Below are 57,671 nucleotides of genomic sequence, written 5' to 3' on the forward strand. Positions count from 1 at the left end.
CAAAAGACGCTTTTCAATGGAAGTAAGGGATTTGGCCATTGCCTTAATTGTACTACAATGCGGGGGAAATCCTGATATATTCTTCAAAACATAAAAATGGTCGGAATTTCTTCCGACCATGACTGGCTTTTTAGGCCCCTTTTAGCAATATCTTGTTTTGAAATCCCTGTCATGCTCCTGATAGCATATTAACCGGATCAGCTCCGGATCAAGTCCGCCTCATGTCCACCTCAACTCCGCCTTGCCTATATCTCTCCTATATCTACCATAGCTGATTTCCGGTTATTACGGGGTAGGTTCGCAGTTCGTTTCCGGCAAAAGGCAAAATACTATCATATCAGGAATCCGATACTCCTTTGTCTTTATTACAACTCTATCGTTTCCGAATCGAAGATCACTACTTTATCCCACAGCATATTGCAGTTTTCGATGAACTCCAGGTGCACCGGATGTTCCTGGTAAACGTCGTGACCGGCTTCGTCGTTAAAAACGGTGAGCAGGCAGTAGCTGTAGCTCCTGTCTATCACCGGGCGGTCTGTAGCCGCGGGTTTGCCCACATTAAACACGATCAGGCTTTCAATTTTCCCGAGTGAGCTTACGCCTTCCTCGAATTTTTTCACATCTGCGGCGGACAGGTCCGGCTTCAGATAGAAATTAACAACGTGCACGAATTTTTTTGTTGTGGGCATAACCGCTAGTTTTTTACGGATGCCAAGTTAGCAGTTCCCTGTTTAAAAATCAAGCCGTCTTTCATCACAAAACTCACTTTGCCCATTGCCTGGATATCTTTCAGCGGATCGCCGTCCACCGCTGTAAAATCCGCTATTTTCCCCGCTTCCACGCTGCCCAGCTGGCTTTCCATGCCCAGTAGCTCCGCCGCCTTGATAGTGGCGGATTTGATGGCATCCATCGCCGGCATACCGGCTTCTACCATATATACAAACTCCAGCCAGTTGCTCCCGTGCATATACACACCCGCATCCGTACCGAACGCGATCTTCACACCTTTTTTCCAGGCTTTGCCAAATGTAACCTGTATCTGCGGCCCGATCGCTTCCGCTTTGGGTTTTACGATATCGGGATAATAACCGGGGATCCTGGCGGAATCGGCCACGGAGCGGCCCGCCGTGATGGTGGGCACATACCAGGTGCCGTGTTTGATGGCGAGGTTCATCGCCTCTTCGTCCATGAGGGTGCCGTGCTCGATGGAGTTCACGCCCGCGCGGATGGCCCGTTTGATGCCTTCTGTGCCGTGTGCGTGCGCGGCCACTTTGAAGTTGTAGTCTTTTGCCGTGCTCACAATAGCGGCCAGCTCTTCATCCGTGAATTGAGGGCTGCTGCCGTCCTTAGCTACACTGAGCACGCCGCCGGTGGCGGTTATTTTGATCAGGTCCGAACCGTTTTTGTAGGCCTGGCGTACGGCTTTCCGGCATTCGTCCGGGCCGTTGGCCACACCGGCTTCAGGGCCGGGATCGCCCATGAGCGCGCGGCTGAAACCGTTGGTGGGATCTGCGTGGCCGCCTGTGGTCGCGATGGATTTACCGGCAGTGAACACACGCGGGCCTACGATCAGCCCTTTGTTGATCGCATTCCGCAGGGCAATGTTCACACCGGTGCCGCCCAGGTCGCGCACCGTGGTGAAACCGGTCATAAGCGTACGCTCCGCGTACCGCACGCTTTGGTAGGCAAGGTCCGCGGGATTTTGTGTGAACTTTTCGGTGTAGGCGTTTTTATTGGTTTCCGCTTCCAGGTGCACGTGCATGTCCATCCATCCGGGCATCACGGTCTGGTTCTTCAGGTCTATCACTTTATCGCCGGCGGCTGGTGTGGCATAACCAGGCTGTACGGCGCTTATCTTTTTACCTTCAATGATGACGGTCATCTGCTGGCGGGGTTTATCGCTCACGCCGTCTATCAGCGTGCCGCAATGCAGGATGGTCCGTTGCGCCATTACGGTTACGACGCTGCACAGGGAAAACAGGAGGATCAGGGTCTTTTTCATATATAGTTCAGGTATGTTCTGCGATGTGTTTTCTCACGGCGAACCAATTCACGGCATACACCAACGCGAGGATCGCCACGGTGGCCACCAGCGACATGATGCCGGGCCATTCCGATACAAACATATTCCGCTTCGCCAGCAGCCCGGAAGCCCACCATTGCAGGCCGGTGATGGCCACAAAAGCAACAACGCCGGTCACCAGATACATGGGGATAAACTGCTTCAGCAGGTAACGCTGCAACTGCCCCGGCGATGCGCCCAGCGTGATCAGCAGCCGTATTTCATTCCTGTACGATTCTATTACCAGCTGGATGAACATACTGAACACCAGCAGAGCAAACATCAGCAGCACCAGCCCAAAGAAACCCACCGCCGATACGATGATCTGCACAATGCCCCTGATCTTGCTGTACTTCGTTTTTTCTTCGTCTGTCACGTATTTATGTTCTTCCAGGTAATTGGTGAGCACGGTGCTGCTTGGGTCTTTAGTCTTGACGATAATGCGGGAAGGCGCTTTGGCTGCGCCCGTACTGTAAATGTTATTGGCCCAGTCCATAAAAGACTGCGGCACCAGCACGGTGGAGATGCGGTCGCTGAACCCCACGATGCGCCCGAGGAAACGGCCGGTACGCATACCCTGGCTGACAACGATCCCGGGGCTGAGCGTTTTGATGGTTTCTTCGGAGAACTGCGGCATGTTGTTGCCCAGCGCAAAACCGAAATTGAACATATTCGTGAAATCGCGCGGCACGATGATGGGCACTATCTGCTGGCCCTCCTGCCATTTCCAGTCGGTACTTTGCACATCTATAAAACTATCCGGTACCGATTCGAAAAATGCGAGGGTGGAAAAGCCCAGCTGGTCCGCTTCCAGGCGCACGTTGTATTGTGCGGCGGTGATGATGCTGAAGTCTTCTACGAACGGCTGCGCGGCAATGTCTTTCAGTTCTTCCGGCTTAAAAACCGTCAGTTCGGGTTTGCCCATCATGTCGTTGGTGATCTTTTTGTTCACCACCAGGTAGTCCGCCCGTTCATTCTGGTTCCTGCTGCCATACAACAGTTCGTTGAAGTTGGTATGCACCTGCAAAGCCACAAGTATCAGCAGCATGGCTATTCCCAGGCCTATGGAGGCCATCCAGAAGCGGCCCCTGCCCACCCCTGTGTGGATGATCTTTTTTAAAATCTCGTTGAACTGCATGTTATAATAAATAGCTTACGGTGTAGTCAAATCGTTGGTCGTGGTCAAGATCGGTAAGGATAAACCCGGCTTTGCGCGCGTGGCATTCCTCCGCGATCAATCTCGCCGCCTTGTCTGCGTTGGCATCGTCCAGGTGGCTGAATGGCTCGTCCATCATCAGCCATTCAAATGGCTGCATCAGCGCCCTGATGATGGCTATACGCTGGCGTTCGCCGTAAGACAATGTGGCACCGCTCTGTTTCAGCACGTGCGTAACGCCCAGGCGCTCCGCAAATTCCAGCGTCTTTTCCTGCGGGTAATAGGGCTGCGGGTCCATCACTCTTTTTAATTCAATATTCTCCAAAGCGCTCAGCTGGTCAAACAGCCGGAGATCCTGGAACACCACGCTTACCTGCCGCTGGCGGATGGCGCTCAGCTGGTCGCGGTTATAATCCTGCCAGGGCTTGCCGTCTACGCTGATACTCCCCGTATAGTCGTACCGGATATGATAGAGGTAATGCACCAGTGTGGTTTTACCGGTGCCCGATGGCGCTTTTATTTTGATGAACTGTCCTGGTTGGAAAGTAACGTCGCGGTTCCAGATGTCGGACTGCCGCTGCAATATCCTTTCGCGCAGCGGAACCGGCACAACCGCAGAAAGCTGGATCTGCATATGTTCCTGTTGTAGAAAGATAAATATAGGCAAAAAAAAGAAGCTGCCCTTGGCCGGGCAGCTTCCTTATCCGTTAGTCCGGAAAAATAATATGTTATTGTGCGGGAACTACAGCTGCGGCAGAATCAACTACTACAGCACTGTCCGGAACTGCACCACCCCATGCGGCTTCGTCTTCTGCTTTTTTCGCTTCGTAATAACCCCACATTTTTTTGGTGAAGTTCACGAGCTGCACCAGCGTATTCTGGCTTTCGTTTTTGAAGTTCAGCTCCAGTACGGATTTCTGGCTTTTACCGCTGAACGGTTCTGAAGAAACGGTAAAGTTTTTCAGCAGGCCTTTGAGGTCGTTGGAGATGCTGTCCGGCAGTTGTTTCATCTCTTTTTCAGGGATGTTGTTCACGATCTTTTCAATATCAAGGTACATGCTGAACACGCTGCCTTTGGTGGCATTCACCGCTGCTTCGTCCAGCTTTGCTTTGGATTTGCCAGCTTCGTATGCTGTCAGCAGCGCCTGGTCTGAAGCAGCCAGGATGCGTTTGTCGTTGATGGAGACAGCCACGGGGCCCATCGGTTGCTGAGGCACGTACTGGTCACCCTGTTTGGAGAACATCGGCGCTACCACCTTGCTGCTCATCACTTTCTCGAAAGCGGCCTTGTCACCTACTTTCATGTTGAACACGAATTTGATATCGGGTTTCTCGGTGGTCATGCTGGAATCCCATTCTGAGGGTTTGCTCACTACGGAGAAATCCGAACCGATAATGGCGATCTCACCTTTGAATGCTTTCAGGATATCGTCCAGGGAGATCTGCGCTTCGGCAAGGCCCATATTTACAAGACCGTCCATACCCACCAGTTTCAGGATGTCTCCCACCATACGCAGGTCGAAGTTCGCCACAGCGTAACCGAGGATATTTTCGGAAGGGTAATTTTCAATCATCTCCATGTTCACTTTCTCCATCGGGTATTTTTTGATGATGTCGGTCATTTCCTTACCTGCGTAAGAAGTACCGTTCACCTTGATCTTCCCGTTTTCGAAATGTGCCGCGGCGGTAGTGAAAGCGCCTTCGGTCAGTTTTTTGATATTGCCGGTCATGAGTGCGGCCATACCGGAAGGAGTGCCGGGGTTAAAGGCGTAGATCTGTTCGCTGCTCATCCAGAAGAATACGTCGCCTTTTTCTTTCTGTACATCTTTGAAAGATTCCACAGTAGCGATGGATTCGTCTTTTTTCAGGTGGAACAGTTTGTTGAGTGTTTCAACGTTATTAACAGCCTTAGGCGCGGCGGGCAATGCAGCGCTGTCGCCATCCATGCCGTCCATATCGTCAAAACCGTAAGGATTGTTATTGTTCAGATCGTTCGGATCGAAAGCAAATATGCCGATGATGGTCTCTTTGTCGAAGCCAACGATGGCGTCATTATCTTCCAGATATTTGAAGTCGGTGCCGGCTTTTACGTCTTTTTTGGATTTCTCTTTGATAAAGGCCTCAAATTTGGCTGCATCTTTCAGTTTGGCATAAGCGGCCAGGTAACCTTTGCTGCCTGCTTCACCGGGCACCATGGCGATAAAAACGTCGCCTTTCAGGTCTACGCCTGAGTTTTCGGCATCTTTCATCGCTTTAGCCATAGAGCTGGAAGTGTCTTTGCTCTGTACGGCATCAAACAATTTATCTACAGTGAGCCCGTCCTTCACCAGTTTATCCTGGATCTGGGCGGAGTTAACACCCACTACCATAGCAGCGTTCCTGGGAATATGCTTACCCTGCTCCGGGGTTTTGGAACAGGCAGATAACAATAACACCGCTGCCCCGGATAATACGAGCAACGTTCTTGAGATCATTCTTTTCATAAAGAGAAAGATGTTAAATGGATTTGAAAATTACCGGTAAAAATACAAGGTTTTTTGCTAATACGTTTAAATTTATTGATATACGGCTCAAAACCGGCTACTTTCAACAATTTGTCTACCTTTGCAGATATCTGAATTTTAACCATTTACTGAAGAACCGTAATCATTATGTACCTCATCCTCCTACAGTACATCCGACCTGTCGCGGCTATAGAACATTATATGGCGGCGCACAACGCCTTCCTGGAAAAACAATACCGGGAAGGGAAATTCATTATTTCCGGCCGCAGAAAGCCCCGTACGGGTGCTATTATGCTTTGCAAGGCGGGCAGCCGCCGCGAAGTGGAAGCGATCCTCGCGGAAGATCCGCTGGACAAATTCCAGCTGGCCGTATACGACATCATCGAATTTGAGCCGAACACGTTCGAAATGGCGGACATCAGCTCCTGATCCTTTCTTTTTCCTTCCCCCGTTTATCCCGCATCAGCCCATAGGGCTTTGCATCGCCAACGATTGCCCAAAAAAAGCCGGTCCTTTTTAAAAAAAGTTTGTAAATTCAGAGAAGAGCATCCAGAGAAAGAAAATCCTGTAATTGTTTTATTGACCTTTTTAAAACCTAACACACGTTATGCACAGTACTATTCACACGTCAACACGTTAATGTTTTCCCAGTTTTTCCAACGCCATATCTGAATCGGGTTTCATTCTTCATTACCAAAATCACTTCCACATGCGAAAGAAGTACGATCAACTTGCGCCGTAAAACGGCTGCCGACTTAACCTAAACGCCAAAGCTAAATCGATTTTGTTGACCGGGAGATCAACCGATTTTCCATCCTGTAAACTAAACATCTATGTCATTCCACGTAAACTGCGGAGCCCGCAGGCTTCTGGCACTATGCCTGTTGCTATTGCCATGCCTGGCCTTATGGGCGCAATCCGGCAAAATCTCGGGCAAGGTATCCGGCAAGCTGGACAAATCACCCCTGCCGGGTGTTACTGTCGTTATCAAAGGCACTAAGACCGGTACCGTCACAGACCCGACGGGTAATTACACCATCACCGCCAAAACAGGCGACGTACTCCAGTTCTCTTTCGTAGGCTTCGGCCAGAAAGAAGTAACCGTAGGCACTACTCCCACCATAGACGTTGAGCTGGATGAAAACGCCGGCCAGCTGAATGAAGTGGTGGTAACCGGCTATGGCAGTCAGTCTAAAAAAGACATCACCGGCGCTGTGGCCACCGTAAACGTAAAGCAGCTCCTTTCCGCACCCGCGGCAAACGTTGGCCAGGCCCTCCAGGGCCGCGTAGCGGGTGTTACCATCGGCAACGAAAACGCGCCCGGCGGCAACGTAATGGTGCGTATCCGCGGCTTCGGCACCATCAACGACAACTCGCCGCTGTATATCATAGACGGCGTGCCGACGAAAGGAAATCTCAATATGCTGAACCTGAACGACATTGAAAGCATGCAGGTGCTGAAAGACGCTTCCGCGTCTTCCATCTACGGCTCCCGCGCGGGCAACGGCGTAGTGATCATCACCACCCGGAAAGGCAAACCCGGCAAACCCAAGCTCACCTACGACATGTATTACGGCACCCAGCGCGCCGTCAAATTCCTGGACCTGCTCAATACCCAGGAATATGCGGACCTACTCTGGGAATCCCGTATCAATGCCGGTAACGTGGATGCAGCCACCGGCTTCCCTAAACACGCCCAGTTCGGCAGCGGCGCCCGGCCTACCATCCCCGATTACATTTTCCCGGACGGCGCTTCCGCGAACGATCCCCGCGTGAACCCCGCGAATTACAGCGCGGACATTGACGCGCCGGAGTTCAGGAAAACCAAATGGCTGATCACCAAAGCCAACAAAGAAGGCACCGACTGGATGGACGAGATATTTAACCCGGCCCCCATTCAGAACCACCAGGTGGGCGTTTCCGGCGGCAGCGACGCCGGCCGTTATGCCATGAGCCTGAACTATTTTAACCAGGAAGGCATCATGATCCATACCTACTTCAAACGGTATTCCCTCCGCGCCAATTCTGAGTTCAACGTGAGCAAACGCATCCGCGCCGGGGAAAACATCCAGGTGGCGTACGGCGAAAGAGTAGGCCAGCCGGCCGGCAACCAGAACGAAGGAAATCCCGTTTCCTTCGCATACCGCCTCCAGCCTATCATTCCGGTGTACGACATCATGGGCAACTTTGCAGGCACCAAAGGCGGTGACCTGGACAACGCCCGTAATCCCGTGGCGCTGCTTTACCGCAATAAAGACAACGTCGGTAAGGACCTCCGCATTTTCGGCAACGCTTACATCGAAGCGGACATCCTGCCGAACCTCACCGCCCGCAGCAGCTTTGGCGTGGATTATACGACCTTCAACATCCGGACCTACAACATCCGCGACGTTGAATCTTCCGAATCCGCCTCAAACAGCAATCTCAGCACAAACAATAACTACGAAGCCACCTGGACCTGGTACAACACGCTTACCTACAAATTCAGGCTGGGCTCGTTTCACCGTTTCAACGTGATCGTCGGTACAGAGTCCATCAGCAGTTATTTTGAACAGTTTGCCGCGGGCCGGGCGAACTTTTTCCTGGATGACAAGGACAACCGCTACCTGGACGCCGGTAACGCCGGAACGTCCACCAACAGCGGCAATGCCTCCAACTGGCGCCTGGCTTCTGAATTCGGTAAGGTCAACTATGCCTTCGGGGAAAAATACCTGGTGGACCTGACCCTTCGCCGCGACCGTTCCAGCCGTTTTGCGGAAGACTTCCGCGTGGCTTACTTCCCGGCTGCAAGTATCGGCTGGCGCGTGACGGAAGAAAACTTCCTGAAAAGCGGCCGCATCCTCAGCGACCTGAAACTGCGCGCAGCGTATGGCCAGACCGGTAACCAGGAGATTGGTAACTACAATCCCTATACGTTCTTTGGCACCAACCCCACCACCTCTTTCTACGACCTGAACGGCGCCCGCACCACCTCGCTGCAGGGGTACGAGATCACCCAGTTCGGGAACACCAATGCCAAGTGGGAAACTACTTCCAGCCTGGATTTCGGATTTGATGCAAGCCTGCTCGAAGGCAGACTGGGCGTGGCTTTTGACTGGTATACCCGCAAGACCACGGACATGCTCTTCCCGGTAGAACTGCAATTCACACAGGGCATTGCCACCAATCCTTTCCGCAACATCGGCACAATGGTGAACAAAGGGATTGAGCTGGGCATCAATTATACCGGCGATGCCGCCGCCGGAGATTTCCGCTACGATATCGGCGTCAATTTTTCGACTTACCGCAATAATGTAGAAGTAACAGACGGCAACCCCAACACCCGCTACTTCGGCTTCACGACCCGCCTTCCATCCATGACTGTTACCCAGGCCGGCTTCCCCATTTCATCCTTCTTCGGTTACCAGATAGACGGTATTTTCCAGACAGACGAAGAGGCCGCCAAACACGCCGCCCAGTTCGGCGGAGGCGCGAACAACAAAGCCGGCCAGTTTATTTTCCACGACCGCGACGGCAACGGGGTGATCAATGCGGAAGACCGCATGATCATCGGCAGCCCGCACCCTGATTTCACGTATGGCGCAAACGTACAGCTCGGTTACAAAAACTGGGGCCTGACGTTGTTTGCCGCTGGCGTACAGGGCAGCAAGATCTTCAACTACGTCCGTTACTGGACGGACTTCCCGACGTTTGGCGGCAACCGCAGCCGCGAAATGAAAGACAATTCCTGGAGGCCCGGAAAAACTGACGCCAAGCTGCCGCAGCTGCGTTCGAACGACGTGATCAGCTCCAACCCTTCCACGTATTACCTGGAGGACGGATCGTATCTCCGGATGAAAAACATCCAGCTCTCCTATCGCCTGCCCGCCACGTTGCTGCGTAAAGTGGGCGTGGAAATGTTCCAGGTGTATGTACAGGCGCAAAACCTGTTCACCGTCACCAAATACACCGGCCTTGATCCCGAGATCAACCTGCGCGCATACGGCGCGAACAACGACCGGCATATGGGCGTGGACGAAGGCGCATACCCGGCTGCTAAAACATTCCTGATCGGCGCAAATCTGAGCTTCTAATTTTTAAACAGATCGTTATGCAACTACGTAAAATAATCATAGCTGCCGCACTCACCGTGATCGCGGTTTCCTGCAGCAACAAATTCCTGGACGTAAAGCCGAAAGCCGTGCTGCTGCCGGACCAGATGAACAATAAAAAAGGCGTGAACGCACTCCTCATCGCCGCTTATTCCCTGCTGGACGGAGTGGGCTCCGGCGGCACGTCCTGGCATGGCTCCGCGGACAACTGGATATACGGCGCCGTGGCCTCGGACGATGCCTACAAAGGTTCCACTTCCGGCGACCAGCCCGAAATATCGTTTATAGAAACGCGTAAAATACTGCCGGACAACGGTCACTTCCGCGGCAAATGGCGTGCGGTGTACGACGGCGTGGCCCGTGCGAACGATGTGCTGATCGCGCTGGCCAAAGCCACGGATATAGACGAGACAGAAAAGACGCAGATCATCGCGCAGTCCCGGTTCCTCCGCGCGCATTATCATTTTGAAGCGAAAAAGATGTGGAAAAACGTACCGTATGTGGATGAAACCATTTACAATCCGGAAGACCCCAACAGCACCAAAGTGCCCAATACGGATGACATCTGGCCCAAAATAGAAGCCGACCTCCAGTTTGCCTGGGCCAACCTGCCACACCGCCAGAGCCAGCCCGGCCGGGCAACAAGATGGGCTGCGGCAGCTTTGCTTGCCAAGGCTTACCTGTTCCAGCAGAAATTCACCGCAGCCAAACCGCTGCTCGATTCCATCTACATCAGGGGCGGGTTTGCGCTCACGCCCCGTTATTCGGAGAACTTCCGCGCGGCGACGAACAACAACCAGGAATCCATTTTTGAAGTGGAGCATTCCGTGAACGACGGCGCGGGCGGCGGTGAAAACGGCAACCAGGGCGCCACGCTCAATTTTCCTTACGGCGGCCCTACCACCTGCTGCGGTTTCTTCCAGCCGTCGCAGAATATGGTGAATGCATTTAAAACAGATGCAAACGGCCTGCCCATGCTCGACAACTTCAATGATGCGGATGTGACCAACGACCAGGGCATCGAATCCACACAACCCTTCACCCCCTACGCCGGTGCGCTGGACCCGCGCCTGGACTGGACAGTGGGCCGTCGTGGCATTCCCTACCTGGATCACGGCGATCACCCCGGTAAAGCCTTTGTGAGGGATCAGTCCTATGCGGGGCCTTATTCTCCCAAAAAACACCTTTTTTCCAAATCAGAGATCGGCAATTCCACCTGGACGGGCAACCCTCGCCAGAACGCCAATAATTACCGGATGATCCGTTTTTCCCATGCCATACTCTGGCTGGCGGAATGTGAGGTGGAGCTGGGCAACCTGGAAAGGGCCAGGACGCTGGTGAACGAAATACGCACGCGCTCACAGAACGCCGCCGGTTTTGTGAAAAAGGCGGACGGCACGAACGCGGCCAATTACGTGATAGGGCTGTATACCGCAGCATGGGCAGATCCTGTGTTTGCCCGTAAAGCTGTACGGTTCGAAGAAAGGCTGGAATTCGGCATGGAAGGCCACCGCTTTTTTGACCTGGTGCGCTGGGGCATTGCGGAGCAGGTGATGAACGCCTATTATGCGAAGGAAAAACTGAAAAGAACGTATTTCAACGACGTGAAATTTGAAAAGGACAAACACGAATATTACCCGATACCGGCGCAGGAGATATTGAACAGCGCCCTGAACGGGGCAGCCACCCTGAAGCAGAACCCCAATTATTAGATATCAGCAAAAAAAGGAAGGGGGCCGGCTCATCACCGGCTCTTTTTTTATTTTTTCCCAGTAAAGTTCTCATGAAAAATTTATGCATTACTGCTGGCCAACTACCCAGCAACGGCCACAAAAGGCATTGTGCCGCAGATACAGTCAGGTTAGGGAGCGTTTATTCTTTTTCCTTAAACTTCTTTTCGGCGTCCTTTGCTTTTTCAAAGTCGAGGATTACCGAATTGATGCAATAGCGCAAACCGGTTGGTGGGGGGCCGTCGTCAAATACATGCCCGAGGTGCGCTTTGCAACGGCCGCATTGTACCTCAGTACGCTGCATACCATGCGCGTTGTCCGGCGTATAGATCACGCTGGTCTTGCTGATGGGCTGGTAAAAACTCGGCCAGCCGCAGCCGCTTTCAAATTTGGTGTCTGACACGAACAGCGGGTTTCCGCACGCTGCGCAATAGTAAGTGCCCTTATCCTTAGCATTCCAGTATTTACCCGTAAACGCCCATTCTGTGCCTTTTTCGCGGGCGATGTCATAAACATCTTTGGGTAATAGGTTTTTCCACTCTGCGTCTGTTAGGTTTACTTTACCAGTATCCGTGCGGGAGTACACCGGATTCTTTTTTTCTTCCATTGTATTGGTTTTATTCCCGTTTTGAGAGTATGTGCAGTGGCTGATCAATAAAGTCAGCCCTAAAATTAGAAGATTCCACAATTTCATACCAGTAATTTGATTCCGCGTTAACTACGCTTTAACGTCAATGTTAATAAAAGGGATATATCGTCTTAGCTCAGCCACCTTAAAGTTACGAAACACAGCCCCGAATGGATTGCGGATAGATTGTATTTAACAATATTTTTTATTCCTACCTTTACGCCAAAAGGCAGGCAAGTGGCGGATATCATCAATTTACTACCGGATAATTTAGCAAACCAGATAGCGGCGGGGGAAGTGATCCAGCGGCCAGCTTCGGCGGTAAAGGAACTGCTGGAGAATGCCGTGGACGCCGGAGCGACTGAAATTCAGCTTTTCATAAAAGATGCCGGTAAAGAACTGGTACAGGTTATTGACAATGGAAGTGGTATGAGCGATACAGATGCGCGTATGTGCTTTGAGCGCCACGCCACATCCAAGATCCGCTCTATTGACGATCTTTTTCACATCCGCACCATGGGCTTCCGCGGAGAAGCTCTCGCTTCCATCGCTGCCGTAAGCCAGGTGGAACTCAAAACCCGCCGCGATGGCGACGAACTCGGCTCTTTTATCGAGATCGACAACAGTGTTATCAAAAAACAGGAACCGTGCCAGACCGCCCTCGGAACGAGCATAGCCATGAAGAACCTGTTCTTCAACGTACCGGCCCGCCGGAACTTCCTGAAGAGTAACGCTGCGGAAATGCGCCATATTGTGGATGAATTTATACGGGTGGCCCTCGCTTTCCCCCATCTCCAGTTCTCACTCAACAGCAACGGCCAGCAGATGTTCCATCTCGAAAAGGGCTCCCTCAAACAAAGAGTGGTGAACATCCTGGGCCAGCATTACAACTCCAAGCTGGTGACCGTAAAGGAAACTACCGATTATATGAATATCCACGGGTTTGTGGGTAAACCCGAAACTTCCAAGAAGACCCGTGGGGACCAGTTCTTTTTTGTGAACAACCGCTTCATCAAAAGCAGCTACCTGAACCATGCCGTGATGAACGCTTTCTCCGAGATGATCCCGACGGACAGTTACCCGCTCTACGTGCTCTTCATCGACCTTGACCCCGCGCATGTGGACATCAACGTGCATCCTACGAAGCAGGAGATCAAGTTTGACGATGAACGCATCCTGTACGCCTTTGTGCAGTCCGCCATCAAACACGCGCTGGCCCAGTTCAGCGTCACGCCCGCGCTGGACTTCGACCTGGACCCGGGCATCCAGCAGCTGGACGCGCTTACCCAGCCGTTCACCGAACAAAAGAAAAATCAATCCGCCAATACTTCCATCTACAAAACCTTCACCCACGCCAACCAGGCGCATGTGATCGATAAAAGCAGCAACAGCAATCTCCTGCACTGGAAGGAACTCTACGGCGAGCCCTCCCGGCCGGACAACGATAACGTGCCGCCGGAAACGCCCCTGAGCACGGCTTCCCTGATAGATGAACGCTGGCAGGAAGCCGCCACGGATCATAAAGTGCCCGTGCAGGTACACCAGCAGTTTATTCTTTCGCAGATCAAGTCGGGTTTTATATTGATAGACCAACGGGCCGCCCATGAGCGCATTCTCTACGAACGTTACCAGAAAGCCCTGGCGGAGAAACCTATGGCCACACAACAGAGTCTTTTCCCGCAAACGCTGGAGCTGCTCCCCGCCGATGCGCTGATCATCTCCGAAATGCTGCCAGACCTCCAGGCGCTGGGTTACGACCTTGAACCTTTCGGCCAGCATACTTTCGTCGTGCGCGGCACCCCGGCGGATATCCAGACGGGCAACGAACAGGCCAGCATCGAGGGCCTGCTGGAGCAGTTCAAACATTACAGTAACGAGCTGAAGCTCAACCGCCGCGAACGCCTCGTGCGCTCCATCGCGCGGAACAACGCCATCCCTCCCGGGAAAGTGCTGGGCACCAGGGAAATGCAGAACATCATCGACGAACTGTTCGCCTGCTCCACCCCGAATGTTTCACCGGGCGGGCGGTTCACGTTCATCTCCTTTAAGCTGAACGACCTGGAAAAAATGTTTGAAAGGGGAATGTAAATCAGCCGCGCAGAACGTCCATCACGTCTTTCAGCTGGTGGTACAATAACGAAAACGCTTTGTAGTTCTTCCGGTAAACGGGCAGATGCGTAGCATCCGGCTCAAATACGCGCGCGGCGGCGGCCGGGCTGAACTGCCAGGCGTCTATCTTTTCCAGCGCGTGCCAGCCGAGCAGGGCGGCGCCCAGCGCGGAAGCATCCTCGTCCTGGTGGAGGAGCATCGGTTTCTGGAATATATCAGCCAGTAATTGTATCCACAAAGGGGAGGCGGTGAAACCGCCGCTCACGGTCACTTCCTTCACATCGCCCACCACGCTTTCCAATGCCTCGCCCACGCTGTACAGCCCGAAACAGATCCCTTCGATCAACGCCCGCTGGAAATGCGGCGACCCATGCTGCTGACGGATGCCCACATAAGCACCCGCCGCGCGGCTGTCCCATACCGGGGCGCGCTCGCCGAGCAGGTAAGGCATACACAGCAGGCCATCCGAGCCGGGAGGGGCGGTGAAAGCCGTTTTCAGGAAATCATTGTAGTCGGACCAGGGGAGGAATGCTTTGGAGAACCATTGCAGGGCCCCTCCGCCGTTGTTCACGGCGCCGCCGCAAACGTAATGCTCCGGGGTGAGCAGGTAAGAGAAAAGCCTGCTTTGGTCATCTTTTGCCGGTTTGCTGGTCATCATACGCATCGCGCCGCTGGTGCCGATGGTAATCGCGGCATGTCCGGGCTGTACGGCGCCGCTGCCCAGCTGGGCAAGACAGCCGTCGCTGCTGCCGGTAAGTATCAGCGTATCCGCAGGAACGCCCAATGCCTGTGCCATCGCGGGATCCATGCCGATGAGCAGGCGCGTGGTCTCCACCGGGATAGGCAGGCGCTCGTCCGTAATGCCGGCCAGCTCCAATGCGGGAGCATACCAGTCCAGCGCGCGGATATCAAACAATCCTGAGCCGGAGGCCAGGGAATAATCAGTTACAAATTCATGAAAGCAACGGTAAAGGAACAGTTCTTTGATACCGGCGAAACAGGCGGCCTGATCGAATATCTCCGGCTGGTGGTCACGTATCCATTGTAGCTTGCAGAGCGGGCTCATGGCGTGAATGGGTGTACCGGTGGCCTGGTAGATCTCCTGCCCCTTCGGCGTGTTTTTCAGCGCTGAGGCATATTGCTCCGCCCGGTTGTCCGCCCAGGTAATGAGCGGCGTAAGCGGCTCTCCGTCCGCATCTACCGCCATCAGGCTGTGCATCGCGCTGCTGAGCGCAATGGCTGCGGGCGGCGCGCCCATCTCTTCAACGGACTGGCGGATGGTGTTAATCACCGCGGCAATGATCTGCTCAGGGTCCTGCTCACTGAAGCCCGGCTGCGGTTGCAGGGTCGGATATGTTTGTCTTTTTGATACCGGAATATGCCCGGAAGGCGTAACAGCAACCGTTTTGGCACTGCCCGTCCCGATATCAACGCCAAGGATATATGGTGTGTTCGTTGTCATAGAATAGAAGCCGAAAGTAAAAAACACCTTCCATTTTCCGCATTTAATTTATAGATTTAAATACTCAGGTCGAATCTTATTAACAAAAATCCACGTTCAAAACCATGGCATTCGAGATTAAAAAACAAGCGAAGGCGTACGATGTATGCATCATCGGCTCCGGAGCAGGAGGAGGCATGGCTGCCAAAGTACTGGCCGAAGCAGGGCTAAAAGTCGCCTTGCTGGAAGCAGGACCCAAATATGACCCCGCCGATCCCGCGCAGCAGACGCAATTGAAATGGCCGTACGAATCACCACGCAGAGGAGCAAGCACCACCCGGCCTTTCGGGGATTTCGACGCAGCCTATGGCGGATGGGAGATTAACGGCGAACCTTACACGAAAAAGAACGGCACACAGTTCGACTGGTTCCGCTCACGCATGGTGGGCGGCCGTACCAACCACTGGGGGCGCATTTCGCTCCGCTTCGGCCCCAATGACTTTAAACATCACAGCCTGGACGGGTATGGCGATGACTGGCCCATCGGTTACGATGACGTAAAACCGTTTTACGACCGTGTGGATAAAATGATCGGCGTATTCGGTTCTAAAGAAGGCATTTACAACGAACCGGACGGATATTTCCTCCCCCCGCCCAAACCGCGCCTGCATGAGCTGATGGTAAAAAGGGCCGGCGACAAGCTGGGTATTCCAGTGATCCCTTCAAGGCTTTCTATCCTGACCCGCACCGTGAACAAGGACCGTGGCGCATGTTTTTATTGCAGCCAGTGCAGCAGGGGCTGTACCGTACATGCGGACTTCTCCTCTTCCACCGTACTCATCAAACCGTTGATGAAAAGCGGGAACGTGGACCTGTACACCAACGCGATGGCCCGCGAAGTGCTTACGGACGCCAGCGGTAAAGCCACCGGCGTAAGTTATGTGGACAAAACCGATCTCCAGGAGTACCAGGTGAGCGCCCGTGTGATCGTACTCGCGGCCAGCGCCTGTGAATCAGCGCGGCTGCTCCTCAATTCAAAATCATCCGCGCATAAGAACGGCCTCGCCAACTCCAGCGGCGTGGTGGGCAAATACCTGCACGACAGCACCGGCGCTTCGCGCGGCGCATACATCCCCGCGCTGATGGACCGCAAGCGGTACAACGAAGACGGTGTAGGCGGTCTGCACATGTACATTCCCTGGTGGCTGGATAATAAAAAGCTGGACTTCGCCCGCGGCTATCACATCGAGATGGGCGGCGGCATGCCCATGCCCGGTTATGGCTTTGGTTTCGGGATAGAAGGCCTGCAAAGCAAAAATCCCAACCCGGGCAATGTAACGCCCGGCGGTTACGGCGCTTCGCTGAAAAACGAATACCGCCGCTATTATGGCTCTACCGTAGGTTTTGCGGGAAGAGGCGAAGCCATTGCCCGGGAAGACAACTATTGCGAAATAGACCCTACCGTGGTGGACAAATGGGGCATCCCCGTACTGCGTTTCAACTATACCTGGAGCGATCACGAGATCAAACAGGCGAAACACATGCAGGATACATTCGAACAGATCATCCACGAAATGGGCGGTATCCCGATTGGCACGAAAGCGGGCGAGGATAAGATGTACGGGCTTGAAAACCCCGGCCGCATCATTCACGAAGTAGGCACTACCCGTATGGGCGACGATCCGAAACGATCCGTGCTGAATAAGTTCAACCAGGCGCACGACGTTAAGAACGTGTTTGTGGTAGACGGTGGCGCGTTTGTATCCCAGGCGGACAAAAACCCCACCTGGACCATCCTGGCACTGGCTCTCCGCGCATCAGAATATATTGTGGACGAATTGAAAAAACAAAACCTGTAATTATCATGGACAGAAGAGAATCGCTCAAAGCCTTGGTAATAGGCTCTTTGTCTACCGGCGTCATACTCAGCGCCTGCGAAACCAAACCCGGCGAGAAAACCAAAACCGGTGCCGGCGTCTTAAAAGACTACGGCCGCACACCCGATGAGGTGCTGCGCGACGAATCGCTTTTAAAAGAAACATTTTTCACCGCGGCGGAAATGAAAACCATTACCGTTCTGGCGGATATCATCATTCCGAAAGACGAAACTTCGGGCAGCGCCACAGAAGCGAAAGTGCCGGACTTCATCGAGTTTATCGTAAAAGACATGCCTCAGTACCAGACGCCCATGCGGGGCGGGCTCCGCTGGCTGGACGTGCATTCGCTAAAGCTGCATAACAAAATTTTCACGGACCTTTCCAAAGAGCAGCAGCTGGCCATTGCGGACCAGATCGCTTACCCGTACAAAGCTGCTCCTGAACTGAGCCAGGGTGTAAATTTTTTCAGCACGATACGCAACCTTACCGCTACCGGCTTCTTCACCAGCGAAATGGGGCTGAAAGACCTGGGGTACAAAGGCAACCAGCCAAACGTCTGGGACGGCGTGCCGGATGATGTGCTCAAAAAATATGATCTCGCTTACGATGAAAGGACCCTCGCCATCTCCATGAAACCGGATGACCGGGGAAAAGTAATGACCTGGGAGGATTAACATCCGAAAGTGTAACCTTATACATAGCGGCACGTTATAGGATTAATCACCCTATAATCTGCCGCTATGAAGTTTTTAGTCGCTTTCCTGTTATTCTTTGGATTTACTATCGCCCGGGCCCAAACTGCCCCCTATCCAGGAATATTACAATATAAGCACCAGCTGAAGTTCTCATTGATGCCACAAATTGACCCTGTAAATCCAGGTTATGAGTTCGGCTATGAATTCCAATATGCCAAAAGATGGGCGTCCCAGGTCAGCTACGCCTGGCTGACGGACGAAATTCCTGCATTGTCGAATAACAGAAGCGACTACTACCGTTTTAAAGGTCGGCGCATCGGTTTTGAGCAAAAATTTTTCTTCCCTGAGACGCGCTCTTTGCATGTACATGAATATTTCGGGCTGGAACTGGGCCACCTGGAAGCCCATACCGTCAGCGACCCGGTATTAAAAGAACTTCTTCAACCCGGCGATGTTCAGCCGCCGATAGGATGGATGAGTACTGACCGTTATACTTTTTTCATCAATTTTAAATTCGGGGGTGAGTTTCCCCTGTTCCGTCACTTTTTGCTGGATATGAGTGCAGGGGCGGGTATTAAGTACCGCGATGTGACCAATACCTTTAGCAATCCGCAGATGAGGGACGCGCTCATAAAATGGGATATTTTTAACCGTTACAACCCGGTAAAGGAATGGACGGGCACCATGACGTTCAATATGAAGATCGGATATATGTTCGGACGGAATTAACGCAGGACGTGTAACCTTATACACAGCGGCACGTTATAGAGTTAAAGTACCCAATAATCTGCCACTATGAAGTTTTTAGCTCCTTTTCTGCTGCTCTTTGCCAGCACCTTTGCCTATGCACAGAGCGAAAGCAACAACACCATTTTCCCCTACCACCATCAACTCAAATTTTCGTTGTTCCCTCTTCATGACCCGATGAATTCCGGTTTTGAGTTCAGCTACGAGCGCCAGTACAATCAGAGATGGGCCACACAGCTCGCCTTCACCATACTTTCCAACGGGCTTCATGAAATGTTTGATACGGAGAAGGAGTACCATGGTTTTAAAGGTCAGCGCATCAGTATCGAACAGAAATACTTCTACCCCACCCGGCGCCAGCGCAGCATCCGTAAATATTTTGCGGCAGACCTCAACTGGCTTGAGGCCCATACCATCCGCACTACGTATAGTGAAACCACTCCGGTGAACCCCGTGGATCGCATGAACATCGACCGCACGACGGTATCACTCAATTTCAAATACGGCTACGAAATAGCCGTCGCGAAGCGCTTCGTGCTGGACCTCAGCGCGGGCCCGGGCCTGAAATACCGTAAAATATCCAACGACAAAAATTATGTCGGCGGCTGGCGTTCCGATTCCGATGTGAACAAGGTGTACGCTCCACGCGAAGAAATGGCGGCGAATTTTGTGATAAGTGTGAAGATCGGTTATATGTTCTAGAGGGATCTCACACCGGTAACTTCTTCACTGAAGCTCCAGTGTTTTTTGGCCAGAGTTCCGCCCAATGCTGGTTCCGAGATGTCCAACTTTGCGGGGTAACCCCTGTACACTAGCCGGTAGCACCCCGTTGAACCAGGGACTAACTAAAACGGGCCTGATCTTTTAAAAAAGAGATCAGGCCCGTTTCGTTTTTTTATTTCTTATTGTACATTTTCCCTGAACACCCTGTTCAGCCAGCGCAGCATCACGAATATGAGGCCCGCGGCAAAACCCAGCAGCACAAAGTTCACGAGGAAATAATTCATTTTGTTGTCGTACGTATCCCACATAGCCGCCAGTACACCGGATAATTTATTACCGATGGAAGTAGCCAGGAACCAGCCGCCCATCATCAGTGAAGTAAAGCGCGGCGGGCTGAGTTTGGATACAAGGGAAAGGCCCATGGGACTGAGCAGCAGCTCCCCGGCGGTGATTACGCCATAACATCCGAACAACCACCACATGGATGCTTTTTCAACGCCGTTGTTACAAAAATAAACAGCGGCCACCATCATAAACGTAGACAGGGAGGATATCAGCAGGCCCCAGGCTATTTTGGTGGGAGTGCTCGGCTCCCTGTTCCGTCTGCGCAGGAATGCAAAGAGTGCGACCACGATCGGCGTGAGGATAATTACAAAGAACGGGTTGACGGATTGGAACAATTCGGTGTTCACCACGCTGATGCTGCTGCCTTCGGCCGGCATATGTTCAGGCGCTACGTTCTTGAGATATACGGGAACGCCCACTTCCTTTACCGGCTGGCCATTGGCATCTTTTATCACGCGGAATTCATGGTCATACGCCACTACGGAATCCGTTTTATTGGTCACCGTTTCCGCGAGGTAGAGTTTTTGGGCGGGCGTTTCTATCGCCGGGGACAGTTCGCGGTCCGTATAAAACTGCGCCCATGTAGTGAGCGCGGTACCATTCTGTTTGAACACCGCCCAGAACATCACAGACACTGAAAAGATGGCCAGCAGCGCCTTTACGGGCTGTTTGTCTCCCGCGCTGGCTTTACGCAACAGGTTCGCGAAAAAATAAATGATCGGGAGGCATGCGAATATAAACGCGTCTGTAGAGTCGGAGCCGAATATGTTATCCGGTATCACCCAGCCGATATAACCCACAACCAGCACGGGTATAAACACCTGCGCGAAAATGCTTCCCAGCGACATATCGCCGGGCTGTGTGGGTTTGCGCACATCGGCGTGTTTGTAATGTTTCAGGCCGGCGATAAAAATGATCACACCGAGGAACATGCCGATGCCGGCCGCAATAAAGGCCGCGCCCCAGTTGATGCTGTTGCGCAGGTAGGCAGCAAAAAAGGTGCAGATGAACGCCCCGATGTTGATGCCCATGTAAAAGATATTATACCCGGTGTCTTTCTGGGCCTTGTATTGCGGGTCGTTGTATACGTTGCCAAGAAGGGTGGAGATATTGGGTTTGAAGAACCCGTTGCCCACGCAGATAAGCGCCAGCGACAGGTAAAACACCGTCAGGTTCTGTACGGACAGGCCGATGTAGCCGATGCCCATGAGGATGCCGCCGATGATGATCGATTTGGAATACCCCAGTTTGCGGTCCGCCAGCAGGCCGCCAACAAAAGGCGTGAGGTATACGAAGGCGATAAAAGTACCGAAGATGTCGACGGCTTTTTTGCGATCCATGGCCCAGCCGCCGCTTTCAGCATCCGTCAAATATAGCTGGAGAATGGCCAGGAGCAGGTAGAACCCGAACCTTTCCCACATTTCGGAAAAAAACAGGAATGGTAACGCAACGGGATGCTTGCGGTTAGAAGACATTGTTGTAACATGTTTGGTGCCGCTAAAAATAAGATTAAAACGGCAATCCGGCCAAATTTAATGAGAACATAACCGGTCGGTTTCTTAACTTGTAATTGGCATCTGTAGTGGGTCTTCCTGGCCCCCTGCATAAAATCGATTTAGCACCATCCGCCACTCATAGAGTAATTTGGAAATTCTAAGAATTTTTCTATTATATTGAACGAAAATTTATCAAATCATGGTTCAGGAAAAAAATAACGAAGGAAACCAGATTTCACGTAGATCATTTCTAACCACTGGCGCTACAGCCGCAGCAGGTTTTATGATCGTTCCACGTCACGTATTAGGAGGAAAGGGCCATATAGCGCCCAGCGACAGGTTACGCGTTGCCGGCATCGGCGTTGGGGGTAAAGGTGAAAGCGATATTGCCGAATTTGCAAAAGGCCCCGCAGATATTGTTGTGTTATGCGATGTGGACGATAACCGTGCAGCCAACTCGGTGAAGAGATTCCCGAAAGCCAAGTACTACAAGGATTTCCGCGAAATGCTGGACAAAGAACACAAAAACATCGATGCCGTGTCCGTATCCACACCGGATCACCAGCACGCAGTAGCTGCCATGGCAGCCATGCAGCTGGGCAAGCACGTATATGTTCAAAAACCGCTTACGCACGACATTTATGAAGCGCGTATGCTCACCGAAGCAGCGAAAAAATATAAAGTAGTTACCCAGATGGGCAACCAGGGGGCGTCCGGCGACGGCGTGCGCCAGCTGATGGAATGGTACAACGCAGGCCTTATCGGCGACGTACATACCGTTTATTGCTGGACCAACCGTCCCGTTTGGCCGCAGGGCCTCCCCTGGCCTACCGCTACCGCCGAGATCCCCAAAGGCCTCGACTGGGACCTTTGGCTGGGCACCGCTCCCAAAAAAGATTTCGTAAATAAACTCGTGCCGTTCAACTGGCGCGGCTGGTGGGATTACGGTACCGGCGCTCTTGGTGACATGGGTTGCCATATCGTGGAGCCTCCTTTCCGCGTACTCGGCCTTGGTTACCCCACTTCCGCGGAAGCCAGCGTTGGCAGCGTGTATGTGGACGAGTTCAAACAGGGCTACTTCCCGGACAGCTGTCCTCCTTCTTCTCACGTGATCATGAACTTCAAAGGCAAAGCCGGCGATATCAAACTCCATTGGATGGACGGCGGTATCCAACCTGCCCGCCCCGAAGAACTAGGCCCGAACGAAAGAATGGGAGACGGCGGAAACGGTGCCATCTTCATTGGTACAAAAGGCAAGATGATGTGCGGTACTTACGGTATGTATCCTTCCCTGCTGCCCAGCAGCCGCAATGCGGAAGCCAAAGTGGCTCAAACCATCGCGCGTGTTCCGGAGGGCCACTACTTACAATGGGTGAACGCATGCATCGCCGGTTATGGTAAAAAAGAGCTGAGTGCTCCTTTTGATATCGCAGGCCCGCTGACGGAGACCATCCTGATGGGTAACCTCGCTATCCGCAGCTACGATGTGCGCAAACCCAAGGCAAGCGGCAGCGGCTTCGACTACCCCGGACGTTACATCAAACTCCTGTGGGACGGCCCGAACATGAAGATCACCAACTTCGATGACGCCAACCAGTTCGTAAAACGCTCTTACCGCGACGGCTGGACACTCGGCAAATAATCGGATCACAGATACTTCCCAGGCGGCATCATCCTCGTATGATGCCGCTTTTTTATTGGGTTGAAGTACCGGCATAAAAAAACCGGGGCATGACCCCGGTTTTGAATGTCTTCAAAAAAACTAGCGGAACAGTTCTTTAAAATCCCTTTTGAATTCCTGCCATTCCTTATCCGCCTTCTTCATGGATTTATCCAGGTTCTCTTTGGTCTTATCCCAGGCTTCGGCGGTGCTGTTGCGCACATCGTCCAGGCGCTTGCCCAGATCGTCGCGTACTTCTTCAAGGTCCTTACGCGCTTTTTCGCTTTTTTTGCTGCCATCCTTTTTCAGCTCTTCGATCCTTGCGTCCAGGCTGTCCATCTTTTCTTTGATGGCCGCGGCGGCTTTATCCTTTTGTTCTTTCAGGTAAGCTCCCGCGGTGTCAGCCTTTTCTTTCAGGTACGCGCCGGCGGTATCGGCCTTCATTTCCACACCTTCTTTCATTTCTGAGGCGCCTTCTTCAATTTTGCTGGCTGCGGAATCGCTGCTGGATGCGGTCTGGCTGTTCTGGCAGGCCATCACTGCGGCTGCGGCCAGCACGAGAATATATTTTTGCATAGTCGTCGGTTTAAAGGATTGATGCAAACGGCATTCCAATTATTCCTGGATGGCCGTGAAAGTGGCCAGGATGGAATCTCCTTTCTGAAGGCGAAGCAGGTCCTTTTCTATCGTGTATCGGCTGGTGCCTTCCAGGGCTTTGGAAAAAGCATTTTCTACATCCAGCGCGGGGCAGGCCATCTGGGTAGATATTACGTTGGTGATCTGGAGGTCGCCGGCAGGGGTGGTGAGGTATTTTGCGCCAAAACCGTTGCAGCCCAGGAAACCCTGTACCTGGGAAGAGGTGTCCACCAATTGCATAAAGATCGCCTTGCCACTGTCCGGGATGGCCTGGGGGCCGCCGGGCAGTTCTTTCAGTTTCCAGCGGGTGCCTTCCAGTTTCCAGGCGGTTTCCGCTCCGGCTGGCTGTACTGCCACGCTGGCCGCAGTGTCCTGCGTCGCTTGTTTGGATGTGCCCTGGCAGGCATAAGTCAGAATAGCGCCGAGTGCCAAAGCGCTCAAAATCATTTGTTTCATAAGTCTGGTTTTATGGTAAAAACTTATACTATCAATCTTCAAGCCATTTTAACACCCATAAGGCTGAATTGTTTCAGAATCCACGACCGGTAAATGCGGATATCGAAAAAATCGCTAGGTTTGGGCCTCTTTTACAAAATCTGAACTCAACTATGAAGAAAAATCTAATCCTGCTGCTGCTTTTACTTTCGGTAAAACTGGTAAGGGCAGACGAAGGCATGTGGCTGCCGTACCTCCTGGGCCAGCAAACCTATGCGGACATGGTGAAAAAAGGTCTGAAGCTCTCCAAAGAGCAGCTTTACAGCATCAATAAGTCTTCCATGAAAGACGCCATCATCATCTTCGGCGGCGGCTGCACCGGCGAGATCGTCAGCAACGAAGGTCTCATCTTCACCAATCACCATTGCGGCTACGCGGCAATCGCCAGCGCCAGCAGCGTGGAAAATAACTATCTCCGCGACGGCTTTTATGCCAAAAACAAACAGGAGGAAATCCCCTCCAAAGCCCTCTCCGTGCAGTTCCTCGTACGTATAGAAGACGTGACCGCCAAAGTGGAAGAAGTGCTGAAAGGCGTTTCCCTCAACGAACGCGCTGCCAAACTCCAGGGCGTTTACGGCGAAATCATTACCGCGGCTACCTCCGGCAACGGTTACGAAGCCCGGGTGATCCCCATGTTCAGAGGCAACCAGTACATCCTTTTTGTGTACGAACGTTATAAAGATATCCGCCTCGTTGGCACACCGCCCGAAAACGTAGGCAAGTTCGGCGGCGATACGGACAACTGGGAATGGCCCCGCCACACCGGCGACTTCTCCGTGTTCCGCGTGTACGCCGGTAAAGACGGCAAACCCGCTGAGTTCGCAAAGGACAACGTGCCCCTTAAGCCCAAACATTTCCTGCCGGTATCCATCAAAGGCGTGAAAGAAAACGACTATGCCATGATTTTCGGGTATCCCGGCGGCACCAACCGTTACGAAACTTCCCTTGGCGTAAAGCTGAAAACCGATGTGGAAAATCCCTCCATCGTGTCCCTGCGCGACATCCGCCTGAAATATATGTTCGAGGAAATGAAAAAAGACCCGGCCGTGAAGCTGCAACTGGCATCTTCTTACGCCGGCATCGCGAACTACTGGAAGTTCTTCGACGGGGAAAGCAAACAACTGCTCAAGTATCATGTGTACGAAGAGAAACAAAAACAGGAAGCCACGTTCCAGCAATGGGCCAAAGGCAAACCCGAGTTTGAAAATGTATTCCCGCAATACGAAAAGGCTTACAAAGCATGGGCACCTTACACCAAAGTGCGCATCTACCTGATGGAAGGCATCCTGGGCTCTCCCTTGGCGGCTTACGCCAGCTCACTGGGCGCTGTAGAAAACGCCATCCTGAAAAAAGGTGACGTAAAAGCCGCTGTAGCTGCTGCTGACGCCGCCCGCACCAATTTCCTGAAAGAGGAAAACAAAGCCAGCGACCAAAAGATCATGGCTATCACGGCGCAGATGTTCTACGACGACATCCCTAAAGATCAGCACCCCATAGGATTCTACGAAAGCCTTAAGTCTTTCGGCGACCTGGGTGATGAAAAAACATACCGCACCTGGGCGGCCAATGTATTTGCAAACACCATGATCCTGAACGACGCGAAATGGAAAGCCTTCACCGGCAACCCGGATGCTACCGTGCTCCAGGACGATCCGGCTTATGCCTACGCATCTGCTTTTGTGAAAAATTATGTGGGCAAATACCTGCCGCTCTTTAACCAGTTCACCACGGAGAACAACGACCTCGGCCGCCTCTATCTGAAAGGTGAAATGCAGCGCCAGCCCACCGCAAACCGTTACCCGGATGCGAACTTCACCATGCGCCTTTCCTACGGCCAGGTGAAACCCTACAAACCCCGCGATGCTGTGGCTTACGATTATGTAACCACCATTGACGGCGTGATGGAGAAATACAAACCGGGTGATTACGAATTTGATCTCCACCAGGACTTTATTGGCCTGGTGAAGAAAAAAGATTTCGGCCAGTACATCGATGCAAAAAGGAATACGCTGGTAGTGAACTTTATTACTACGAACGATATCACCGGCGGCAACTCGGGCTCTCCTGTCATCAACGGAAACGGAGAGCTGATCGGCCTTGCGTTCGATGGTAACTACGAAGCGCTGAGCCATAAAATTCAGTTCGACAAAAACCTGAACCGCACCATCTGCGTGGATGTGCGCTACGTACTGTGGTGCATAGACAAGCTGGGTGGCGCGAAAAATATCATCAACGAGCTGAAGATCGTTAAATAAATAATCCTTCGGTTCAAATAAAAACCGGCTGCTTCCGTGTGGAGGCAGCCGGTTTTTTTATATCTGTCGGGGGATAATCCGCTTCCCCGGCGCTGTTGTAGTTTAGGTTTATCCCGCGTTCGCAACTTTAACGAGGAAATTCTCCACCGCTCTTCTCACCACGGTGGAGGTGGAATTATGGTTGTTCACCAGCACACTGAAGATGAGCGTTTTCCCCGTCTTCGTTACGATGTAACCGCTGAGCGCAACACATCCGCTGAGCGTGCCGGTTTTGGCATACAACCTGCCGGGCAGCGCCTGGTAATAAGCCCGCAGCGTGCCTTTACCGCCTGAGGAGAACAACGGCCAGAGGCGTTCCTTCGGATATTTTTTGATGAGTTTATCCAGCACGGTCACAAAGTCGCGGGGTGTAAAGAGGTTGTACCTGGAAAGTCCTGAACCGTCCACCCAGCTGGGGGGATGTGGCAGGTCGCTCAGGCTGCTGTCCAGCATATATTGAATGATCTTCCGGCTGTCTATCGTATCGAATTTTTGTGCGGCGGCCATCATGAGTATCTGCTCGGCGAAAAAGTTATCGCTGCGGTGCATCATGGGCTGGAACAAGGTGTCCGACGGGATGCTTCTCAGCAGCGTGTTTTCCTTCACCACCACCGACGGTAAGACGCCTACGGGCTTGCGGAGCGTATCCTGTAAACGGCGGGCCAGCTGCTGGCGGTTGCCGGTGATGTAGGGCACTTCAAAGGAACGCGTGGCGGATTCGTCCGCGCGGAGATGGAGGATAAAAAGATTTTCCCGTTCTTCCCTGTCTGCCAGCGCTTCTGTCGGTGCGCGCTCGTAGACGAGTTCCGTGGGGAATTCAGGCGTCATGGTATACCCTGCGCCGGTGAGTTTCACCCAGGCCACGTTTCCATACATCGGCCATTCATTCAGCTCGGGCTGGTAATAATCCGCATAATCGCCCCAGCCCCAGCCCGGCCCGAAACGTTTGTTTTTGATCGCGGCCGGTTGCAGCCAGATGCGTTTGTTCGTATGGGAAAGCAGGTCCATCACCGGCTGGTATTGAAAATCCGGGTGGAGGAAAGATGGATCCGCTGTACCGCTTACAAATATAGCGGTGTCGTTTTCCGCATAACGTATGCCGGGCAGGGAATCGCCCAGCAATTGCAGGCCGGTATAAAGTGTGAATATCTTCGTATTGGACGCGGGCATAAAGAACTTATCGTCCTGGTGCTGGTACCAGTATTTGCCGGTGGATGGGTCGTAGATGCTGATGCCTACGTGCGCGTCGCGCAGCCCTTTGGCCTGGAGCACATCCTGTTGCGCCCACTGGCGGAGGTTCTTAGGCTGGGAATAAGCCGCTGCGGAAATAAAAAGAGCAGCGAAAGCGAGGTAGATCGGTCTCATGTTTATCAAGATAAAACTTTCTTTTTAAGATATCATCCTGTAAACCGGGGCCGTGTGCGAAAACTGGTCGGCTGTGAAAAAGAAAAGGCCGGCCAGAACGGCCAGCCTTTAGCTGTTCATTACTTATTTCAATTAAGAGAAGTATTTGGTAATGCCCGGTTTGGCATACGCATAGTTGCCTTCGGAATCAGGCAGTATCGGCGGAGGCGCGTCAAATGCATATTTCGCGGGTTGCAGGTTGATGCCGGAAGCCAGTGCTTTATCATAAGCAATGGACTGGCCAGAGTAAGTAGACATACGGCCGATGATCGCGGTGAGCGTAGCTTCCACGCCGCGTTTCGCGTCCTGGAATTTGTATTCTCCTTTTGCGATCGCTTCAAACAGCTCGTCGTGTTCTGCCTGGTAGGGGCGGTTCTGCTGCTTGCGGTCGAACTGGTACAGTACTTTGCCTTTGTGGTCGAGGATGGTGCCCCTGTCGCAGATGATGCGGCCTTTGGTACCCACGATCTCTTCATCCACGCGGCTCACTGAATCTTTCCAGTGGCGGCATTGTGCGTTCATCACCACGCCGTTGTCATAACGGTATTCCACGAAGTGGTGGTCATAGATCTCGCCGGAATCCTTGCCGGTACGGATGGCGCGGCCACCCATGCCCACTGCCGTCTGCGGTACTTTGCCCATGAACCAGTTGCCCACGTCGATGTTGTGGATGTGCTGCTCTACGATATGATCGCCGCAGAGCCAGTTGAAATAATACCAGTTACGCATCTGGTATTCCATTTCGGTGTATTCGGGTTTGCGGGGTTTTACCCACAGCGCGCCCTGGTTCCACCAAACCTGCATGGAAGTGATATCGCCGATCATACCGTCCTGTAAACGTTTGTACAGCTCGCGGTAAGAGGTTTGATAATGGCGTTGGAGACCAACTACCACGTTGAGTTTTTTTGCTTTTGCTTTTTCAGCGGTTTCCAGCACTTTGGCGATACCCGCGGGGTCGGTGGCCACGGGTTTTTCCATGAACACATGTTTGCCCTGCGCAATCGCTTCTTCGAAGTGAATGGGGCGGAAACCCGGAGGCGTGGTAAGGATCACCACATCCGCTTTCGCCATAGCCTGTTTGTAACCATCGAAGCCGACGAACTTGTCAGCAGCCGTTACGTTCACACGCTCCGGCGTTTTTTTCATGGATTCAACAATGTTGTTATAACTATCGTCCAGCCGGTCCTGGAAGGCATCCGCCATGGCCACCAGCTGTACGTTTTCTTTGGTGCTGAGCGCCTGTACGGCAGCCCCGGTACCACGCCCGCCGCAACCGATCAGCGCGACTTTGATCACGCCCGGTGCGCCTGAAAAATAATTTGTTTCAGCTGCATGAGACAAAATGGGTGCCGCCATCAGACCTCCCGCCAGTAAAGAGGATTGTTTTACAAAGTCTCTGCGACTTTGACCGTGGAATGAGTGTGCTTTTTCGTTTTCCATGATGGGTATTTTACCGGGACTATTTGCTGCTAGTACCGTTTGTGATTATAATAGAACATTAGCTCTCCTGAGAAATTACTAAACCTTTTCCGTAAATCCATCCTGTGACAGATTTTTGACGGAACCGGGATTTAACGGGCGCCTACAAACTGGTCTATCGCATCGGCGAAGAACTTCTCCGCTTCGGCTTTAGTGGGTTGTTTTACCGGTCTCACGATCCTGAACCCGATAAAAGGCGCGTCCGCGTTCCACCATTTGCTTTTGGGGATCTGCGGGTCGCGGTCGTTCCAGGCCTCGTCCGACTTCAGGCGCGATGCGCTCCTGGCCGCGGTGGCAGGCTCCAGGTAATGGCCGCCTTTGACGGTACGGGGCGTTTTGTCCGTAGGTTTGTTCCAGGGGTTGGCCGCTTCCGCTTTTTTGTAGGCTTCTTCGTCGTACTGGTCCATCGTCCATTCACCCACATTGCCCAGCATGTCGTAAAGGCCCCAGGCGTTGGGTTTCAGCTCGCCTACCTTATGGTACACTTCCGTACTGTTCTCTACCGTCCAGCCGTAATCTTTTAACTGCGCGGCATCGTTGCCGAAAGGATAAGCCGTGGTGCTGCCCGCGCGGCAGGCGTATTCCCATTCGGCTTCCGTGGGCAGACGGTAAAAAATGCCGGTTTTGTTATACAACCAGCGGCAATACATCAATGCGCCGTACTGGCTCATGCTGTTCGCCGGAAAACCGCCGCTTTTGCCCATACCGAGCGTAAGATCGATGTAGGGCGGGCTGGGGCGCGTCATGCCATCGGGCAGGGGCGTCTGGTCTTTATCTTTATCCGCATACAGGTCGTATTGGTCAAAGGTGAGCTCGTAAGCGCCCATCCAGAAGGCATCTATCTTAACTTTTTTTTGCGGGCCTTCGTCCGCATTGCGTCCCGGTTCCTTGTCAGGGCTTCCCAGCAGGAATTCCCCCGCTTTGATGGGTACCATTTTGATGGTAACATCGGATCCCGCAATCTTTTGTTCGTAAGGCGCAGAAGGGTTTTCATTCTGGGCGTAGGCCGTACTGGCTACCATTCCTCCCAGCAACATGATCACTGTTTTCTTTCTCATCGGCAAAATGTGCTAAAAATGTTAAGCGTGTGAATTTATTAAATCCGGGCCTTGAATGCAATATTAATTTTATAAACGTTAAATATTGAGTACGAATGTTGCAATTTCTGCGTAAATCTTACCCTGGGATGGCTTTTTTATCAAATCATTCGGATTTCCATTGAAAAGCTATTAATTTCCGGCTCAGCACAGCTCATTTTAACTAAAAACACGCTATGGAAAGAAGAACCTTCCTTCAACAAGGTACCCTGGCCGGCATTTCGGCCCTCGCCCTCGGCGGCTCCGCCACGGCAAAAGCCGCGGAAAAAGGCCCGGAAAAGGCTGAAAAAACCTTCAACCTGGACTATGCCCCCCATGCCGGTATGTTCAAAAACAGCGGCGGGGAAGACTTCCTGGACCAGATCCGCTTCATGCACGACCAGGGCTTCCGCTCCATCGAAGACAATGGCATGCTGGGAAGGGATACCGCCATGCAGAACAAGATCGGCGACCTCCTCGCCAAACTCGGCATGCGCATGGGCGTATTTGTGATAGATGGCGGCGAGAACTGGAAAATATCCCTCACCACCGGCAAACAGGAACACCTGGACCTATTCCTCAAAACCTGCGAACGATCCGTGGAACTGGCCAAACGCGTCAATGCAAAATGGGCCACCGTGGTACCCGGTTTCTTCGAGCGTAAGCTGCCCATTGGCGTGCAGACCGGCAATGTGATAGATGCCCTCCGCAGAGGCTCCGAAATACTCGAAAAAGGCGGCTTAACCATGGTTCTGGAGCCCCTCAGCGACACCCCGGACCTGTTCCTCCGCACTTCGGACCAGACCTATATGATCTGCCGCGCGGTGAACAGCCCTTCCTGCAAGATCCTGTACGATATTTACCACATGCAGAAAAACGAAGGCATGCTGATCCCGAACATCGACCTGTGCTGGAGCGAGATCGCCTACATCCAGATCGGCGACAATCCCGGCCGTAAAGAGCCCGGTACCGGCGAGATCAACTACAAAAACATCTTCAAACACCTGCACCAGAAAGGATACAAAGGCGTGATGGGTATGGAGCACGGAAACGCCAAATCCGGTAAGGAAGGCGAAACCGCCCTCATCAAGGCTTACCGTGATGCGGATAATTTCCTTTAATATTTTCCATTGATGAAAAGAATACTCTTACTGGCCGGGCTGATCCTGTTCTGCTCAGCCATTTATGCGCAGAAAATAAAAGTGGCCTGCGTGGGCAACAGCATCACAGCCGGCCGCGGGCTGGGAGACAGCACCTATCCCAAACACCTGCAACGCCTCCTGGGCGATGGTTACGAAGTGCGCAACCTTGGCATCAGCGGCAGAACGCTGCTCAAAAAAGGCGATAAACCTTACTGGGCCGATTCACTGTTCACCGTTGGCAAAAACTGGGCGCCGGATATCGTGATCATCAAACTCGGCACAAACGACTCCAAGCCGCAGAACTGGGACGCGAACAAAAATGACTTTGTTCCCGACTACGAAGCGTTTATCGAAGAATGGAAAAACCTGCCTTCTAAGCCGAAGATCTATGTCTGTTTCCCGGTGCCGGTTTTCCCGGTGAACGGGGCCGCTGAAAACAAATTCCGGATCAGGGAAAGTGTGGTGAAAGGCGAGATCATTCCCGCCATCAAAAAGATCGCGAAGGCGGAGAAGGTAAAGATCATCGATCTGTATAAAGCGCTTTCCGGTCACGGCAGACATTTCGCGGACGGTGTGCATCCGGACAAACAGGGTGCGGTGCTGATCGCGGAAGCAGTGGCGAAGGGGATCAAATAAAGATGTTGAAATAATACCAAAAGAAAAGGGGCCGATGTGGCCCCTTTTCTTTTATGCGTAATCTTTTATTTATTCAGTTGCGACTGTAACCATGATATACACAGTCCGGGCCAGCTGTTCAGCACCGGGTCTTTCGGCCCCATGCCATAGCCATGGCCGCCGTGGTCATAGATGTGCAGGGTGGCGGACACTTTGTTTTTTACCAGGCCCTGGTAGAACAGGATGCTGTTTTCCACCGGCACGGTTTTATCGTCCGTGGAGTGTATCAGCATGGTGGGTGGCGTTTCCGGGGTGATGCGGAGATAGGTGCTCAGGGAATCCTTTAATGCCGGTGAAGCATCGGGGCCAAGCAGGTTCAGCGCGCTGCCTTTGTGGGCGTACTCGTTGTTCATCGCGATCACGGGGTATACCAGCACTGCAAAAGCCGGTCGGGTGCTCCATTTCTCCGTTTCTTTCGTGGCCTGCGGGTTGCCGGGGATGATCATGGTAGCCAGCGTGGAGGCTAAGTGCCCACCGGCTGAAAAGCCCAGCACGCCTATCTTTTCCGGGTTCAATCCCCAGGATTTTGCTTTGCTTTTTACCAGGCGCATGGCATTGGTCACATCGTTGTATTGCGCGGGATAACGCGAGCCGCTTTGCTGGCCGTCGTTCAGGCGGTAGTGCAGCACGATGGCGTCGTATCCCTGCGCGGTAAAAAACGCGGCAATGTCTTTCCCTTCATGATCTATGGCCAGGTGCGTGTACCCGCCACCGGGGCAGATAAGCACCGCGGCGCCGTTCTTTTTATCACCGGCGGCGGTGTAATGGTCTATATGCGGTACATCGTCCACTTTGCGGCCTCCCGCAATGCGCAGCTCAGTCTGCCCGGGATACAGATCTATTCTTTCCTGTGCTGAAACGGTAATTGTTGTTAGCATAAGCAATGCAGCGGCAAGGCTGTTTTTCATACAATGCAGAATTAGGGTGGATTAATGAGGCGTAGCGCGTCGTTTGATCATTCCTCCGCGCGTATCGTTGATATTCGTTTGCACAATAAACGCTTTTTCATCGATTTTTTCAATCTCATCTATGATCTTATGCACCTCAAGACGGGTAACAACCGTATAAATGATATCGATGTCATCCGCCATTTCCCCTCTTTTCCCGTATCCGCTTTTCCCTTTAAACACCGTCACGCCTTTTTTCAGTTTAAGCGTGAGGGTTTTCCTGATCAGTTCGCTGTTCGGCGAAATGACCGTCAATGCTATATACTCCTCGAAACCCTGGATCACAAAATCCACTGTTTTGGATGCTGACAAATAGGTAAGCATGGCGTACAGCGCCGTTTCCACGTTGATCAGCACAGCAGCCACCCCAAAAATGATCACGTTAAAATACATGATCACCTCACCGATGGACAGCACCGTTTTCCGGTTGATGTACAATGCCAGCACCTCCGTACCATCCAGCACGGCGCCGCCGCGGATGGACATACCGATGCCCGCACCCAGGAAAAAGCCGCCGAATATGGCGATCAGCAGTTTGTCCTGCGTGATCACCGGCACTTTGATGAGCGCCAGCGCGGTGGCCAGCCCTATGATCGCCACGATGGTTTTGATGGTGAAGGTTTTGGAAAGCTGGCGGTATGCCAGTAAAATGAACGGTACGTTGAGCACTACCAGCAGCACGGAAATGGACCAGCCGGACAGGCGGTTCACGAGCAGGGATATACCCGTTACGCCCCCGTCAAGGAAACCGTTGGGCAGCAGGAAAGCCTTCAGGCCAAGGGCCGCCAGCAGCACGCCAATGCCTATCAGGACCGCATCCTGCGAATTCTGGATAATGTTCAGCCGCGCTAACCGGGCTCTACGGGATCTGTTCAAGGAAGAGTAATGATTTTCAGTTCCAAATTACGAAAACCAAACGGTAAAAACCCCTACAGGCGCTCCTGGTTGCGGAGCCAGCGCTCAGGTATTTCATTGTTGCTGGCCATCAGGTAATCCGTGTAGGCGCAGGGCACAAAGTTTTTATCGGGCAGCTGCATCCACCAGCGGCCTGTTTTTTTGCTTTTGAGGAAGATCGTATCTATATCCGTAAAGGCTATATGAAATTCAAGGAAGGATTCTCTTTCTGTCAGCTGGGCTTCTTTGTTTTTTACGGAACGCCCATCCATGAAGTACCAGAGCATCTGCGCAATTTGTTTGGCGGTGAGGTTGTCCCGGTCTTTTTCAGGAAGGTAGCCGTAAATGCCGTAGGTGCTGAGCTGTGCGCTCATACCGGCATAACGGCTGAGGGCGCAGGCTTCTTCGCCGCTAAAGCCGTTTGGCGACACTGAATTGGCGGGCGCGTCCGTGTGTTTGATCATATTGATATCCACGCTGAACAGGTCCGTATTGCGCAGTACCGGTTCGATCTCCTCCAGGTTCTCCCGTACTTTGCCGAGGCGGTAGCAGTCGAAGCGGAGTTTGTCCAACGTTTCGAGCATACGCGGCTGTACAAAATAACTCTGGAAACCGATGTGGTTATAATGGCGGATGTAGTTGGGCTGCTCCATGAACATTTCCAGCAGGAAACGTTTGCTGCGCAGGGGAGAGTTTTCGTGAAGGTCTATCTGCGCATCGGCTACGGTAGCTTCGATGATGTATTTTTTGCTGGCGTACGCCTGGTATTGTGCGTAGGTGAGGTCGTGCGAGCCGCCGAGGATGATGACAGTTTTGCCGGCGTCGATAAGTTCGGTCAGGACGGTTTTGAATGCGGCATATGTATCAGTGAGCGTGCGGCCGGCGAGTATATTTCCCGCGTCCGCGAGGCGTACATCTTTATGCCAGTGGTAGAGCTGATAAAATTCCCGGCGGATATTATCGGGAGCGGCATTGGCGTTGTTCGGCGTGCCGTTGCCGCGCTGTTCGCCTGCGCCAAGAAGGATAATATCGGCGGTGTCAAGGTCGGGGATATGATCATCTCCATACACATCGATAAGGTTACCGATCTGGAGGTCATCATATGTTTCATCTTCATTTAATCTGGCTTTGGACACCGGAGCAAGGTAATCCTGCAAGTGTGGAAAGTCTATCATCACAACGGATATTATTTGCACGCAAACCTACAACAAGAATTTTAGAATTCATGCAGCGTGCTGTTGTTCATTATAATGAACGGTTTGATTCAGAGGATAGTGAGGAGGAGGTTGCACAGGAATGCCGGGCGATCCAGGCTTAAGCTGTGACGTTGTAATCAGTTCAATAACGTGTGGAATAGTTACCAGAAACAGGGTGCGGCTTTCCGCGGCGATAATCTGTTCTTTTAATACAACCTGAAATGTGCAGTAAAGATCGAGGCAGGTCTGATGGCTACCGGATAAGTACGCTGGTTGTTTACTCAGTTTTTGTGGACGATGAACTCAAATGCTTTAGGCTCCTTGCGGAAGAAGGCGCGCTCCAATACACGGCGTTTGCTACTAACGCGGTGTTTGTTGCAGTCTGCTACTTCGGTGGCAGTAGCCAGGTAATCCATTGTTTCAACAAGGCTCAGCATATCGCTGATCTGTTTAACCTCATACTGGATCTCCTGCTCGTTGTAGCGGTCTTCATGTAACAAGATGAGTAAGTCCCTCTCTACAGGCTTCATGCTAATTACGTTTGATTGTTTTTCTCTTTTTGTTGACATCAATTTCCAATAACGTGTTCCATTTCCTGCATTACAGGTAATTTAAGGAATGGAGAGGTATAGCGATTAAAATATCCGATTAGTGTTTCATCCGCCCCTTTTGCATTGGAGGGCACCCGCAATCGTTTTTCTTCAGCACACTGCAACCTGACCACGTTAAACTTCCCATTACTAAGAAAACCAAAATCCATTTGTACTTTTTCATACTACGAAAATAAAAACTGCGACGATATTTGCTAGTCTATCTGAGCGGGTGTTTACCTTTTCTTAACAATGATCATTTCTAAATTAAGCTATTTTCGCAAAAAAATTTTAATTATTTGTCCACAAGCTTCCCGGCCAGAAAAAAAGTGCTGATTGTTCCCCTCGATTGGGGCCTCGGCCACGCCACGCGCGACATTCCGCTGATACACGAACTATTAAACGCTGGTTGTGAGGTAGTTATTGCCGCCGAAGGAAAACATGCCGCCCTGCTCTCCCGGGAATTCCCTGAACTCACCATTCTCCCCCTTCCGGGATACCACATTACATATTCGCAAAAAGGCCTCTTTTTCGGGCTGAAGATCGTTCAGCAGGTGCCCAAAATATGGAAGGCCATCCAATATGAACAGGCCTGGCTGCGCAAAGCCGTGGAGGAACACGGCATCAGCGGCGTGATATCGGACAACCGGTTCGGCCTCTACCATTCTTCCATCCCCTGTGTGTTCATTTCCCATCAGTTACTTATCAAAACGCCCTTTGGCGGCATCATGGAACGGGTGCTGCAAAAGCTGAACTATAAATACATCAATCGTTATTCCGCCTGCTGGATCCCGGACTTCCAGGGGGAGCCCAACCTGAGCGGAGCCCTCGCCCATCCCGCTGAACTCCCCGCCAATACTTCGTATCTCGGCTGCCTCAGCCGTTTTGAGCCGAAGGAAGGCGTCGAAAAAAAATATGACCTGCTTGCCCTCATTTCAGGCCCGGAACCGCAACGTACGAACCTGGAAGAGCTGCTGCTGGCGCAGATCAAACAGATGCCCGGCCTGAAAGCCCTGATCGTCAGCGGCCGCCCGGATCAGGCTTCTCAAAAAGAGATCATGCCCGGCGTAACACAGGTGAGCCACCTCGGCGCCAAAGAGCTGAACGAAGCCATGCTGGCCTCTGACATGGTGCTCAGCCGCTCCGGCTACACCACCCTGATGGACCTGGCCAAACTCGATAAAAAAGCCATCCTCATTCCCACGCCCGGCCAGTCCGAACAGGAGTACCTGGGCAAATATCTCATGAAAAAAGGGTATTTCTACAGCGTGCCCCAGGCACAATTTAATCTCAAAGAAACGCTGGACGCTACCCGCAATTTCCCTTTCACGCCTTTCCGGCACGGACAGGACATGGAAGCCTATAAAAAGGTCGTTCGGGATTTTGTGAAAACGCTTTAAAAAATCTCTGCCCGGTGGGTGAAAAACACGTTAGCGAAATCTGTCATTTAAAATTCATTAACGAAACACGGCTTACAGCGCGTTCTTCAGCGCCTCCACCGTCTTTTTATCATTCCCCGCAAAGATCTGTTTGCCGATGATGGCCACCGGCCGTTTCAGGAACGTATATTCCTCCAGGATAAGGTCCCGGTAGTCGGCTTCCGTTAATTCTTTTCCTGCCAGGCCCCTTGCCTTGTATTGCAGGGAGCGGCGGCTGAACAGCGCTTCGTAGCTGCCCGCCATTTTTTTCATTTCGTCCAGCTGCGCGGGTGTTATCTTTTCCGTCTTGATGTCCTGCAGCTTCACCCCTTTTTCCACAGCCTGTACTTCTTTAAGGATCTTCCTGCAGGTGTCGCAGGTAGCTAAATGATAAATCTTATTCATCCTGTAAAATTATGAATTATGGGTAATTCATTACTTTTACCGCATGCACAAGAAACTCTTTTTATTAGATGCCCTGGCGCTCATTTACCGCGCTTATTATGCATTGATCCGGAACCCAAGGCTCACCAGCAAAGGCAAGAACACCAACGCGCAGTTCGGTTTCACCTCCACCCTGCTGGACCTTCTCAATAAAGAAAAACCCACGCATATAGCCGTGGCCTTTGATACCCACGCCCCCACCGAAAGGCATACCGATTTCGCGGATTATAAAGCCAACCGTGAAGACGCCCCGGAAGACCTCCTGGCCGCCCTGCCGGACATCAAACGCATCATCGAAGGGTTTAATATTCCTGTGCTGGAAGTGGATGGTTACGAAGCGGATGATATCATTGGTACCGTAGCCTGGCAGGCCGCCGCACAGGGTTACACCGTGTATATGGTCACGCCGGATAAGGATTATGGCCAGCTGGTAAAAGAAAATGTATTCATCTGGAAACCGCCCGCACTCGGCAATAAAGAAGAGATCATGGGGCCGAAGGAAGTGTGCGAGCGCTGGCAGATTCAAAGCGTGGACCAGGTGGTGGACATCCTCGGCCTTATGGGCGATGCGGTGGACAACATCCCCGGCATCCCCGGCGTTGGGGAAAAGACCGCCATGAAACTCCTTGCCGAATGGGGCACCCTGGAAAATGTGATTGCCAACGCGGACAAGATCAGCGGCAAGATGGGCGAAAAAATACGCGCAGGCGCCGAAAGCGCCACCCTCTCTAAAAAACTCGCCACCATCATCACCAATGTGCCCGTGCAATTCCATGAAGAAGATTATTGCTGCACCGAAGTGAATAAAGAAAAGCTCAGCGAGATATTTTCCGAGCTGGAATTTAAAACCCTCGGCAAACGTATACTGGGCGATACTTTCAACGCCATCGGCGGAGAAGCCGCGCCTGGAAAAGCCGTTCAGCAGGACCTCTTCGGCCAGCCGGTGGAAACCGTTTCCGCCGCAGCGGACAACCTCGTTCAACAGGCGGAAGGCATTGAATCCATCGGTCTGGTCGCCGATAAAAACATTGAAAATACCCCGCACACCTACCTGCTCGCCGATACGCCTGAAAAACACGCGGAACTGGCCGCTCTTCTTATGAAGGAGCCCATCATCAGCTTCGATACCGAAACCACCGGTACAGATGCCAATGCGGTGGATATCGTGGGCATGAGTTTTTCCATCAAACCCACGGAAGGCTGGTACATCCCGCTGCCGGTGGAACGGGATGCTGTACTGGCGATCCTCGAAGTGTTCCGCCCCGTATTTGAACGCGAAGACGCCCTGTTCATCGGGCAGAACGCAAAATATGATATGATCGTGCTGAAATGGTACGGCATAGAAGTGAAAGGTAAACTCTTCGACACCATGCTGGCCCACTACCTCATAGAGCCGGAAGGCCGCCGCAGCATGGACCTCCTGAGTGCCCAATACCTGCAATACGCGCCGGTTTCCATCGAAACGCTGATCGGGAAAAAAGGAAAGGGCCAGGGCACGATGCGCGACGTGGAAATCGAAAAGATCAAAGAATACGCGGCCGAAGATGCGGACATCACGCTTCAGCTCAAATCCAAATTTGAGCCCATGCTGAAAGAACGTTCCGTTGAAAATGTGTTCTACGATATAGAAAGCCCGCTTGTAAAAGTGCTCACCGATATGGAATACGAAGGTATTGCCGTAGACCAGCAGGCGCTGGCCGACTATTCCAGGGAGCTGGAAACGGAGATCAAAAAAGCGGAGGAAAGCGTGTATCAGCAGGCCGGCGTGCGTTTTAACCTGGCTTCTCCCAAACAGCTGGGTGAAGTGCTCTTCGAAAAGCTCCAGCTGGACCCGAAGGCCAAGAAGACCCGCACCGGTCAATATGCCACGGGAGAAGATGTACTGGCCAAACTCGCCAGCAAACACCCCATCGTGGAAAACATCCTGGTTTTCCGGGAGCTGAGCAAGCTGAAGTCCACCTACGTTGATGCCCTCCCGTTAATGATCAACCCCCGCACGAACCGCGTACACACTTCCTACAACCAGGCGGTGGCGGTTACAGGGCGCCTCAGCTCAAACAACCCGAACCTTCAGAACATCCCTATCCGTACGGAAAGGGGCCGTGAAGTACGCAAGGCCTTCGTGCCGCGCGGCCCGGAGTTCACGCTGCTCTCCGCGGATTATTCCCAGATCGAGCTGCGCATTATCGCCGCTATTTCGGAAGATGAAAATATGATGGGGGCTTTCCGCAGCAACCTGGACATTCACACTGCCACTGCTGCAAAAGTCTACGGAGTTGACCTTTCTGATGTCACATCAGATATGCGCCGAAACGCGAAAAGTGTGAACTTCGGCATTATCTACGGCCAGAGCGCGTTTGGCCTCAGCGAAAACCTGGGCATCCCGCGCAGCGAAGCCAAAGCCCTTATCGATAACTACTTTGCGCAATACCCTTCCATCAAAAAATATATGGAAACCCAGGTGAAATTCGCGCAGCAGACGGGTTACGTGCAAACCCTGATGGGACGTAAACGCTGGCTGAAAGACATCAATTCTTCCAACGCCGTGGTACGCGGTTTTGCCGAGCGGAACGCCATTAACATGCCCATCCAGGGGACGGCGGCGGACCTGATCAAACTGGCGATGATCTCACTGCATAAAACCTTTAAGGAGCATAATTTCCGCTCCCGCATGATCCTTCAGGTGCATGACGAGCTTGTGTTTGACGCGCATGTGGATGAAGTAGAGACCATCAAACCCCTGATCATAGAAGGTATGCGCCGCGCCATGCCGAAGCTGGCCGATCAGCTACCCATTGAAGCGGAAATAGGCACCGGCAAAAACTGGTTAGAAGCTCATTAACAAACTTGAAATAATGGCAGGGGACATCGTTAGTACCCCTGCCAACATGTTCCCCAAAAACTGTCAATTCTTTCCTGGCATATCCCTTGCATTTCCGAAAATCGTTTACTAGTTTTCATATATGATCCAAACCTCGAGGTTACAATTGTTACCCTGCACGTTAAAGTATTTCGAAGCGGCTCTGCATGGGAATGAAGCATTGGCACAGATACTACTTGCAGACGTACCGGAACAATGGACGGAATTTCCTGAAATGGTGTTGGTGGCTTACGATAAATTACGCAACGACCCGGATTTGCTGGGTTGGTTTTTTTATTTGGCCATTCACCGGGCGGACAACCGGCTGATAGGCACCGGCGGCTTCAAAGGCCGGCCGGATGCGAACGGCGTGGTGGAGATCGGATATGAAGTTTCTGCTGCCTACCGGGAGCGGGGCTACGCTACGGAAATGGCGGAAACCCTTATCCGGTTTGCTTTCAACCATACATATGTGAGTAAGGTGATTGCCCACACCCTCGAAGAATATAACGCCGCCGTGAAAGTATTACAAAAAGCAGGTATGCATTTCGCCGGAGCCGTAAACGGCACGGATGCGGGCGAACTGTGGCGCTGGGAGATCACCCGCGAACAGTTTGAAGCCGCCAATACCGCTCATCAATCCTCCTGAGGCCCGTATAACCCTGAATCTTACATTTGCTGCTTTAATAAACCAACTAAAGCAAGAGCATGAAGAAATTGTTGTTGAGTGCCGCAGTATTGTGGAGCATGACTGCCGCCGCACAAACCATTCCCCAGACTAACAAGGAAGGCAGCCAATACCAGTTCACCGTACTGAAGAACCTTGACGCCTATGCCGTACAGAACCAGGGCCAAACCGGTACCTGCTGGTCTTTTTCCGGGCTTTCTTTTTTTGAATCAGAACTCATTCGCAATGGTAAAGGCAAAGACCTTAACCTCAGCGAAATGTTTGTGGTGCGCAAGATGTACCCGCTCAAAGCGGCCAACTACGTGCGTATGCATGGCAAAGCCAACTTTGGCGAAGGCGGCGGCTTCCCGGACGATCTGCTGTGCCTGAAAAATTTCGGCCTCGTTCCGCAGGAAGCATACGACGGCAACCGCCAGAAAACTTACAACCACGCTGAGATGCTGGGCATCATGGAGGGCATGACCAAAAAACTCGGCGAATCCAACACCGTGAACCCCAACTGGCAAAAAGCGCTGGAAGGTGTGTTGGACGCATATATCGGCGCTACGCCGGAAAATTTCCAGTATAACGGAAAGTCTTACACCCCGCAGTCCTTCGCTAAAGACCTGGGCCTGAACGCGGACGATTACGTAATCGTTTCTTCCTTTAATCACCACCCTTTCTACGAGCAGTTTGTGCTGGAAGTACCGGATAACTGGAACTGGGAAAAAGTATACAATGTGCCGTTGAACGACTTCACCACGATCGCCGAGCAGGCAGTGATGAACGGGTATACCATTGCCTGGGCGGCGGATGTAAGCGAGAAAGGTTTTTCCTACAAAGACGGCCTGGCCATCGTTCCGGAGAAAGACTGGGCGGACTATTCAGCCAAAGATCGTGACGCACTGTTCACCCAGCCCGCTAAAGAAAAAACCATCACACAGGAAAACCGCCAGCTGGCTTTTGATAATTACGAAACGCAGGATGACCATGGCATGCACATCACGGGCCTGGCCAAAGATCAGCAGGGCAACAAGTTCTTTATCGTAAAAAATTCCTGGGGAACCGCGGGAAGTCCCTGCAATGGTTATTTCTACGCTTCCATGCCGTATTTCGCGTATAAGACCACCTGTTATATGGTGAATAAAAAAGCGATCCCGGCCGCGTTGGCAAAAAAGATGGGGATCCGATAAACAAATTCCTATGTGCTGTTTGTAACGGCATTGTTATACAGAGAAGCTGTTTCCGCAAGGGAGCGGCTTCTTTTTTAACTGATGGCTTCCCAGCTGCCCGCTCCTTCCCTAACCAGTTCAGGCTCCGGGCCGGTGCAGTCTATTACCGTTGAAAACACCATTCCTCCAGGCCCGCCATCCACCACGATGTCCACCAGATTGCCGAATTTATCATGGATGATCTCCGGGTCTGTATATTCTTCCACATATTCTTCAATGGGCAGTGAAGTGCTCATTACGGGATTCCCCAGTTCTTTCACGAGTGTGCGGCAGATCAGGTTATCGGGTATGCGGATACCGACGGTATCACGTTTTGTTTTGAGCATTTTCGGCACCTGCCTGCTGGCAGGCAGAATGAAGGTGTATGGCCCGGGCAGGGCTTTTTTCAGCATACGGAACAAAGGCGTGTCCACACTTTTGGTATAGTCCGTAAGATGGCTGAGATCATAGCAGATAAATGAAAAATGCGCTTTTTTCGCGTCTATCCCTTTGATCCGCGCGATCCTTTCCACGGCTTCGTGTTTGAAAATGTCGCAGCCCATGCCGTACACGGTATCTGTCGGGTATATCACCACCCCGCCATCCTTCAGACATTCGATGATCGTCTTCAGGTTTCGCGGGTTCGGATTTTGCGGATGCAGTTCTAATCTCATGAGCCTTGGTTTGTACTATAATAACAATCTTGTCCGTTGTTATGTTGCCGGTGGAAATTACGCATTCATGCGCAAACATAATATTCAATAATCTTGCTAACTTTCCGCCCGGTTTAGAAAACTACCCGGATGAAATTAAAAGGTATCGTCCCCAGAACCTGGCGGCTGTTTAAAAGAATTTTCCTCATACTGTTCGTAGCACAACTGTTGTATATTATCCTGTTACGCTGGGTAAACCCTCCTATCACCCTCACCATGATCAGCAGCTGGTTCAGCCTTTGGGGCACGGACAAAAGTTTCAAACGGGATTATGTGAACTTTGATGAGATGAGCCAGCATGTAAAACTGGCGGTCATTTCCAGCGAAGACCAGTTGTTTCCCGACCACGACGGCTTTGATTTCAAATCCATCGAAAAGGCGATGAAACACAACCAGAAAAGCAAAAAGATCCGTGGCGCCAGCACTATCAGCCAGCAGGTAGCCAAAAACGTATTTCTCTGGCAGGGCCGCAGTTATATACGGAAAGGGCTGGAAGTGTACTTTACTTTTATGATCGAGAAGATCTGGGGCAAAAAACGCATCCTCGAAATGTACCTGAATGTGGCCGAGATGGGCGAAGGCGTGTTTGGTGTAGAAGCAGCCGCACAGGCCAATTATCATAAACCCGCCGCCGCCCTCAACCGGGAAGAAGCCGCCATGATAGCGGCCTGCCTGCCAAACCCGGTGAGATACACCGTGAATCCTCCCGCGCGCATTACTGCCATCCGCCAGCGGAAAATACTGGTGCAGATGCGCAATCTCGCGCCTGACCCGGATGTGGCGGCACTGATAAAATGATCTTAATACTGTTTGTATTATTTCCCTGATTCCATTGCCGGGTTTAACATATGTTCAACCGCCTCCACGGCGGTTTTCAGGCGCTGCTCATAATCCCCCCGGATGTCCGCCCAGGGAATGCCGGAATTCACTACAATATCCCGGTAAATGTTGTAGAAATATTCTCTTTCTGAAGGATGGGGATGTTCCCGGAGCGGATCATCCGTCCAGGGAATATCTATGTAGGTAAGCAGGTAAAGATCATACTGCCGCGCCGCGATCATTTCGAGGATGCGCGGGTCGCATTCCCCGTATTTGGCTTCGCTCCATACTTTGATCACCTGCAGGTCCGTATCGCAAAAGATGAGCCCGTTTGCCCGGGAAGCGGTGTTGTCTTCCTGTTCCAGCTGGCCTTTTGCGATCGTAAGCAGGTCGCCTTGTTCGTAAGGCCTTATGATGCTAAGGTTCTCCAGGTATTCGCGCGCATATTCCCGCACCCATTCTGTATTGAAATGCGCGGCGAGCTGCTCGCTCAATGTGCTTTTGCCCGTAGATTCAGGGCCTATGACTACGATCCGTTTCAAGGATTGTTTTCGTTTAGCTGTTGACGGTAGAGTTTCCTCCAGTGGAAATAACCGTTTACCGCAACAATGAACAGGAATATCGTTAAAAGCGCTGTCAGTGCAAGGTGTTTGTAAAACAACAGCGGCACCGCCACAAAGTTGGAGATGTTGAGGAATATCCAGTTTTCGATCTTCCTTTTCGCCAGCAGCCACATACCGCTACAGGCCGTTGCGGATACAAATGCGTCCAGGATAGGAACGTCGGAGTCTGAGAACCTGCGAAGCAGGAAATAAATAATACTCCACCCTATTACTACAATAGCTACCGCGGTACCAAGCTCACGCCGGTTTACAGCGGATATGCCCACATGATCGCCGGCGCTTTTTGTATTACGGCTCCAATAGTACCAGCCATATACGCTCATGATAAAATAATAAGCGTTCAGCGCGGCTTCGGCGTACAATTTAAAATGCACCTGCGCCAGCATATACGTGTAAATGCCCGTGCTGACAAGCCCTGTAGGATACACCCATACACTGTTCTGCCGCGAGCACAACACGCTGATCACGCCGAACAGTACGGCGATGCCTTCCAGCAACGTCATCTGCTGAAATCCTTTTAATACTTCCTGGTAGATCTGTTCCATATCTGGTGAAAAAACGGGGGCTGAAATTCATCAGCCCCGCGAATGATTTTTATTCCTGGTCACCGATCAGCACGCCTGACACATTCCAGAAACTGAAGCTACCGCCCTCCGGTTTACCCAGCGGAATGGCCACCTGCAAGGTATGCCTGCCCGGCGTCAGCTCCGGCAGCGGAATGTCTACCGGCAGGGTTAAAGTGCCGGGGCACCAGTTGCTCCTGCTCAGGTCCGATGAAGATAACCCGTTTCCGAAATTACCGGATGCAGGATTCAACAAACGGTAAGTAGCGCAGTCTTCCCTCCATGGGAAAAAGTGATACGTCCTTTTGCCGTCTGCGAATATCTCGTTCAGCTTGGGATTAAACTCATCCCCGCCGCCCCAGCCGCCGTGGCCGGTAGTGATGTAACGGAGTTTGAGGTTTTTCACGCCCTGCGGCACGTCTACCGTTACGGTCAGCGAATCCTGGTCGAAGAGGGTGGCGTATTCCTGGCCGGCCATTTCCATGAGGTTCGTGGAGTTAAACACGGGCATCACCCATTTTTTATTCTCCGCGGTGGCCTCGCCGTCATAGCCGGGATAATATTTAAAACTGAGGCTGGTTTTGTGGCCGCCTTTGTCGTAGTTGCCGATATAGACACCGATCCATACTTCGCCTTGCAGGCGGGGGGAGAGATCGGAGATGTCCTGTTTATACACCGCTGAGTCCGCCCAGTCGTAGCCTTTGATGCGGGCCTGTGCGTTGAAATGCCTTACGCCGAAGGGTGTGAAGAAACGCATCAGTTCCAGCGGCGCCACGTAGTTATCTGTCGTTACGTAGCCCTGGTATTTTTTTCCGTTACGGCCGGTGGTGATCGGCAATACGGCTGCGCTTTGCTGAAGGCCGTTCAGAAAAGTAACGGCTTTGTCCGTCGGGATCATAAACACGGAACCGGTACGGTCATAAGCATCGCCGTTGGAGTATTGCGTCAGTTCGGCGAAGAGGCGCTGGCCTGGCTTGATGGCGGGCAGTTTTACTTTTTTCAGGATCACGGTACCGCCCGCGAATTTGTAGGTTGCGTTCAGCGTTTCGCCCGCAGGGTTCTCTATCTTGTTGCCCCAGCTGATCTGCTCGCGGTCAAAGATGGGCAGTGTGGTGTAACGGCTTTCTATCACCTGGCGCTGATAGGTGGGCTCATCCACGATCTTTCCTTTATTGGCGGGCCAGTTCAGCTCTTCGGCGGTTACCGTCCTGTATTCGATCTGCTTTGCGTAGGTTTCGGAATTGCCGTTGCGGATGGTTTTGAGCACAAGGCCCAGGCCCGGGGCGATGGTGATGCCCGGCGTGCCTTTTATTTTAAGATCGTTGGTATACCACACCTCGATGGTGTTCGACCGGATGAAGACTTTTGCTTTTTTACAGGGGACGCCGGCAATGGTGTCTATGCCGGGGATCAGTTCCGGTTTTACGTATTCGGAGAAAGGTTTTTTGAGGGTGTAGGTCTCGCCGTTGCTGTTCAGCACCTGGTAGCTGGCTTTTTCCCCGTAGTGGAGGAATTGTTGCTCCGTTTGCCTGCCCATGGGGGCCAGCCTCACTTCTTTTCCTTTGATATACAGCTTTTGCTCTCCGCGCGATTCTTTTCCATTGTTCTTAAAGCCATAGGTGATCACCGCTTCAGACTGTTGCGCAAACAAAGACGCACTGGTCATTACCAATGCGCATCCAATTAAAAACCCTCTCATAGACATTTTTTAATGATTGCAGGATGTAAAGCTAACAATCATAAACGAAAAAAGCGCAGCCTGGGGCCGCGCTTCTAACACTATCATTCACTCAACTATGGCTTATTCCGCTTCAGCTACCACTTCTTTCACTTCGGGGATCATACGCTTCATCATGCCTTCGATGCCGGCTTTGAGCGTGATCATGGAAGAGGGGCAGCCTGAACATGAGCCCTGCAGCATAACGGTTACAACGCCTTCGTTGTAATCTTTGAACTGGATGGCGCCGCCGTCCATTTCTACCGCGGGTTTCACGTAGTTTTCGAGTAATTCTTTGATCCTTTGTACAACGTCGCTTTCGTCGCCGCTGAACACGGGGGTGGACACGATATCGTCTTCGTTGATCACTGCGCGGTTGTCCTCCAGGTATTCCTTCAGGAACTGTTTGATCGTGGGGATCACATCCGCCCAGTCTGTATCGTTGGTTTTAGTAAGCGTCACAAAGTTGCTGCAGATGAACACGCCCCTGATAAAGGGGAAAGTAAACAGTTCTGCGGCCAGGGGGGATGGTGTGGTGCTGGCAGCATCCGGGAAATCGATAGATTTATTCGGATAGAGAAGCTTGTTCACCACAAACTTCATCGTTTCCGGGTTCGGCGTCATTTCCGTATAGATACTGATAATGGGATTTCCTGTTTTAATCATTATATACAATTTTCTCCTGCAAAATTAACAAAAAATGGCGATAGTTCGGGCGGTTAATCTTGTAGTGTTGGGAAAGCCGGCTATTTTTGCAGCATGAAACACACTAAATCCCTTCATGCCCGCAAAAGGATTGCGCTGATTGCACATGACCATAAAAAAGCGGAATTACTGGAGTGGGCCATTTACAACAAAACGGTGCTCACACGGCATGAACTGTGGGCAACGGGTACAACCGGGAAGTTGATCGAAGAGTCCCTGGACGTATCAGTCAGGAAACTGCTGAGCGGGCCGTTGGGCGGGGATCAACAGATCGGTGCGGCTGTTGCTGAAGGGCGTATTGATGTGATCATCTTTTTCTGGGACCCTATGGAGGCATTGCCCCATGACCCGGACATCAAAGCCCTGCTGCGGCTGGGCGTGGTATGGAACATCCCGATGGCCAGCAACCGGGCCTCCGCGGACTTCCTCATGACCTCACCGCTGATGCACCAGGAGTACACCGTAATCCTGCCGGATTACAGCCAGTACCTCGGCCGGAAAGTATAACCCCCGGTCTTTTTCCCGTCTGAATTCCACATAAGGCCTATGAAAAAGGGGCTGGTTCAAACCGGCCGGGGAGATGTTTTTCTGCAAAGCTGCCCTTATCCTGTCGCTTTTTAATCAAATCTGATAGTATTTTACCCAAAAGCATGAGCATATACGAAGCATATAGGATCGATATACGATCGTTATAGGCAAGATATAGGAGAGCACAGCGAAAATACCACCAGTTTCTACCGGTGGGCACTCTTATAGTGTTCTTTCAGCATATCTTCCCCGAAATCGTTTTTCAGGTCGCGGAAGGTGGTATGTACGTGGTTCGCGTTGTTTTGGGTATTGTCGTATTCTATCACGAAAGTCGGGCCCTGGATGCGGTAATAATGACCAATGCCCCACTTCCGGCCCCCGGCCCAGGCAAAATGTACGTTCTCCCAGCCTGCATTTTCCATTTCTTTCCACATCACTTCGGCCATCAGTTTGGTATAGCGGTCCACGTAAAGGGCGATGAGCATTTTCAGCTGTCTTTGCTCGCCGGGGTTCAGTTTGGCATACCCGAGGCCCGGAGGGTCCTGCAGCCAGGCCTTTCTTTTGTTGCTCGTGATGATGTCCGCCGGGGCCTTTTCAGCGATCACGGCCTCTTTCAGCTGTTGTTCATTCAGGCTGTCCAGCAGTTCAAAGGCCAGATCGGCTTCTTCCTTTAGTATCTGCTGCCCTTTCTTCGGGCCGTCCGGCACAATGGCCGGGTTGGAGCCCATAAACATCGGGCTGCCGGTCATCCATTTGTTTTCCAGCGCGGAGAAGTTCAGCGAAAGATGATGCCCTTCCACCCGCCAGCCCCAGGGTTTTCCCGCAGCGGGATCGCCAAAGACGGAAAAGTAATATTTGCCCGCATCGCGGTAATCATCGTTTTCTCCCCGGCCTTCCAGCGCGCGCAATACATATTCCAGCTGCACGATGGCGGTGGCTTTGGTATAACCGTTGTTGCTCATGCAGCGTTTCAGCAGTGCATAAGCTGCCGTGCGCTGGGTTTCGTTCATTTCTTTTAAGGGAAGCCCTTTCCTGGCGCGGGGTACAAAATGCCAGTTGTACCGCTCTTCGTCATCCCAGCTGAATTGCGTTTTGGCAAGCAATTCTTTATCCAGCGTGCGGAGGAATTGCTGTGCGGCTTTTTCAGCGGTCTGAGCGGGCGCCTTGCAACACACAACTGTAAATAATATGATCAGGAGAATCTTATGCATGTGCGTGGAATCTTAGGGTAAGCACAACTCTTTGAGGAATTGTAATGTTAAAGTACAAATCTTTCCCGGCCGTTTCGTACAATTCCTATTTGGGATTTGCTCTTTGGAATTCTATTTTCGCAGTTTACGGTTTTTAAAGTATCAGGAAATGGTGAAGCACTTATTGGCAGGATTATTACTCTTTGGCCTGGTTCAGCAAACACTCGCGCAGCAACCGCCCAAGCGGGAACTGCGGGCCGTCTGGATCGCGACGATCGAAAATATAGACTGGCCGTCCCGCAAGGGATTGAGCGCCGATGAGCAGAAACGCGAGTTTATCGCGCTGCTGGATCAGCACCAGCGGAACGGGATGAACGCCATCGTGTTCCAGGTAAGGCCGGCTGCCGATGCTTTTTATCCTTCTCCTTATGAGCCCTGGAGCGAATACCTCACCGGCAGGCAGGGCCAGCCGCCCATTCCATACTACGATCCGCTGGAGTTCATGATCACGGAAACGCATAAACGCGGAATGGAATTTCACGCATGGTTCAATCCCTACCGCGCCGTGGCAAATACCCGCTCCAGCAGCATCGCGCCCAATCATATCACCCGTACCAAACCCCAGTGGTTCCTCACTTACGGGGATAAAAAATACTTCGACCCCGGCATTCCCGAAGTGCGCAACTATGTAACAGATGTGATCCGCGATGTGGTGAAACGATACGACATAGACGCCATTCATTTCGACGATTACTTTTACCCCTACCGCATTCCAGGCCGCGACTTTCCAGACGCCGGCTCCTACCGCCTCTACGGCAAGGGCCGCTACCTGGACGAATGGCGCCGTTTCAACGTGGACACCATTATACAAATGCTCAGCTCCACCATCAAGGCCGAAAAACCCTGGGTGAAGTTCGGCATCAGCCCCTTCGGCGTATGGCGCAACCGTGACCAGGATCCGGACGGCTCCGCCACCCGCGCGGGCGTTACCAACTACGACGATCTCTACGCGGATGTGATCAAATGGCAGCGCCTCGGCTGGATAGATTACCTCACCCCGCAGCTGTACTGGGAGTTCGGCCACAGGCTGGTGCCTTATGAAGTGGCCGTTACCTGGTGGGCGCAACATGCGTATGGCCGGCATGTATATATCGGCCACGCGCCTTACCGCATTGGCAGTACGGCCGGCTGGAAAGACCCGCGCGAAATGGGCCGGCAGATCAACGCCGCCCGCTCGCTCAACACTGTGCAGGGCAGCGTTTATTTCAGTTCCAAATCCTTTAACGGCAACCCGCTTGGGTTTGAGGACACGCTCAGGAACCACCTTTATCATTATCCCGCGCTGCGGCCCACCATGCCCTGGCTGGACAATGCGCCGCCTGAAGCCCCGTATTTCATAGATGCCTTTGAAAGGCCCGAGGGGCTGGAAGTGCGCTGGGCGGACAATGATACCTCGCACCAGACCAAACAATATGTGCTGTATAAATTCCGGGAAGGGGAAGTAGTGAATGTGAACGACCCGACGAAGATCCTGGCGATCCTGCCGCAGATGACGGACCCGATGCATATGGACAAAACATACATTAAAGGGCAGAAATATATTTATATAGTTACGGCTCTTGATCGTATGCAAAATGAAAGCATGATCAGCGATCCGCTCCGTGTGGAAATCGTGAATGGCAAGCCCACATTTGAGTTCGAGCCCTGACAGTTAGAGTTTTACACAACTTATTACCAGGCCGGGAATCACTCCCGGCTTTTTTGTCCCCGGGAGGCTTTTGGGGGCGTTCAATTTTCATTTATTTCAAATGAAAGTACGGCCATTTTTAAGTTTTTCTAAATTTTGGGGCTTTAATATAACTTTCCGTAAAAAATACCGCGTTCCTTTAGTATCTTTAAACCGTTCCCAAAGCAATTACGGTACCTGAGCCTGGGGCATAAGCGCCTGCCGGGAGGAGTGTATCTGATAAAAAGGAAAAAATCTAAAGCCAATGGAAAAAGTGAGCCAAGAGCAGGGTTTGTATCGTGCGGAATTTGAACATGATGCGTGCGGTACGGGCTTTACCGCCCACATTAAAGGAAGGAAGTCGCACCAGATCATTCGTGATGCATTGACCATGCTGGAAAATATGGAGCATCGCGGTGCCTGTGGCTGCGAACGTACTACCGGTGATGGCGCCGGCATTCTTATTCAGATGCCGCATGAGTTCCTGTATGCGGAATGTTTAAAATTAGGCATCCGCCTCCCCGAAACCGGTAAATACGGTGTCGGAATGGTATTCTTCCCGAAAGAACCACGCTGGCGCGAAGAGTGCCGCGAGATTATACAACGCTGCGCGGAAAAAATGGGCCTTGAAATCCTGGGTTACCGCAAAGTACCCGTTCGCCCCGATGGCATCGGCGAAACAGCCCTGTCCGTAGAGCCGGAGATTGAACAGCTGTTCATTGCCTGCCCCTACCACATTTCCGATCCGGAAGAGTTTGAGCGCAAACTGTTCGTCCTGCGTAATTATATTACCAAAACCGTTCGCAACTCTATCCCGAAAGACAAAGCAGAAATCTATTTCGCATCGTTCTCCCACAGAACGATCGTATATAAAGGTCAGCTCACCACTTACCAGGTTGGTCATTATTACACCGACCTGCGTGACGAGCGGATGGTATCCGCATTCGGGCTTATCCACAGCCGTTTTGCCACCAATACCTTCCCCAGCTGGAAACTCGCGCATCCCTTCCGTTACATTGCTCACAACGGTGAGATCAATACGCTGAAAGGCAACCTGAACTGGCTGCGGGCGGGCGAGAACAGCTTTGTGACCAAATATTTTACCCCGGAGGAAATGGAAATGCTGGCTCCCATCGTGGACGAAGGCCAGTCTGATTCCGCCTGCCTGGACAACGTGATCGAACTGCTGAACCTTACCGGCCGCTCATTGCCCCACGTAATGATGATGCTCATCCCCGAAGCATGGGATGGCAACGAAGCGATGGACCCGGTGAAAAAAGCATTCTACGAATACCACGCTTCTCTCATGGAGCCCTGGGACGGCCCGGCTTCCATCTCTTTCACAGATGGCAAGATCATCGGCGCCACCCTTGACAGGAACGGCCTCCGCCCTTCCCGCTTCGTGGTGACCAAAGACGACCGCGTGATCATGGCTTCCGAAGCCGGCGTATTGCCCATCGATCCGAAAAACGTAAAAGAAAAAGGCCGTCTCCAGCCGGGCAAAATGTTCGTGGTGGATATGGAACAGGGCCGCATCATCGGCGACGAAGAGCTGAAACAGAGCATTTGCTCCCAGCAGCCTTACGCCGAATGGCTCAATAAATATAAGATCCGCCTGGACGAACTTCCGGAGCCGCGCGTAACTTTCACGCACCTGGAGCACGAGCAGATATTTAAATACCAGCGCGCTTTCGGTTACACTACCGAAGACCTGGAAACCATTATCGCTCCGATGGCGATCGACGGCAAAGAGCCGATCGGTTCCATGGGTACGGACGTGCCCCTGGCCATCCTCAGCGATCAGCCGCAGCACATCAGCAGCTACTTCAAACAGCTGTTTGCACAGGTGACGAACCCGCCGATCGATCCCATCAGGGAAAGACTGGTGATGAGCCTGGCTACTTTCCTCGGCAACAACGGTAACCTTCTCGACGAAGATCCGATGCACTGCCATAGCATTGCGCTGCCGCACCCGATCCTGAACAACTATGAGCTGGAGAAGATCCGCAGTATAGATACCGGTGCCTTCCAGGCGAAAACTTTACATACCTATTTCAAGGCGGACGGTAAATCCGGTTCCCTCGAAAAAGGACTGGCGCGTCTTTGCCGTTATGCGGTAGACGCAGTGGAAGATGGCTTTGAAGTGATCATCCTGTCGGACAGGGCGATTGATTCCGAACATGCCGCTATTCCTTCCCTGCTGGCGCTTTCCGCGGTGCATCACCACCTCATCCGCAAAGGTTACCGTGGCCAGGTTGGTCTTGTGGTGGAAGCCGGCGATGTAGTGGAAGTACATCACTTCGCCTGTCTCCTCGGTTTTGGCGCCACCGCCATCAACCCTTACCTGGCGCTCAGCACCATCCGCGACATGCGCCTGAAAGGCAAGTTGCAGACAGAGCTGGATGTGGACAAACTGAAAAAGAATTATGTAAAAGCCATCTGCGAAGGGCTCCTCAAAGTGTTCTCCAAGATGGGCATCTCCACCCTGCAATCATACCAGGGCGCGCAGATCTTTGAAATACTCGGTATCAACAAAACCGTGGTGGATAAATATTTCACCGGTGCCGTTTCCCGCATCCAGGGTATGGGCCTCGATGAGATCGCACAGGAAACACTAGCCAAACACTGGACCAGCTACGGCCGGAAAGAAACACCGGTTCAGCGCCTGAGCACCGGCGGTGTGTACCAGTGGAAACGGAAAGGTGAATTCCACCTTTTTAATCCCACTACCATCCACCTGTTGCAGTATTCCACCCGCATGAACGATTACGGCATTTTCAAAAAATATTCAAAAGCTGTAAACGATCAGGCGGAAAAAGCGGCTACACTGCGCAGTATGCTCACCTTCAAACGCAACCGCAACCCGGTGCCGCTGGAAGAAGTTGAATCCGCGGAAAGCATCCTGAAACGTTTTGCCACCGGCGCCATGAGCTTCGGCTCCATCAGCCACGAGGCACACTCCACGCTGGCGGTAGCGATGAACCGCATCGGTGCGAAAAGCAATACCGGTGAGGGTGGTGAAGATGAAATGCGTTATGAGGTATTGCCGAACGGCGATTCCATGCGCTCCGCCATCAAACAGGTAGCGTCCGCCCGTTTCGGGGTGACCAGCTACTACCTCACCAATGCAGACGAATTACAGATCAAAATGGCGCAGGGCGCGAAGCCCGGCGAAGGTGGCCAGCTTCCTGGTCATAAAGTGGATGACTGGATCGGGAAAGTGCGTCACGCTACCCCCGGTGTAGGTCTGATCTCACCGCCGCCGCACCACGATATTTATTCCATCGAAGATCTGGCGCAGCTGATCTTTGACCTGAAAAATGCCAACCGCGCGGCGCGCATCAGTGTGAAGCTGGTGTCCAAAGCCGGTGTAGGCACCATTGCGGCGGGCGTTGCCAAAGCACATGCCGATGTGATCCTGGTATCCGGCCACGACGGCGGTACCGGCGCATCTCCCATCAGCTCCGTGAAACACGCCGGCCTGCCATGGGAACTGGGCCTGGCAGAAACGCACCAGACGCTGGTACGTAACAAACTCCGCAGCCGTGTGACCGTTCAAACCGATGGTCAGCTGAAGACCGGCCGCGACATCGCGATCGCTACCTTACTCGGCGCCGAAGAATGGGGCATCGCCACCGCGGCCCTGGTAGTGGAAGGTTGCATCATGATGCGCAAATGCCATCTGAACACCTGTCCTGTAGGCGTTGCCACACAGGATCCCGATCTGCGCAAACGCTTCAACGGCACCGCTGACGCCGTAGTGAACTTCTTCCACTTCATGGTGGCTGAATTCCGCGAGATCATGGCCGAGCTTGGTTTCCGCACCGTTCAGGAAATGGTGGGCCAGGTGGAAGTGCTGAAAGTAAGAGAGAACATTACACATTGGAAATACAAACACCTGGACCTCTCCCCCGTACTGTACCGCGAACCGGCTTCCGACGAAACCGGCCTGTACAAACAGGAAGAGCAGGATCACGGTCTTGCCGAAGTGCTGGACTGGCAGTTGCTCAAAGCCGCCAAACCCGCGCTGGACAGCAAAACCAGGGTGTATGGCACATACAAGGTGAAGAATACGGACCGTACTGTCGGTACCATTCTTTCCAACGAAATTTCCAAGCGCTACAAAAGCGAAGGATTACCGGAAGATACCATTCACAATAAGTTCACCGGTTCAGCCGGCCAGAGCTTTGGCGCATTTAATACTAAAGGTGTAACGCTGGAACTGGAAGGCGAAGCGAACGATTACTTCGGCAAAGGCCTGTCCGGCGCCAAGCTGATCCTTTACCCTTCCACCGAAGCAGGGTTTAAAGCGGAAGAAAACATCATCGCGGGCAACGTTGCGCTGTATGGCGCTACATCCGGCGAGGCGTACATCCGCGGTAAAGCGGGCGAACGCTTCTGCGTACGTAACTCCGGCGCAACGGTAGTGGTAGAAGGCACCGGCGACCACGGCTGTGAATACATGACCGGCGGCAACGCGGTGATCCTCGGGGAAACCGGCCGCAACTTCGGTGCGGGCATGAGCGGCGGTATCGCCTATGTGTACGACGTGAAGAGCACCTTTGCATCACAGTGCAACCTGGACATGATCGACCTGGACCCGGTAGGCGAAGAAGACGCCGCCATCCTCCAGGACCTGATTTCCAAACACCACGCTTATACGAACAGTACAGTGGCGAAGTTCATCCTGAAAGACTGGGAGAACCAACTGCGCCACTTCGTGAAAGTATTCCCGAAAGAATACAAAGCGGCCCTCAAGGCAGTAGCCACCAAGGGTGTGAAGCACAAAGCGTAACAAACAAATTTTAAAAGCGGACAAGCAGAGATAGATATGGGTAAACCAACAGGATTTCTGGAATTTACAAGGGAGCTTCCCGGTAAAGCTGACACCAAAAGCAGGGTGAAGCATTATAACGAATTCGTAGAGCGGTTCAGCGAACCGAAGCTCAACGAACAGGCGGCGCGCTGCATGAACTGCGGCGTACCCTTCTGCCACAGTGGATGCCCCCTGGGTAACGTGATCCCGGAATTTAACGATGCCGTTTACCGGAAAGACTGGCAGGAAGCATACGACGTGCTTTCTTCCACCAACAACTTCCCGGAATTTACAGGACGTATTTGTCCTGCCCCCTGCGAAAGCTCCTGCGTGCTGGGCATCAACCAGCCCCCGGTAGCCATCGAGGAAATTGAAAAACATATTATTGAAGTTGCTTTCGATAAAGGCCTGGTAAAGGCCAAAGTACCCCGCGTACGCACCGGCAAAAAAGTAGCCGTGATCGGTTCCGGCCCCGCAGGCCTTGCTGCCGCGGCACAGCTGAACTATGCTGGTCACAACGTAACCGTGTTTGAAAGGGACGACAAACCCGGCGGCCTTCTCCGCTACGGCATACCGGACTTCAAACTGGAAAAATGGGTGATAGACCGCAGGATCACGCTGCTGGAAGAAGAAGGCATCGAATTCCGTTGCAACGCAAATGTAGGTGTGAATGTGAGTGTGAATGACCTCCTCCGTGAATACAACGCGGTAGTACTGGCGGGTGGTTCCACCATTCCCAGGGATCTTGCTATCCCCGGCCGTGAGCTAAAGGGCGTGCATTTTGCCATGGACTTCCTGAAACAGCAGAACAAAAGAGTGAGCAAAATAAAAGTAGATGGTGAAGACATTCTTGCAAAAGGCAAAAATGTAGTGGTGATAGGCGGCGGCGATACCGGTTCCGACTGTGTGGGCACTTCCAACCGTCATGGTGCGGTGGGCGTAACACAACTGGAACTGTTGCCCAAACCCCCGGGCGAAAGGACTCCTTTTATGCCCTGGCCTTCTTACCCGATGGTGCTGAAAACCTCTTCTTCCCACGAGGAAGGCGCGGACCGCAAATGGGCCATCGCTACGAAAGCATTTGTGGGTGACGACAAAGGCAACCTGAAAGGTTTGCTGCTGGTGGACCTGCAATGGTCTCTCGGTGAAAACGGCGCTCCCGCAAGATTTACCGAAGTGCCGGGCTCCGAAAGGGAAGTGCCTTGCGAGCTGGCTTTACTGGCAATGGGTTTTATTCAACCACAACATAAAGGAATGCTGGAAGACCTCGGCGTTGAAACAGATGACCGTGGAAATGTGAAAGCTACTGAAAAAGCTTATCAAACCTCCATCCCCAAAGTATTTGCAGCAGGCGACATGCGCCGCGGGCAGTCTCTGGTGGTATGGGCGATCAGTGAGGGACGCGAATGTGCGAGAAAGGTAGATGAGTTTCTGATGGGTACTTCCCAGTTGGAAAGCAAGGACCATTCATTGATGTTCTTGTCTATGTAAATCTCGAATTTTAAGTCTTCTCATAAGCAGGTTTAGATTTTGTTGTAACCTTCAGCCGGGCCGGGTTTTTACCCGGCCTTTATTTTTC

45 protein-coding genes are annotated in these 57,671 nt (G+C 52.3%); 21 read left to right on the plus strand and 24 right to left on the minus strand.

The window, feature by feature from the left end:
• Positions 1-365: 365 nt before the first annotated feature.
• The 5 genes from EG028_RS26715 to EG028_RS26735 all read right to left on the minus strand — a co-directional run bounded on the left by EG028_RS26715 (position 366) and on the right by EG028_RS26735 (position 5,701).
• Positions 366-689 carry a Dabb family protein gene (locus tag EG028_RS26715; RefSeq protein ID WP_120519344.1) on the minus strand — a complete coding sequence of 108 codons (324 nt, stop codon included), beginning with the start codon at positions 687-689 and terminating at the stop codon, positions 366-368.
• Between the two features lie 5 nt (positions 690-694).
• Positions 695-2,002, minus strand: a complete 1,308-nt coding sequence (locus tag EG028_RS26720) for a metal-dependent hydrolase family protein (protein WP_120519345.1) — start codon at positions 2,000-2,002, stop codon at positions 695-697.
• Positions 2,003-2,009: 7 nt separating this feature from the next.
• Positions 2,010-3,200, minus strand: a complete 1,191-nt coding sequence (locus EG028_RS26725; RefSeq protein ID WP_120519346.1) for an FtsX-like permease family protein — start codon at positions 3,198-3,200, stop codon at positions 2,010-2,012.
• A gap of 1 nt (position 3,201) precedes the next feature.
• A complete protein-coding gene (locus EG028_RS26730; protein ID WP_120519347.1) occupies positions 3,202-3,852 on the minus strand; it encodes an ATP-binding cassette domain-containing protein in 651 nt (216 codons plus the stop codon).
• A 94-nt stretch (positions 3,853-3,946) separates the two neighbouring features.
• Complete coding sequence (locus tag EG028_RS26735; RefSeq protein WP_120519348.1) at positions 3,947-5,701, minus strand: DUF4836 family protein; 1,755 nt, start codon at positions 5,699-5,701, stop codon at positions 3,947-3,949.
• A 168-nt stretch (positions 5,702-5,869) separates the two neighbouring features.
• On the opposite strand from EG028_RS26735, the gene EG028_RS26740 reads away from it, so the two are divergent.
• From EG028_RS26740 to EG028_RS26750, 3 genes are all read left to right on the plus strand, one after another.
• Positions 5,870-6,151, plus strand: a complete 282-nt coding sequence (locus tag EG028_RS26740) for a YciI family protein (RefSeq protein ID WP_120519349.1) — start codon at positions 5,870-5,872, stop codon at positions 6,149-6,151.
• A gap of 404 nt (positions 6,152-6,555) precedes the next feature.
• Positions 6,556-9,795: a SusC/RagA family TonB-linked outer membrane protein gene (locus EG028_RS26745; RefSeq protein WP_120519350.1), complete on the plus strand. Its 3,240-nt coding sequence runs from the start codon at positions 6,556-6,558 to the stop codon at positions 9,793-9,795.
• Between the two features lie 17 nt (positions 9,796-9,812).
• A complete protein-coding gene (locus EG028_RS26750) occupies positions 9,813-11,525 on the plus strand; it encodes a RagB/SusD family nutrient uptake outer membrane protein (RefSeq protein ID WP_120519351.1) in 1,713 nt (570 codons plus the stop codon).
• 160 nt (positions 11,526-11,685) lie between these two features.
• Here EG028_RS26750 and msrB read toward each other — a convergent pair whose 3' ends face one another.
• The gene (msrB, locus tag EG028_RS26755) at positions 11,686-12,150 is read right to left on the minus strand and encodes a peptide-methionine (R)-S-oxide reductase MsrB (protein ID WP_317127257.1); all 465 of its coding nucleotides are present in this window, start codon (positions 12,148-12,150) and stop codon (positions 11,686-11,688) included.
• 258 nt (positions 12,151-12,408) lie between these two features.
• Between msrB and mutL the strand changes: the two genes are divergently transcribed.
• The gene (mutL, locus tag EG028_RS26760) at positions 12,409-14,259 is read left to right on the plus strand and encodes a DNA mismatch repair endonuclease MutL (RefSeq protein WP_120519353.1); all 1,851 of its coding nucleotides are present in this window, start codon (positions 12,409-12,411) and stop codon (positions 14,257-14,259) included.
• 1 nt (position 14,260) lies between these two features.
• On the opposite strand, the gene EG028_RS26765 is transcribed toward mutL, so the two are convergent.
• Positions 14,261-15,742: a gluconokinase gene (locus tag EG028_RS26765; RefSeq protein WP_120519354.1), complete on the minus strand. Its 1,482-nt coding sequence runs from the start codon at positions 15,740-15,742 to the stop codon at positions 14,261-14,263.
• A 104-nt stretch (positions 15,743-15,846) separates the two neighbouring features.
• Here EG028_RS26765 and EG028_RS26770 point away from each other — a divergent pair, with 104 nt between their 5' ends.
• The 4 genes from EG028_RS26770 (at position 15,847) to EG028_RS26790 (ending at position 19,742) form a co-directional block, all read left to right on the plus strand.
• Positions 15,847-17,580 (plus strand): GMC family oxidoreductase, encoded by a 1,734-nt coding sequence (locus EG028_RS26770; protein WP_120519355.1) that lies wholly within the window; start codon positions 15,847-15,849, stop codon positions 17,578-17,580.
• 5 nt (positions 17,581-17,585) lie between these two features.
• Positions 17,586-18,272, plus strand: coding sequence for a gluconate 2-dehydrogenase subunit 3 family protein (locus EG028_RS26775; RefSeq protein WP_120519356.1), 687 nt, complete (start codon positions 17,586-17,588; stop codon positions 18,270-18,272).
• 177 nt (positions 18,273-18,449) lie between these two features.
• Positions 18,450-19,022 carry a hypothetical protein gene (locus EG028_RS26780; RefSeq protein WP_120519357.1) on the plus strand — a complete coding sequence of 191 codons (573 nt, stop codon included), beginning with the start codon at positions 18,450-18,452 and terminating at the stop codon, positions 19,020-19,022.
• A gap of 66 nt (positions 19,023-19,088) precedes the next feature.
• A complete protein-coding gene (locus tag EG028_RS26790; protein WP_120519358.1) occupies positions 19,089-19,742 on the plus strand; it encodes a DUF3575 domain-containing protein in 654 nt (217 codons plus the stop codon).
• Positions 19,743-19,942: 200 nt separating this feature from the next.
• Here EG028_RS26790 and EG028_RS26795 read toward each other — a convergent pair whose 3' ends face one another.
• Complete coding sequence (locus EG028_RS26795) at positions 19,943-21,583, minus strand: peptide MFS transporter (RefSeq protein WP_120519359.1); 1,641 nt, start codon at positions 21,581-21,583, stop codon at positions 19,943-19,945.
• Between the two features lie 220 nt (positions 21,584-21,803).
• Between EG028_RS26795 and EG028_RS26800 the strand changes: the two genes are divergently transcribed.
• Positions 21,804-23,246: a Gfo/Idh/MocA family protein gene (locus EG028_RS26800; protein WP_120519360.1), complete on the plus strand. Its 1,443-nt coding sequence runs from the start codon at positions 21,804-21,806 to the stop codon at positions 23,244-23,246.
• Positions 23,247-23,366: 120 nt separating this feature from the next.
• Here EG028_RS26800 and EG028_RS26805 read toward each other — a convergent pair whose 3' ends face one another.
• Positions 23,367-23,840 carry a hypothetical protein gene (locus tag EG028_RS26805; protein WP_120519361.1) on the minus strand — a complete coding sequence of 158 codons (474 nt, stop codon included), beginning with the start codon at positions 23,838-23,840 and terminating at the stop codon, positions 23,367-23,369.
• Positions 23,841-23,879: 39 nt separating this feature from the next.
• The gene (locus EG028_RS26810) at positions 23,880-24,356 is read right to left on the minus strand and encodes an META domain-containing protein (protein ID WP_120519362.1); all 477 of its coding nucleotides are present in this window, start codon (positions 24,354-24,356) and stop codon (positions 23,880-23,882) included.
• 152 nt (positions 24,357-24,508) lie between these two features.
• On the opposite strand from EG028_RS26810, the gene EG028_RS26815 reads away from it, so the two are divergent.
• Positions 24,509-26,650 (plus strand): S46 family peptidase, encoded by a 2,142-nt coding sequence (locus tag EG028_RS26815; RefSeq protein WP_120519363.1) that lies wholly within the window; start codon positions 24,509-24,511, stop codon positions 26,648-26,650.
• A 108-nt stretch (positions 26,651-26,758) separates the two neighbouring features.
• On the opposite strand, the gene EG028_RS26820 is transcribed toward EG028_RS26815, so the two are convergent.
• The 3 genes from EG028_RS26820 to EG028_RS26830 all read right to left on the minus strand — a co-directional run bounded on the left by EG028_RS26820 (position 26,759) and on the right by EG028_RS26830 (position 30,630).
• Positions 26,759-28,054 (minus strand): D-alanyl-D-alanine carboxypeptidase/D-alanyl-D-alanine-endopeptidase, encoded by a 1,296-nt coding sequence (locus EG028_RS26820; RefSeq protein WP_120519364.1) that lies wholly within the window; start codon positions 28,052-28,054, stop codon positions 26,759-26,761.
• Between the two features lie 132 nt (positions 28,055-28,186).
• Positions 28,187-29,533: a Gfo/Idh/MocA family protein gene (locus EG028_RS26825; protein WP_120519365.1), complete on the minus strand. Its 1,347-nt coding sequence runs from the start codon at positions 29,531-29,533 to the stop codon at positions 28,187-28,189.
• A gap of 131 nt (positions 29,534-29,664) precedes the next feature.
• Positions 29,665-30,630 carry a formylglycine-generating enzyme family protein gene (locus EG028_RS26830; RefSeq protein WP_120519366.1) on the minus strand — a complete coding sequence of 322 codons (966 nt, stop codon included), beginning with the start codon at positions 30,628-30,630 and terminating at the stop codon, positions 29,665-29,667.
• Between the two features lie 215 nt (positions 30,631-30,845).
• Between EG028_RS26830 and EG028_RS26835 the strand changes: the two genes are divergently transcribed.
• Positions 30,846-31,769 (plus strand): hydroxypyruvate isomerase family protein, encoded by a 924-nt coding sequence (locus tag EG028_RS26835; protein ID WP_120519367.1) that lies wholly within the window; start codon positions 30,846-30,848, stop codon positions 31,767-31,769.
• A gap of 12 nt (positions 31,770-31,781) precedes the next feature.
• On the plus strand, positions 31,782-32,426 hold the full coding sequence (locus EG028_RS26840) for a GDSL-type esterase/lipase family protein (protein WP_120519368.1): 645 nt from the start codon (positions 31,782-31,784) through the stop codon (positions 32,424-32,426).
• A 65-nt stretch (positions 32,427-32,491) separates the two neighbouring features.
• On the opposite strand, the gene EG028_RS26845 is transcribed toward EG028_RS26840, so the two are convergent.
• The 4 genes from EG028_RS26845 to EG028_RS26860 form a co-directional block, all read right to left on the minus strand.
• Positions 32,492-33,373, minus strand: coding sequence for an alpha/beta hydrolase (locus tag EG028_RS26845; RefSeq protein WP_120519369.1), 882 nt, complete (start codon positions 33,371-33,373; stop codon positions 32,492-32,494).
• Between the two features lie 21 nt (positions 33,374-33,394).
• Positions 33,395-34,288, minus strand: a complete 894-nt coding sequence (locus tag EG028_RS26850; RefSeq protein WP_120519370.1) for a YitT family protein — start codon at positions 34,286-34,288, stop codon at positions 33,395-33,397.
• A 53-nt stretch (positions 34,289-34,341) separates the two neighbouring features.
• Entirely contained in the window at positions 34,342-35,481 is a 1,140-nt protein-coding gene (locus EG028_RS26855) for a formimidoylglutamase (RefSeq protein WP_120519371.1), read from the minus strand.
• A gap of 302 nt (positions 35,482-35,783) precedes the next feature.
• A complete protein-coding gene (locus EG028_RS26860) occupies positions 35,784-36,032 on the minus strand; it encodes a hypothetical protein (protein WP_123864809.1) in 249 nt (82 codons plus the stop codon).
• A gap of 359 nt (positions 36,033-36,391) precedes the next feature.
• Between EG028_RS26860 and EG028_RS26865 the strand changes: the two genes are divergently transcribed.
• Entirely contained in the window at positions 36,392-37,492 is a 1,101-nt protein-coding gene (locus EG028_RS26865) for a glycosyltransferase (protein ID WP_120519374.1), read from the plus strand.
• Between the two features lie 72 nt (positions 37,493-37,564).
• Here the strand turns inward: EG028_RS26865 and EG028_RS26870 are convergent, their stop codons facing one another.
• Positions 37,565-37,915: an arsenate reductase family protein gene (locus tag EG028_RS26870; protein ID WP_120519375.1), complete on the minus strand. Its 351-nt coding sequence runs from the start codon at positions 37,913-37,915 to the stop codon at positions 37,565-37,567.
• Positions 37,916-37,958: 43 nt separating this feature from the next.
• Here EG028_RS26870 and polA point away from each other — a divergent pair, with 43 nt between their 5' ends.
• The 3 genes from polA (at position 37,959) to EG028_RS26885 (ending at position 42,674) form a co-directional block, all read left to right on the plus strand.
• Complete coding sequence (gene polA / locus EG028_RS26875; protein WP_120519376.1) at positions 37,959-40,796, plus strand: DNA polymerase I; 2,838 nt, start codon at positions 37,959-37,961, stop codon at positions 40,794-40,796.
• 121 nt (positions 40,797-40,917) lie between these two features.
• Positions 40,918-41,463 (plus strand): GNAT family N-acetyltransferase, encoded by a 546-nt coding sequence (locus EG028_RS26880; RefSeq protein ID WP_120519377.1) that lies wholly within the window; start codon positions 40,918-40,920, stop codon positions 41,461-41,463.
• A 59-nt stretch (positions 41,464-41,522) separates the two neighbouring features.
• Positions 41,523-42,674 (plus strand): C1 family peptidase, encoded by a 1,152-nt coding sequence (locus EG028_RS26885; RefSeq protein ID WP_120519378.1) that lies wholly within the window; start codon positions 41,523-41,525, stop codon positions 42,672-42,674.
• 74 nt (positions 42,675-42,748) lie between these two features.
• On the opposite strand, the gene EG028_RS26890 is transcribed toward EG028_RS26885, so the two are convergent.
• The gene (locus EG028_RS26890; RefSeq protein WP_120519379.1) at positions 42,749-43,366 is read right to left on the minus strand and encodes an L-threonylcarbamoyladenylate synthase; all 618 of its coding nucleotides are present in this window, start codon (positions 43,364-43,366) and stop codon (positions 42,749-42,751) included.
• A 129-nt stretch (positions 43,367-43,495) separates the two neighbouring features.
• Here EG028_RS26890 and mtgA point away from each other — a divergent pair, with 129 nt between their 5' ends.
• Positions 43,496-44,203 (plus strand): monofunctional biosynthetic peptidoglycan transglycosylase, encoded by a 708-nt coding sequence (gene mtgA / locus EG028_RS26895; RefSeq protein WP_120519380.1) that lies wholly within the window; start codon positions 43,496-43,498, stop codon positions 44,201-44,203.
• A 17-nt stretch (positions 44,204-44,220) separates the two neighbouring features.
• Here the strand turns inward: mtgA and EG028_RS26900 are convergent, their stop codons facing one another.
• From EG028_RS26900 to EG028_RS26915, 4 genes are all read right to left on the minus strand, one after another.
• Complete coding sequence (locus EG028_RS26900; RefSeq protein ID WP_120519381.1) at positions 44,221-44,766, minus strand: AAA family ATPase; 546 nt, start codon at positions 44,764-44,766, stop codon at positions 44,221-44,223.
• Positions 44,763-45,392: a nicotinamide riboside transporter PnuC gene (gene pnuC / locus EG028_RS26905; RefSeq protein WP_120519382.1), complete on the minus strand. Its 630-nt coding sequence runs from the start codon at positions 45,390-45,392 to the stop codon at positions 44,763-44,765. Before pnuC ends, EG028_RS26900 begins: the two co-directional genes overlap by 4 nt.
• Positions 45,393-45,441: 49 nt before the next feature.
• Positions 45,442-47,109, minus strand: a complete 1,668-nt coding sequence (locus EG028_RS26910; RefSeq protein ID WP_120519383.1) for a PNGase F N-terminal domain-containing protein — start codon at positions 47,107-47,109, stop codon at positions 45,442-45,444.
• Positions 47,110-47,211: 102 nt separating this feature from the next.
• Positions 47,212-47,793: a NifU family protein gene (locus tag EG028_RS26915; protein ID WP_120519384.1), complete on the minus strand. Its 582-nt coding sequence runs from the start codon at positions 47,791-47,793 to the stop codon at positions 47,212-47,214.
• A gap of 93 nt (positions 47,794-47,886) precedes the next feature.
• On the opposite strand from EG028_RS26915, the gene EG028_RS26920 reads away from it, so the two are divergent.
• Positions 47,887-48,339 carry a methylglyoxal synthase gene (locus tag EG028_RS26920; RefSeq protein ID WP_120519385.1) on the plus strand — a complete coding sequence of 151 codons (453 nt, stop codon included), beginning with the start codon at positions 47,887-47,889 and terminating at the stop codon, positions 48,337-48,339.
• A gap of 227 nt (positions 48,340-48,566) precedes the next feature.
• Here the strand turns inward: EG028_RS26920 and EG028_RS26925 are convergent, their stop codons facing one another.
• Positions 48,567-49,571, minus strand: a complete 1,005-nt coding sequence (locus EG028_RS26925; protein ID WP_120519386.1) for a DUF3500 domain-containing protein — start codon at positions 49,569-49,571, stop codon at positions 48,567-48,569.
• Positions 49,572-49,719: 148 nt separating this feature from the next.
• On the opposite strand from EG028_RS26925, the gene EG028_RS26930 reads away from it, so the two are divergent.
• The 3 genes from EG028_RS26930 to EG028_RS26940 all read left to right on the plus strand — a co-directional run bounded on the left by EG028_RS26930 (position 49,720) and on the right by EG028_RS26940 (position 57,583).
• Positions 49,720-51,258: a glycoside hydrolase family 10 protein gene (locus EG028_RS26930; RefSeq protein ID WP_120519387.1), complete on the plus strand. Its 1,539-nt coding sequence runs from the start codon at positions 49,720-49,722 to the stop codon at positions 51,256-51,258.
• A 283-nt stretch (positions 51,259-51,541) separates the two neighbouring features.
• Positions 51,542-56,071: a glutamate synthase large subunit gene (gene gltB, locus EG028_RS26935; RefSeq protein WP_120519388.1), complete on the plus strand. Its 4,530-nt coding sequence runs from the start codon at positions 51,542-51,544 to the stop codon at positions 56,069-56,071.
• A 36-nt stretch (positions 56,072-56,107) separates the two neighbouring features.
• Complete coding sequence (locus tag EG028_RS26940) at positions 56,108-57,583, plus strand: glutamate synthase subunit beta (RefSeq protein ID WP_120519389.1); 1,476 nt, start codon at positions 56,108-56,110, stop codon at positions 57,581-57,583.
• Positions 57,584-57,671 lie beyond the last annotated feature (88 nt).

The organism is Chitinophaga barathri, assembly GCF_003807585.1.
Taxonomy (GTDB): domain Bacteria; phylum Bacteroidota; class Bacteroidia; order Chitinophagales; family Chitinophagaceae; genus Chitinophaga; species Chitinophaga barathri.

What these genes read in the sequence shown, in the direction of transcription:
- EG028_RS26715 (WP_120519344.1), bottom strand. Translation starts at nt 689, where the DNA reads ATGCCCACAACAAAAAAATTCGTGCACGTTGTTAATTTCTATCTGAAG.
- EG028_RS26720 (WP_120519345.1), bottom strand. Translation starts at nt 2,002, where the DNA reads ATGAAAAAGACCCTGATCCTCCTGTTTTCCCTGTGCAGCGTCGTAACC.
- EG028_RS26725 (WP_120519346.1), bottom strand. Translation starts at nt 3,200, where the DNA reads ATGCAGTTCAACGAGATTTTAAAAAAGATCATCCACACAGGGGTGGGC.
- EG028_RS26730 (WP_120519347.1), bottom strand. Translation starts at nt 3,852, where the DNA reads ATGCAGATCCAGCTTTCTGCGGTTGTGCCGGTTCCGCTGCGCGAAAGG.
- EG028_RS26735 (WP_120519348.1), bottom strand. Translation starts at nt 5,701, where the DNA reads ATGAAAAGAATGATCTCAAGAACGTTGCTCGTATTATCCGGGGCAGCG.
- EG028_RS26740 (WP_120519349.1), top strand. Translation starts at nt 5,870, where the DNA reads ATGTACCTCATCCTCCTACAGTACATCCGACCTGTCGCGGCTATAGAA.
- EG028_RS26745 (WP_120519350.1), top strand. Translation starts at nt 6,556, where the DNA reads ATGTCATTCCACGTAAACTGCGGAGCCCGCAGGCTTCTGGCACTATGC.
- EG028_RS26750 (WP_120519351.1), top strand. Translation starts at nt 9,813, where the DNA reads ATGCAACTACGTAAAATAATCATAGCTGCCGCACTCACCGTGATCGCG.
- msrB (WP_317127257.1), bottom strand. Translation starts at nt 12,150, where the DNA reads ATGGAAGAAAAAAAGAATCCGGTGTACTCCCGCACGGATACTGGTAAA.
- EG028_RS26765 (WP_120519354.1), bottom strand. Translation starts at nt 15,742, where the DNA reads ATGACAACGAACACACCATATATCCTTGGCGTTGATATCGGGACGGGC.
- EG028_RS26770 (WP_120519355.1), top strand. Translation starts at nt 15,847, where the DNA reads ATGGCATTCGAGATTAAAAAACAAGCGAAGGCGTACGATGTATGCATC.
- EG028_RS26775 (WP_120519356.1), top strand. Translation starts at nt 17,586, where the DNA reads ATGGACAGAAGAGAATCGCTCAAAGCCTTGGTAATAGGCTCTTTGTCT.
- EG028_RS26780 (WP_120519357.1), top strand. Translation starts at nt 18,450, where the DNA reads ATGCCACAAATTGACCCTGTAAATCCAGGTTATGAGTTCGGCTATGAA.
- EG028_RS26790 (WP_120519358.1), top strand. Translation starts at nt 19,089, where the DNA reads ATGAAGTTTTTAGCTCCTTTTCTGCTGCTCTTTGCCAGCACCTTTGCC.
- EG028_RS26795 (WP_120519359.1), bottom strand. Translation starts at nt 21,583, where the DNA reads ATGTCTTCTAACCGCAAGCATCCCGTTGCGTTACCATTCCTGTTTTTT.
- EG028_RS26800 (WP_120519360.1), top strand. Translation starts at nt 21,804, where the DNA reads ATGGTTCAGGAAAAAAATAACGAAGGAAACCAGATTTCACGTAGATCA.
- EG028_RS26805 (WP_120519361.1), bottom strand. Translation starts at nt 23,840, where the DNA reads ATGCAAAAATATATTCTCGTGCTGGCCGCAGCCGCAGTGATGGCCTGC.
- EG028_RS26810 (WP_120519362.1), bottom strand. Translation starts at nt 24,356, where the DNA reads ATGAAACAAATGATTTTGAGCGCTTTGGCACTCGGCGCTATTCTGACT.
- EG028_RS26815 (WP_120519363.1), top strand. Translation starts at nt 24,509, where the DNA reads ATGAAGAAAAATCTAATCCTGCTGCTGCTTTTACTTTCGGTAAAACTG.
- EG028_RS26820 (WP_120519364.1), bottom strand. Translation starts at nt 28,054, where the DNA reads ATGAGACCGATCTACCTCGCTTTCGCTGCTCTTTTTATTTCCGCAGCG.
- EG028_RS26825 (WP_120519365.1), bottom strand. Translation starts at nt 29,533, where the DNA reads ATGGAAAACGAAAAAGCACACTCATTCCACGGTCAAAGTCGCAGAGAC.
- EG028_RS26830 (WP_120519366.1), bottom strand. Translation starts at nt 30,630, where the DNA reads ATGAGAAAGAAAACAGTGATCATGTTGCTGGGAGGAATGGTAGCCAGT.
- EG028_RS26835 (WP_120519367.1), top strand. Translation starts at nt 30,846, where the DNA reads ATGGAAAGAAGAACCTTCCTTCAACAAGGTACCCTGGCCGGCATTTCG.
- EG028_RS26840 (WP_120519368.1), top strand. Translation starts at nt 31,782, where the DNA reads ATGAAAAGAATACTCTTACTGGCCGGGCTGATCCTGTTCTGCTCAGCC.
- EG028_RS26845 (WP_120519369.1), bottom strand. Translation starts at nt 33,373, where the DNA reads ATGAAAAACAGCCTTGCCGCTGCATTGCTTATGCTAACAACAATTACC.
- EG028_RS26855 (WP_120519371.1), bottom strand. Translation starts at nt 35,481, where the DNA reads ATGATAGACTTTCCACACTTGCAGGATTACCTTGCTCCGGTGTCCAAA.
- EG028_RS26860 (WP_123864809.1), bottom strand. Translation starts at nt 36,032, where the DNA reads ATGAAGCCTGTAGAGAGGGACTTACTCATCTTGTTACATGAAGACCGC.
- EG028_RS26870 (WP_120519375.1), bottom strand. Translation starts at nt 37,915, where the DNA reads ATGAATAAGATTTATCATTTAGCTACCTGCGACACCTGCAGGAAGATC.
- polA (WP_120519376.1), top strand. Translation starts at nt 37,959, where the DNA reads ATGCACAAGAAACTCTTTTTATTAGATGCCCTGGCGCTCATTTACCGC.
- EG028_RS26880 (WP_120519377.1), top strand. Translation starts at nt 40,918, where the DNA reads ATGATCCAAACCTCGAGGTTACAATTGTTACCCTGCACGTTAAAGTAT.
- EG028_RS26885 (WP_120519378.1), top strand. Translation starts at nt 41,523, where the DNA reads ATGAAGAAATTGTTGTTGAGTGCCGCAGTATTGTGGAGCATGACTGCC.
- EG028_RS26890 (WP_120519379.1), bottom strand. Translation starts at nt 43,366, where the DNA reads ATGAGATTAGAACTGCATCCGCAAAATCCGAACCCGCGAAACCTGAAG.
- mtgA (WP_120519380.1), top strand. Translation starts at nt 43,496, where the DNA reads ATGAAATTAAAAGGTATCGTCCCCAGAACCTGGCGGCTGTTTAAAAGA.
- pnuC (WP_120519382.1), bottom strand. Translation starts at nt 45,392, where the DNA reads ATGGAACAGATCTACCAGGAAGTATTAAAAGGATTTCAGCAGATGACG.
- EG028_RS26910 (WP_120519383.1), bottom strand. Translation starts at nt 47,109, where the DNA reads ATGAGAGGGTTTTTAATTGGATGCGCATTGGTAATGACCAGTGCGTCT.
- EG028_RS26915 (WP_120519384.1), bottom strand. Translation starts at nt 47,793, where the DNA reads ATGATTAAAACAGGAAATCCCATTATCAGTATCTATACGGAAATGACG.
- EG028_RS26920 (WP_120519385.1), top strand. Translation starts at nt 47,887, where the DNA reads ATGAAACACACTAAATCCCTTCATGCCCGCAAAAGGATTGCGCTGATT.
- EG028_RS26925 (WP_120519386.1), bottom strand. Translation starts at nt 49,571, where the DNA reads ATGCATAAGATTCTCCTGATCATATTATTTACAGTTGTGTGTTGCAAG.
- EG028_RS26930 (WP_120519387.1), top strand. Translation starts at nt 49,720, where the DNA reads ATGGTGAAGCACTTATTGGCAGGATTATTACTCTTTGGCCTGGTTCAG.
- gltB (WP_120519388.1), top strand. Translation starts at nt 51,542, where the DNA reads ATGGAAAAAGTGAGCCAAGAGCAGGGTTTGTATCGTGCGGAATTTGAA.
- EG028_RS26940 (WP_120519389.1), top strand. Translation starts at nt 56,108, where the DNA reads ATGGGTAAACCAACAGGATTTCTGGAATTTACAAGGGAGCTTCCCGGT.